Origin of the sequence: Marinomonas sp. MED121, assembly GCF_000153025.1 — a bacterium.
Classification (GTDB): domain Bacteria; phylum Pseudomonadota; class Gammaproteobacteria; order Pseudomonadales; family Marinomonadaceae; genus Marinomonas.
On record NZ_CH672435.1, the window covers coordinates 1 to 57,671 of the forward strand.

General features: G+C 42.0%; 40 protein-coding genes (1 of these 40 running past the window's edge). 14 read left to right on the top strand and 26 right to left on the bottom strand.

Annotation, left to right across the window (positions count from 1 at the left end; genetic code table 11):
* Positions 1–161 precede the first annotated feature (161 nt).
* Both xthA and MED121_RS24505 read right to left on the bottom strand, forming a co-directional pair.
* A complete protein-coding gene (gene xthA, locus MED121_RS22335; RefSeq protein ID WP_009836084.1) occupies positions 162–986 on the bottom strand; it encodes an exodeoxyribonuclease III in 825 nt (274 codons plus the stop codon).
* A 25-nt stretch (positions 987–1,011) separates the two neighbouring features.
* A complete protein-coding gene (locus MED121_RS24505) occupies positions 1,012–1,158 on the bottom strand; it encodes a hypothetical protein (RefSeq protein WP_009836085.1) in 147 nt (48 codons plus the stop codon).
* Between the two features lie 30 nt (positions 1,159–1,188).
* Here MED121_RS24505 and gorA point away from each other — a divergent pair, with 30 nt between their 5' ends.
* Positions 1,189–2,559: a glutathione-disulfide reductase gene (gorA, locus tag MED121_RS22340; protein WP_009836086.1), complete on the top strand. Its 1,371-nt coding sequence runs from the start codon at positions 1,189–1,191 to the stop codon at positions 2,557–2,559.
* Between the two features lie 235 nt (positions 2,560–2,794).
* Positions 2,795–4,042: an MFS transporter gene (locus MED121_RS22345; protein WP_009836087.1), complete on the top strand. Its 1,248-nt coding sequence runs from the start codon at positions 2,795–2,797 to the stop codon at positions 4,040–4,042.
* Between the two features lie 72 nt (positions 4,043–4,114).
* On the opposite strand, the gene MED121_RS22350 is transcribed toward MED121_RS22345, so the two are convergent.
* A complete protein-coding gene (locus MED121_RS22350; protein ID WP_009836088.1) occupies positions 4,115–5,014 on the bottom strand; it encodes a DNA ligase in 900 nt (299 codons plus the stop codon).
* Between the two features lie 169 nt (positions 5,015–5,183).
* Between MED121_RS22350 and MED121_RS22355 the strand changes: the two genes are divergently transcribed.
* A complete protein-coding gene (locus tag MED121_RS22355) occupies positions 5,184–5,900 on the top strand; it encodes an SGNH/GDSL hydrolase family protein (RefSeq protein WP_009836089.1) in 717 nt (238 codons plus the stop codon).
* 67 nt (positions 5,901–5,967) lie between these two features.
* On the opposite strand, the gene MED121_RS22360 is transcribed toward MED121_RS22355, so the two are convergent.
* The 4 genes from MED121_RS22360 to MED121_RS22375 all read right to left on the bottom strand — a co-directional run bounded on the left by MED121_RS22360 (position 5,968) and on the right by MED121_RS22375 (position 9,718).
* Positions 5,968–6,549, bottom strand: a complete 582-nt coding sequence (locus tag MED121_RS22360; protein WP_009836090.1) for a pesticin C-terminus-like muramidase — start codon at positions 6,547–6,549, stop codon at positions 5,968–5,970.
* A gap of 111 nt (positions 6,550–6,660) precedes the next feature.
* The gene (locus MED121_RS22365; RefSeq protein ID WP_036181699.1) at positions 6,661–7,410 is read right to left on the bottom strand and encodes a transporter substrate-binding domain-containing protein; all 750 of its coding nucleotides are present in this window, start codon (positions 7,408–7,410) and stop codon (positions 6,661–6,663) included.
* 130 nt (positions 7,411–7,540) lie between these two features.
* Positions 7,541–8,782 (bottom strand): L-2-hydroxyglutarate oxidase, encoded by a 1,242-nt coding sequence (gene lhgO / locus MED121_RS22370; RefSeq protein ID WP_009836092.1) that lies wholly within the window; start codon positions 8,780–8,782, stop codon positions 7,541–7,543.
* Positions 8,783–8,839: 57 nt separating this feature from the next.
* A complete protein-coding gene (locus MED121_RS22375) occupies positions 8,840–9,718 on the bottom strand; it encodes a LysR family transcriptional regulator (protein WP_009836093.1) in 879 nt (292 codons plus the stop codon).
* Positions 9,719–9,910: 192 nt separating this feature from the next.
* Between MED121_RS22375 and MED121_RS22380 the strand changes: the two genes are divergently transcribed.
* A complete protein-coding gene (locus MED121_RS22380) occupies positions 9,911–10,666 on the top strand; it encodes a transporter substrate-binding domain-containing protein (RefSeq protein WP_009836094.1) in 756 nt (251 codons plus the stop codon).
* Here the strand turns inward: MED121_RS22380 and MED121_RS22385 are convergent.
* The gene (locus tag MED121_RS22385; RefSeq protein ID WP_009836095.1) at positions 10,663–11,199 is read right to left on the bottom strand and encodes a DUF924 family protein; all 537 of its coding nucleotides are present in this window, start codon (positions 11,197–11,199) and stop codon (positions 10,663–10,665) included. The genes MED121_RS22380 and MED121_RS22385 overlap by 4 nt on opposite strands.
* Before the next feature lie 260 nt (positions 11,200–11,459).
* On the opposite strand from MED121_RS22385, the gene MED121_RS22390 reads away from it, so the two are divergent.
* Complete coding sequence (locus tag MED121_RS22390) at positions 11,460–12,323, top strand: urea transporter (RefSeq protein ID WP_083789442.1); 864 nt, start codon at positions 11,460–11,462, stop codon at positions 12,321–12,323.
* 139 nt (positions 12,324–12,462) lie between these two features.
* Here the strand turns inward: MED121_RS22390 and MED121_RS22395 are convergent, their stop codons facing one another.
* The 3 genes from MED121_RS22395 to MED121_RS22405 all read right to left on the bottom strand — a co-directional run bounded on the left by MED121_RS22395 (position 12,463) and on the right by MED121_RS22405 (position 16,396).
* Positions 12,463–14,172: a family 14 glycosylhydrolase gene (locus MED121_RS22395; protein WP_116371696.1), complete on the bottom strand. Its 1,710-nt coding sequence runs from the start codon at positions 14,170–14,172 to the stop codon at positions 12,463–12,465.
* A 360-nt stretch (positions 14,173–14,532) separates the two neighbouring features.
* Entirely contained in the window at positions 14,533–15,576 is a 1,044-nt protein-coding gene (locus tag MED121_RS22400; RefSeq protein WP_009836098.1) for a rhodanese-related sulfurtransferase, read from the bottom strand.
* A gap of 157 nt (positions 15,577–15,733) precedes the next feature.
* Positions 15,734–16,396 (bottom strand): 2OG-Fe(II) oxygenase, encoded by a 663-nt coding sequence (locus MED121_RS22405; RefSeq protein ID WP_009836099.1) that lies wholly within the window; start codon positions 16,394–16,396, stop codon positions 15,734–15,736.
* A 157-nt stretch (positions 16,397–16,553) separates the two neighbouring features.
* Here MED121_RS22405 and MED121_RS22410 point away from each other — a divergent pair, with 157 nt between their 5' ends.
* A complete protein-coding gene (locus tag MED121_RS22410) occupies positions 16,554–18,329 on the top strand; it encodes a DEAD/DEAH box helicase (RefSeq protein ID WP_009836100.1) in 1,776 nt (591 codons plus the stop codon).
* Between the two features lie 36 nt (positions 18,330–18,365).
* Here the strand turns inward: MED121_RS22410 and MED121_RS22415 are convergent, their stop codons facing one another.
* The 3 genes from MED121_RS22415 to MED121_RS22425 all read right to left on the bottom strand — a co-directional run bounded on the left by MED121_RS22415 (position 18,366) and on the right by MED121_RS22425 (position 21,131).
* Positions 18,366–18,986 carry a TetR/AcrR family transcriptional regulator gene (locus MED121_RS22415; RefSeq protein WP_009836101.1) on the bottom strand — a complete coding sequence of 207 codons (621 nt, stop codon included), beginning with the start codon at positions 18,984–18,986 and terminating at the stop codon, positions 18,366–18,368.
* Positions 18,987–19,103: 117 nt separating this feature from the next.
* Positions 19,104–19,847, bottom strand: coding sequence for a DUF1499 domain-containing protein (locus MED121_RS22420; protein ID WP_036181702.1), 744 nt, complete (start codon positions 19,845–19,847; stop codon positions 19,104–19,106).
* 189 nt (positions 19,848–20,036) lie between these two features.
* Complete coding sequence (locus MED121_RS22425) at positions 20,037–21,131, bottom strand: ABC transporter ATP-binding protein (protein ID WP_009836103.1); 1,095 nt, start codon at positions 21,129–21,131, stop codon at positions 20,037–20,039.
* Positions 21,132–21,643: 512 nt separating this feature from the next.
* Between MED121_RS22425 and MED121_RS22430 the strand changes: the two genes are divergently transcribed.
* Both MED121_RS22430 and MED121_RS22435 read left to right on the top strand, forming a co-directional pair.
* A complete protein-coding gene (locus MED121_RS22430; protein ID WP_009836104.1) occupies positions 21,644–23,485 on the top strand; it encodes a sigma-54-dependent Fis family transcriptional regulator in 1,842 nt (613 codons plus the stop codon).
* Between the two features lie 42 nt (positions 23,486–23,527).
* Positions 23,528–24,244, top strand: a complete 717-nt coding sequence (locus MED121_RS22435; protein ID WP_036181705.1) for a tRNA-uridine aminocarboxypropyltransferase — start codon at positions 23,528–23,530, stop codon at positions 24,242–24,244.
* Here MED121_RS22435 and MED121_RS22440 read toward each other — a convergent pair.
* On the bottom strand, positions 24,241–24,720 hold the full coding sequence (locus tag MED121_RS22440; protein ID WP_009836106.1) for a DUF2947 family protein: 480 nt from the start codon (positions 24,718–24,720) through the stop codon (positions 24,241–24,243). The two genes, MED121_RS22435 and MED121_RS22440, sit on opposite strands and share 4 nt — an antisense overlap.
* A gap of 324 nt (positions 24,721–25,044) precedes the next feature.
* Here MED121_RS22440 and MED121_RS24780 point away from each other — a divergent pair, with 324 nt between their 5' ends.
* Together MED121_RS24780 and MED121_RS22450 are read left to right on the top strand one after the other, a co-directional pair.
* Positions 25,045–25,173, top strand: a complete 129-nt coding sequence (locus tag MED121_RS24780; protein WP_278043836.1) for a hypothetical protein — start codon at positions 25,045–25,047, stop codon at positions 25,171–25,173.
* A gap of 55 nt (positions 25,174–25,228) precedes the next feature.
* Positions 25,229–25,882, top strand: a complete 654-nt coding sequence (locus tag MED121_RS22450) for an HAD family phosphatase (protein WP_009836109.1) — start codon at positions 25,229–25,231, stop codon at positions 25,880–25,882.
* A 3-nt stretch (positions 25,883–25,885) separates the two neighbouring features.
* Here MED121_RS22450 and MED121_RS22455 read toward each other — a convergent pair whose 3' ends face one another.
* Positions 25,886–26,917, bottom strand: coding sequence for a nucleoid-associated protein (locus MED121_RS22455; protein ID WP_036181709.1), 1,032 nt, complete (start codon positions 26,915–26,917; stop codon positions 25,886–25,888).
* Positions 26,918–27,096: 179 nt separating this feature from the next.
* Here MED121_RS22455 and MED121_RS22460 point away from each other — a divergent pair, with 179 nt between their 5' ends.
* The 3 genes from MED121_RS22460 to MED121_RS22470 all read left to right on the top strand — a co-directional run bounded on the left by MED121_RS22460 (position 27,097) and on the right by MED121_RS22470 (position 28,732).
* Positions 27,097–27,414 carry a hypothetical protein gene (locus tag MED121_RS22460; RefSeq protein WP_009836111.1) on the top strand — a complete coding sequence of 106 codons (318 nt, stop codon included), beginning with the start codon at positions 27,097–27,099 and terminating at the stop codon, positions 27,412–27,414.
* A 30-nt stretch (positions 27,415–27,444) separates the two neighbouring features.
* Positions 27,445–27,867 (top strand): VOC family protein, encoded by a 423-nt coding sequence (locus MED121_RS22465; protein WP_009836112.1) that lies wholly within the window; start codon positions 27,445–27,447, stop codon positions 27,865–27,867.
* Positions 27,868–28,117: 250 nt separating this feature from the next.
* Complete coding sequence (locus MED121_RS22470; protein WP_009836113.1) at positions 28,118–28,732, top strand: OmpA family protein; 615 nt, start codon at positions 28,118–28,120, stop codon at positions 28,730–28,732.
* Positions 28,733–29,021: 289 nt separating this feature from the next.
* Here the strand turns inward: MED121_RS22470 and MED121_RS22475 are convergent, their stop codons facing one another.
* The 5 genes from MED121_RS22475 to MED121_RS22495 all read right to left on the bottom strand — a co-directional run bounded on the left by MED121_RS22475 (position 29,022) and on the right by MED121_RS22495 (position 35,268).
* Positions 29,022–29,936 (bottom strand): ABC transporter substrate-binding protein, encoded by a 915-nt coding sequence (locus MED121_RS22475; protein ID WP_009836114.1) that lies wholly within the window; start codon positions 29,934–29,936, stop codon positions 29,022–29,024.
* Between the two features lie 24 nt (positions 29,937–29,960).
* Entirely contained in the window at positions 29,961–31,022 is a 1,062-nt protein-coding gene (locus MED121_RS22480) for an iron ABC transporter permease (RefSeq protein WP_009836115.1), read from the bottom strand.
* A complete protein-coding gene (locus MED121_RS22485) occupies positions 31,019–32,035 on the bottom strand; it encodes an iron ABC transporter permease (protein WP_009836116.1) in 1,017 nt (338 codons plus the stop codon). Before MED121_RS22485 ends, MED121_RS22480 begins: the two co-directional genes overlap by 4 nt.
* Positions 32,028–32,858, bottom strand: a complete 831-nt coding sequence (locus tag MED121_RS22490; protein WP_009836117.1) for an ABC transporter ATP-binding protein — start codon at positions 32,856–32,858, stop codon at positions 32,028–32,030. The genes MED121_RS22485 and MED121_RS22490 overlap by 8 nt, the downstream gene beginning before the upstream one ends.
* An 82-nt stretch (positions 32,859–32,940) precedes the next feature.
* Positions 32,941–35,268 carry a TonB-dependent siderophore receptor gene (locus MED121_RS22495; RefSeq protein ID WP_009836118.1) on the bottom strand — a complete coding sequence of 776 codons (2,328 nt, stop codon included), beginning with the start codon at positions 35,266–35,268 and terminating at the stop codon, positions 32,941–32,943.
* A 283-nt stretch (positions 35,269–35,551) separates the two neighbouring features.
* On the opposite strand from MED121_RS22495, the gene MED121_RS22500 reads away from it, so the two are divergent.
* Positions 35,552–36,298: a thioesterase domain-containing protein gene (locus MED121_RS22500; protein WP_083789443.1), complete on the top strand. Its 747-nt coding sequence runs from the start codon at positions 35,552–35,554 to the stop codon at positions 36,296–36,298.
* Positions 36,299–36,436: 138 nt separating this feature from the next.
* Here MED121_RS22500 and MED121_RS22505 read toward each other — a convergent pair whose 3' ends face one another.
* The 5 genes in view from MED121_RS22505 to MED121_RS22525 are tightly spaced (at most 57 nt apart) and all read right to left on the bottom strand, a layout consistent with a single transcriptional unit that may run on beyond the window.
* On the bottom strand, positions 36,437–37,015 hold the full coding sequence (locus MED121_RS22505) for a nitroreductase (RefSeq protein ID WP_009836121.1): 579 nt from the start codon (positions 37,013–37,015) through the stop codon (positions 36,437–36,439).
* A gap of 57 nt (positions 37,016–37,072) precedes the next feature.
* Positions 37,073–38,782 (bottom strand): cyclic peptide export ABC transporter, encoded by a 1,710-nt coding sequence (locus MED121_RS22510; protein WP_009836122.1) that lies wholly within the window; start codon positions 38,780–38,782, stop codon positions 37,073–37,075.
* Between the two features lie 33 nt (positions 38,783–38,815).
* Positions 38,816–42,934, bottom strand: coding sequence for a non-ribosomal peptide synthetase (locus MED121_RS22515; RefSeq protein ID WP_009836123.1), 4,119 nt, complete (start codon positions 42,932–42,934; stop codon positions 38,816–38,818).
* Positions 42,931–52,701, bottom strand: a complete 9,771-nt coding sequence (locus tag MED121_RS22520) for a non-ribosomal peptide synthetase (RefSeq protein ID WP_009836124.1) — start codon at positions 52,699–52,701, stop codon at positions 42,931–42,933. Before MED121_RS22520 ends, MED121_RS22515 begins: the two co-directional genes overlap by 4 nt.
* A 14-nt stretch (positions 52,702–52,715) precedes the next feature.
* A protein-coding gene (locus MED121_RS22525; RefSeq protein WP_242603247.1) for a non-ribosomal peptide synthetase crosses the window boundary here: on the bottom strand, positions 52,716–57,671 show its end. Its footprint extends 5,229 nt past the window's final position; 4,956 of the gene's 10,185 nt are visible here — the last part of the coding sequence; its start codon lies beyond the right edge, outside the window; its stop codon occupies positions 52,716–52,718.

Sequence of the window (57,671 nt, forward strand, 5' to 3'; positions counted from 1 at the left end):
TAGTAGCTAACATAAGGGCTCTCAATTCCGTTACTTTTTGTAACTTTCATGTTACACCCTGTATGTTAGATAAGCTAGAGCCCTTTACATTCTCTTTACAATTGATATTTTAGCCCTAGCAGACCCACATATTCGAATCAGCTAGACGCTTATAAACCCATTTATACTGACTTAATCACTAACTCAAAATCAGACCATATTGGCGCATGATCAGAAGGTTTTTCCATGCCTCGAATATCGTAATTGACATCAGAATCTTGTAGCAAAGGTAACAGGTTATTAGACGCCATAATGACATCAATTCTTAAACCGCGTTTAGGCTCATCATCAAAGCCTTTTGAGCGATAATCAAACCAAGAGTATCTATCCGTTTTACCTGGGTTTAACTGTCGATAAGTATCCGTCAGCCCCCAATCTTCTAACTTGGCATACCACTCACGCTCAATAGGTTGAAAACTACATTTGCCTGTTTTTAACCAGCGTTTTGCATTTTGAGGTCCGATACCGATATCCAGATCCGTTGGAGAGATATTAATATCACCCATCACGATTACCTGCTCATCCGCTACATGGTTAGCAAGATAGTTCATTAGATCAGCATAGAATTTCTGCTTGGCAGGAAATTTAGTCTCATGTTCAATATTTTCACCCTGGGGAAAGTAGCCATTAATGACCTTTAATGGCCCTTTATCCGTATTAAAGGTGGCGATTATCATGCGACGTTGAGCATCTTCCTCATCATTTGGAAAACCATACTCAACCTTCACTGCCTCTTCTTTAGAAAAGATAGCCACACCATAATGGGATTTTTGACCATAATAATAGGCGTGATAACCAATGCTTTGCGGAATGTCATGGGGAAACATTTCATCATGAACTTTAATTTCTTGCAGGCCAATAATATCGGGAGATTGGCGCTTTACCAATTCTTCAATTTGATGGGGACGCGCTCTTAAACCATTAATGTTAAAAGAAACAATTTTCATAATGAGTCCTAATGTAAAGTTATAATTATGATACCCAGCTTGCCTGCTGAGTAAAAGCTAAGTTTGGAACTAAAGGTAAAAAAGCCTGTCTATAAAAGCCAATCGCTATGACACTAATAGGGGCTTTCTTTTGGCATAAATCAAGTACCACTGTTAGAATCTTTTTAAACATTATTTACAGCCTTATCATGGAGTTAACATTATGTCTTATCAGTATGACTTGTTTGTCATAGGAGCAGGGTCAGGTGGCGTCAGAGCCAGCCGCATCGCAGCAGGCAAAGGCTATAAAGTAGCAGTCGCTGAAGCCAGCGCATTAGGCGGCACTTGCGTAAATATAGGTTGTGTCCCAAAAAAGCTATTTGTATACGGCGCAGAATATGGTCATGGCTTTAGTGAAGCACAAGGATTTGGTTGGTCAAAGCAAGAAGCGACATTTGATTGGCCTACCTTAAGGGATAACAAGACCAAAGAAATCGAAAGGCTAAACGGCATTTATCTAAATATGCTTACCAAAGCAGGCGTCGAAATTATTAATGGTTACGCCAAGTTTATTGATGCGCACACAGTGGAAGTCAATGGTCAAACTTACACAGCAGAGAAAATCCTGATTGCTGTGGGCGCCAAACCTTATATCCCTGCCATTGATGGTGCTGAACTTGCCGTTAGTTCAAACGAAATGTTTTACCTAGAGAAGCTCCCTAAGAAAGCCCTAGTCGTTGGCGGTGGTTATATCGCGGTTGAATTTGCGGGCATTCTAAATGGCTTTGGTGTTGATACCAGCCTAGCTTATCGCGGCGACCAAGTCCTAAGGGGGTTTGACCAAGATGTTCGTGATTTTGCTAGCAATGAATATGTCAAATCAGGTGTTGATCTAAGATTAAACACGGATATTCAAAGTCTGCGTTTGGCTGATGCTAGCCAAGCAGATGGTGCTCGTATCGTTACCTTTAAAGATGGTCGTGAAGAAAGCTTTGATTTGATTCTTTATGCCACAGGCCGTGTTCCTTATACTGACGGCTTGAATTTAGACGCCGCTGGTATCGAATTGGATAAAGGTGCTATTAAGGTAAATAAAAACTTCGAAACCTCAACCACCAATGTATTCGCTTTAGGTGATGTGATCAATCGTGTGCAGCTAACCCCAGTTGCCATTGGTGAAGCCATGGCACTTATCCAATATTGGTTTGAAGGCAGCGCTGAGGACTATGACTATGACAATATCCCAACAGCGGTATTCAGTCAGCCACCTATTGGTACCGTTGGCCTAAGTGAGCAGGAAGCAGAGGCTCGTGGTATTGATTTTAGAGTTTATCAAGGGGACTTCAGAGCCATGAAGCATACCTTAAGTGGCTCTGATGCTCGTTGTCTTACCAAGCTTTTAGTCGATAACAGCAATGATAAAGTCATTGGCTGTCACATGGTTGGCGACTATGCTGGTGAGATTATTCAAGGTTTAGGGATTGCGATAAAAGCGGGTGCAACCAAAGCTGACTTTGATGCAACCGTTGGCGTTCACCCTTCTACGGCTGAAGAATTTGTGACCTTTTCTGAAGGCTCCCTAAAAAAACGCTAATCAAACATTTTTATCAGGGTGAGACAGCTTAATCTCGCCCTGATGATTACATTAATCACTAGACTCTCGCTTTTGACTAAGATAACGTATCAAACCTTCATACTGCTTAAGACCCTTCGACTTTATTTAAGCTTTCACGGATGCCAGATTGGCAAACGAGCTACCCTCGTTTAACACTTTAAGGATGAATATAAACGCTTTCCCTATGCTTTGATGTTTGTATTTTTATACAAGTATGACCACAACTTCACACACAAATACGTCAGATTCACTGTTTAAATTTGAACGCCTTAAGCGCTTTCCCACCATAGTTTGGCTGATCTTATTTGGGACCTTTTTAGCTCGAACCAGCTACTTTATGGCATGGCCTTTTCTGATTGTTGTTTTGTTTGATGATTATCATGCCAGTGAAGCTCAAATCGGTTTGATCTTTGCCGTCTCCGCCGCAGTCTCTTCTGTCTTTGGTCTATATGTTGGTTATCTATCTGACAAATTAGGTCGTAAACTCATCATGCTAATTGGCTGTATTTTGGCGGGCCTTACCTACTATGGCATAGGCGCGGCAAATGAACTCTGGCAATTGGCTGCTTTAATGATATTTGCCGGCCTCATGAGACCCACGATTGAAGCACCTGGCAAAGCAGTCATCAGTGATAATCTTGAATCTGAGAAAGACAGAGAATTAGCCTTAAATATGCGCTACTTCATTCTCAATGCTGGCGGCGCAATTGGACCACTTCTGGGCATCAGCTTAGCCCTTACACAACCTCAAGCCCTTTTCTATGTTACTGGTGTGACCTACTTTGTGTTTGCGCTTATGCTGGGACTCGGCTTTATGTTTAGTAAAGTGACCCTACCCCCAAACAACGAATCCATTATACGCTTTCGCAAAGTATTTATGGTCATCGCCAATGACAAGCTTTTTATGGGCCTCTTGATTGCAAACATACTGTTAATGTTTGTCTATTCCCATATTGAGTCCTCTATTCCACAAGTGTTAGCCAGAAGCGGTTTAGACGATGCGGTTAAATGGATTGGTATTCTTGTGGTGGTGAATACTTGTACCGTTATCCTGCTTCAATTCCCCCTCTTGGCCTTATTAGAAAAGAAAAATGTTTTTTTCAGAACCCGTTTAGGCGTAGGTTTAATGGGGCTGGCTCAGATAATCTTTATTTTCACACCGGAAGATTATGCCTATGGCTGGGTGCTTGGCACGCTATTTTTAAGTATGGGAGAAGTGATCGCATTTCCGACCTTGAGTGTGCAGATTGACCGTCTTGCCCCTGCACACCTAAAAGGCAGTTATTTTGGCGCTGCTTCGCTTTATTCTATTGGCTTTGCAGCGGGTCTTTTAGTAGGAGGCTGGTTATTAAGCCAACAAGCTAAAGTCAGTTTATTTGTGATCTGCTTACTCTGTGTATTAGCCATTATTGGCATTTATTATGGCGCTCAAAAAATGGCACAGACCAGACCATCATCTTGATATGTCAGTCGCCTTCGAATAATGATGTTAAATGCCCATGAGTTTTAACTTGAAAACCCATGGGCATCGCCATTACTGAGGTCTAACTAAGCCGATATAACTTGCAAACCTTGGGATCTTATTTTTAGTTAAGCCATGATACTTAAAACGAATCAGGCTACCAATCTCTGGCGGATAACGCCTCTCATCATCTGTCAAACCAGAACCAATTTTAAAACGAACCTCTTGCTCAAGTTCAACCGAATACCAAGCAACTTCAATCGCGCCTATCATACCTAGGTATTTCCCCTTACCTGGCAAGTAAGCTTTTACCTTGGCTTTTGCTTCTTGATAAGGTTTTAATTTCAGCAGGTTATCACTTCTACCAGAGGCAAATTTCGCTTCTTTTCGATGTAAAATGAGCCCTTCTGCACCGGCATTGGAATAACGCTTTAACATCTCACTGAGAGCATCATTATCCCTTAAGGTAAATTGCTCTATGGGCTGGATAAAATCTACATTTAAAGCATTTAGTAACTCAGTATAGGCCTTAGCCCGATCAACAAAGGGAGACTGGTAGTTTGGCATATCAAATACTTTATATTGGACTTTACGCCATGCTTGAGTATCACTTTTCTTACTGAGCACGGTTGAGGCAACAAACTCAAAATCTTGACGCTTAGACCACAACTCACCATCTAACCAAACATCAGGTAACGCTTGAATAAACCAGTCTGGGGCATGGATAGGGTTACCATTTTTAGTCAGTAATTTGCCGTCTTTCCAAATTGCACGTACACCATCAAACTTTTCACTAATGAGGTAATCAGAGACATCTATATTAGATTGATAGACACTTACAAGCTGGACAGGGAGTTCAGCTTTAAGATTTGCGGAAAAGAAAACTAAACATAAAAACGGGTAAACAAATTTCGACATCATTAATTTATGCAAATGAATATCACGCACATTAATCGCTACTCTAAGCAACATAAGGACTCCTTGTCATTAACTTCATAATTCAGATAAAGTGTGTGTCTGCCTTCCTAGCTGACCAAGAAAGTGTACACGACTCCTTGTCATTGCATTAGGTAAAAGTAGAGATAAATAGTTAGGTTTTTTAAGAAACGCAGATTTTACTCATTAGTGATAAGGATTTTCAGTGAGACTTGTAACAAAAGTAACATATCTTATTCAGCTCATTTGTTTTATCCCTGTTTTACCCCTCCTTCTCACTCAAGCAAAGAGGACAAAAGCATCAGCGATCCAGCTACCTATCGCCCAAGGAAATACGATTTTTAATACACCAGATAGCCAGCTTAGTTTGTTGCACATAGGTGAAAGTACTGTAGCGGGTGTCGGTGTGACTGAGTTAAAACAAGGCTTAACCCAGGGAGTGATAAACAAGCTTAATCAAATCACTCAAACAAGCATCAGCTGGCAAGTGCTTGCTCAAAATGGTGCAACACTTTCACAATTAAATCAGCTTAAAGCCTGTTTTCTTGAGCCAGATATTCTGCTCATCACCATAGGTGTGAATGACACCAGCCACTTTACTTCGATTAAAGAGTGGGGGGTACAGATTAAACAATGCGTAAAGCGCTTCGCTGGCCCGCATACCAAGGTATTTTTTACACAAGTGCCTAACATGGCTAACTTTCCCGCCTTGCCTTTTCCTTTAAATCAGTTTTTAGCGATCCGATCTCAATTACTCGACACTGAGCTTAAGACCCTTTGTTTGTCCTTTCATTGGCACTTTATTGAAGCTCACTTACCCATCCAAAAAAAGTGGATGGCAATTGATGGTTACCATCCAAATCAAGCGGGTTACCAAATTTGGGCTGAACAAATCAGTTTGGGTATTGCCAAACACATATAGGTATCCGTCTAAACGTAAAATACCTTATGGGCGTCCTTATTTATTAGCTATTTAATTAGCTAGCCACTTAGTTATTGAGCTGCCCCTGCAGCCAAGCCGCTAATAAGTCTGCTTCTTTATTGCGTCGACTCGGGTACTTATCGCCAAACTGACGTAAGTTTTCATAGGCTCCTTGCCAATCACCTGTCGTCACCTGATGCCAAAAGTTAGGTGTACGAACAGATAAAGACCCATACTGAAAGGCTACTGACGCCACTACGGTTTGACACTCTTGTGATAAAGCGCCAAAAGCACAATAGGCATCGGCTCTTTTCCACTCGTTTATCAGCTTAGTTTGAGCATCACCATGACTATAGATATTAATTTGATTCGCCTCTTCTTGGCTAATGCTCAAAGGTTGTGCAGATAAAGCCTCACAAGCACTTTGCTTCGTTTTATTGGCATAAGGTAGAAGCTTGTGACACAAGTCTTGATTAAAGGCTTGGCTAAGTTCTTTCTCGGAACGTTGGCCAATATCAAAGCCCGACGCTATGGTTACGCCAGATCGGCTATTCTCTGGATCTGGAACATAACCTTTACAACTTGATCCTTCTAAAAAGGAGATGAAGTGGAAGTTTATTTTAAGTTGCTCTTTTGTATTATCAGACATAAGGCTTTCCTCAGGAATTAGCAAAAACCTGAGTAAAGCCTGATAGCCGAATTTAAACTATGACAAATCCATGAAAAACAAAGCGTTATAAATAGAACGGAAACAAGACCATTATTTATTTGCTGGTGAGTTGATTTCAACGTCACCTTCTATGATCAATTTGGTGAGTTTTTGCCTTAATTGCTTCAACTCCCCCGAAGCAATCATGGCTTGAATGGTTTTATCTAAAATTGGCACCAAAGCACGATGCTTTTGATGAAGGTAATGAAACAACTCATCACTCTCAATTGCGGGTGATAAAAATGCAATATCAGTTAACCCTAGGGTATTGATATGATACAAGCCGTTAATTTTTCCAGTAACGGCAATATCAATTCGTTGAGACTTTAGCATACGCAACAGTTGATCACTGCTATTCACGGTTTCTACCGTATGCATTCTGGGTTTTAAGCCTAGTTCAGCAAACCGCATCCCCTGTACAGCCCCAACACGATAGGGCTCCAAGGACTGCCAACCATCAACCCTAAAACCAATACCGCCATGGATATTAACAAACGCCGTAGGCGCCACATATGAGAAAGCGGTAGGAACACGAATCAATGTAGGAAAGGCACTTGCTAGGCTATAGATTCGATGTGTTTCACCATCGATTTTGCCCTGACTTGATAATCGTAAAGACAAAGCAGAGGTATATTTTTCAAATCGTACAGGAATTCCCGCATGAGCATAAATGTGTTTCAGCAGCTCTTTGCCAAGAAAAGAATTCGGTGTGCCATGTAAATAGGAGATAACCAGCGTCTCTGCAGACATAGCAGAAATACTAAAAAGCAAGGGGATGCTTAGTAACAAAGACTTAAACACATATTAACCCTCTACAAAGACACCTCTTTATTATAGAAGGCCATACCCTTAATAAGTCAATGAATGGGAAGTCGCTTAATACCCAATAAAACAAAACCCACCTCATAAAACTGACACTCTGTTTCTAGACTTATTCCCGTTCAGTCATAATTTCATCAAGCTTTTCAATAATATACTTACCAATTGGAAAAGCTGACGTTGCCGCAGGTGATGGTGCATTACACACATGTAAAGATCGTTTAGATTGTGCAAATAAAAAATCATGCACCAAGCTTCCATCTCGCATAACAGCCTGTGCTCTTATACCAGCGGGATAAGCGTCTAAGTCTTGCAGTTTAATGTGATCGCAGTATTTATGGACTTCTTGTAAATAACCTGACTTAAACCAAGAATTACGTGTTTCTTTCAATCCGGTGACAAAATGTTGTGACAAGAGACGCCAAAAACCCGCAAAGCATAACATTTGCCCTGTATCTTTTAGGCTGAAATTAATCTTGCCATAACCTTCTCGCTTCCAGCCTTGCACCGCATTAGGACCAACCGTCACACTACCATCAATCATGCGCGTTAAGTGAACCCCTAAAAAGGGCAGATCTGGGTCGGGTACTGGGTAAATAAGATGATTAACAATGCCATTATGCTTTTTATTCAAACGATAATATTCACCGCGAAAAGGAATAATCTGAAAATCAGTTTTAATGCCCAACATCTTGGTTGTTCTATCTGCCATTAAGCCAGTGCAGGCGATTAAAAAGCGCGACTTAATATTTTCGTCTTTTGCTTTGCTGCGATGCTTAATACCGATACAAATTTCTGTCTCACTCTCATTAAGCCTTACGACTTCACTCGAGGTCAGTAATTCACCCCCTAATTGACGAAACAAGTCAGCCAACTTGTCGCAAATTTTCTGATAATTAACAATGCCTGTTTCTTTTACCAAAATCGCTGCCAGCCCCTTAACATTAGGCTCTTGTTCAAATAATGCTGCCTCATCTAACCATTGGGTATTGATTTTGTTTTCCTGACACCGTGTTTCTAATGCTTTTAAACGAGTCAGCTCCGTTTGATTATTGGCAACCAGCAACTTACCGCACTCATCAAAATCAATATGGTGTTTACGACAAAAAGTTTTGGTTAAAGCCGCCCCTTCCTTACAAAATTTAGCCTTTAAACTACCTGGCTGATAATACACACCAGCATGTATCACACCACTATTATGGCCAGTTTGATGCAAACCAAATTCAGCTTCTTTTTCGATCAGGGCTATTTTTTTATCAGGATAAGCTTGTTGCAGCTGCCAAGCCGTTGATAGCCCAACAATGCCGCCACCTAAAATACAAATATCATAGATTGGGGTTTCAATTTGGTTCATATTTTATGCTCTATCGTTCAATATTAGGCTTAAGCGTGCTTAGAAAATTGTGTCAGTCTAAACGCGCTCTTTTATGTAATCTAAAAACGCCCTGACTTTTGGCGTAATCCCTCTGCGGCTTGGTACCAAAGAATGTAAAGCCACTTTAGGCCCCTGCCAGGCGTTTAAAACAGGCTCTAATCTTCCTTCTTTGACATAAGCATCCGCCATATAATCTGGCAATAAACCAATACCGTAGCCGTCTAATAACATCTGTCTGATCACACTAAAATCATCTGATTCAAAACTTGGGTTAAAATGAATGACTTTTTGAGTATTATCACTTTCAAAGTGCCATTGAGCAGGTGCATTTAAACTCTTCATATGTAGCAGATTAAAATCAGATAAATTACTCAAATCAGAGCAGGGTCTGGCTCTGTTAACAAAGTAAGTCGGAGCAGCATAATAGTTTAAACGTCGGTCACACAAAGGACTGGCCACCAAATTTGAGTCTGCAAGCTCACCAACCCGAATCAAAATATCAAAGTTTTCTTCAATCGCATCAACACGTCGATTAATCAGACGCAAATCAAGTTTCACTTCGGGGTAAGCTTGCATAAATCCAGTTAATAATGGCGCAATCAGGTTTTGCCCGACAGAGACAGAAGCACTGACCCTTAAAAGCCCTCTAGGTACTTGATTCAAGGTTTCAAGTGAATGATTTGCAGACTCCAACTCCTCTTTAATTCGCAAGCAATGCTGATAATAAATCTGCCCTACTTCCGTTAAAGTGTGCTTTCGCGTTGTTCTTTGTAAAAGGATGACACCTAGGCTTTCTTCTAAACGAGTTACCGTACGGCTAATATTTGACTTAGGTTTATTCAAGGATTCGCCTGCTGCCGTAAAGCCTCCTTTGGCCACCACTTCAGCAAACACTAACATATCATTAATATTCATAGACTCACCACGATCAAACCCACCTTATCAAGCTGCTGTTATAAGCCCCAGAATAGAATGTAATGCCTTGTTCATAAATTCAGATAATAATAACAAATTAAACTTTTGCTGTATTCGTGGACGCTTTAAATTTGATGAAGCCTGCTAAGCTGATAAATGATTCCTATCCTTTATCATTTACTGAGGAAACTTATGTTAATTAACAAGTTGTGTTTTGCCTTCTTGCTAAGCATCTTAATCCCTCATCTAACGGCTGCCTCGCTCACCCTTTATAGTGAAGAATTCCCGCCCTTTAACTACACAGAAAAAGGCAAGTTTATTGGCGCTTCTACTGAGGTGGTTGAGGCTATCATGCAAATAGCCAAGCAAGATTATGAAATAAAGAGCTTTCCTTGGGCTCGCTCTATGCATATCAGCCAATATAAAGAAAATGGCTTCATCTTTTCAATTAGTCGACGTAAAGACAGAGAGAAATTATTCAAATGGGTTGGCGTTTTAGTCCCTGCGAACCAATCTGTGTTTGCCCTTAAAAGCCGGACCGACATTAAACTTAATAAGCTAGAAGATATGCAGTCTTTTTCCATAGGCACCACCTATAAAGACGCTAGAGAGACATTCTTGATAACAAAAGGTTTTGACCCGAAGAGTTTTAAGCGGCTCAGTGGTGAAAATACCTATCAACAACATTATGAGCAGTTAAAGCAAGGTCGAATAGACCTTTGGCCTATGCCAAATGCCGTTATGAATCATGTCGTTACCTCATCTGGTGATGAGCCTGACAACTGGATTCAAAACGTCTTTAAATTAGATGAGATTTCACAAGAAGGTTATTACCTTGCAGCGAGCCCCAAAACCTCTGATGCCCTTATTAACAACCTTAGAGATACATTAGCGCAATTCAAGAAAACCCAAGCTTATGCAGACATCATAAATAAATGGGGGCTTTAAAAACCCGGGTTTTCAGTTAAAAAGTCCAACTCTTCTTGGCTTGATATTCGGCCCAAAATTTCATTTCTGTGTGGGTAACGACCAAACATATTAATGATGTCTAAGTGCTTTTGCTCATAGGCTTTCATATTGTCATTATTGGATAATTCAAAGTAAGGGCGACCTTCTTCATGCACTAAAACAGACTCACTGTGCATAAAAGGCATCATCATAAAATCAAACTCAATGGCATCATAAACCTTATAATCCCCTCGCCTGATCGCTTCTTGCGCTAATACCAAGGCCAAGCTGTCAAAGGCAAATGATTGAGGTGTTCCTCGAAACATATTTCGAGAGAATTGATCCAACAGTATAATTTCTGCCAAGGCTGATTTTGGCTCATTGCGCCAATGGCTTAATTCACCCAAACTGGCTTGATAATGTAGCTTTGAAAAGCGCTCACTAATGTCTTTATCTAAATCGTCATCTTTGGCAAACCATTGATTTGCAGACAACTCTTTGAACCAAAAATCCAATACTGACTGGTAACTCATGCCTTTGTCCTCTTCTTGTTATATCGCGCTTTTTTAATTAATAAAGCCTATCTAATACTGTCTAACTAAGACAATTTAACTTAGACAAGTTAACTAAGACTATCTAACTTAGACAAGTGTGTACCCATTATTCTAAAAACCAAGATGTGAAACTTTTATTTCATATTTAACAATCAAGATACTTATTATTCAGTTAGTTTTCAGTTAGCATGCCCGAATGATTAACAGCGTCTCGTATCAGTAAGAGGATAAAGGCAAGCATGCGGTATTCGGTGTCATACTTACATGGGCTTAGCCAAATCTTTTTACTGAGTAATCCTGTTATTGGTGTCGTAATAGCCATCACACTTGGGGTGTTTTCGCCAAGCTTACTTCTGGGTTGCCTTTTAGGGGCAACGACAGGTGTGATCACAGCAAGCTTGATGAAATTAGATAAGCATAAAATTGATTTAGGTTTATTTGGCTATAACCCTGCTTTACTTGGCATGGCGATTCTGACCTTTTATGAAGTCACACCGACAGCTTGTATTCTCATTGTACTTGCCAGTATTTTTACCACGCTTATTACCCATAGAATAACTGCTATTTTAGGACAAAAAATCCCACCTTATACGAGCCCTTATATTCTTGCTACCTGGTTAGTCATCCTTTTAAACCCTTATCTAAACCTTGTCCCTGTCAATGCATTAACCAGTGAACAAGCTATAGCATTTAGCCCCTTCACCACCTTTAAAGGCTTAGGACAAGTTATCTTTCTTGATAACGTTTTCGCCAGCCTATTATGCTTGATGGCTATCACCATACACTCTTTTAGAATGGCTATCTGGGCCGTTTTCGCCTCGGGTTTAAGTGTGTTTTTTGCTTTAAGTTTCGGTTTAGAGCAAGCAGGTATAGCACAAGGCTTGTATAGCTATAATGCGGTTCTGGTTTGCATTGTATTGGTGGAGAAGTGTCAATCTAAGCTTATGATGATCACCTTAGGTTCTTTAATGAGTGTGTTAATCACCCATGGCTTTAGCCTCTTAAGCTTACCTGCTTTAACCGCCCCATTTGTCATGACCATATGGATAATTCACTGGTTAAAAATGCTTTATAGGCCTATCTTTCCTCAGTTTACGCTTTAAAGCCCATATAAATAAAAAATTTCAAATGATGAATAGCAAAGGGAGAATAGCAAAGGGGGAATAGAAAAGGGAAAGTGACGCCTCATCAAACGACTTTCCCTCTGACGCTCAAATAACGCTAAAAGCTTTATATGAGCATTTAAAAACTACCACTCGATTGTACTGTTTGACCTAAGTTTCCTGAAGTAACTTGATTGTTAGCACCCGCTTGCCATTCAACCCCAGCACTGGCATCTTGTTCCTCTCGTTTAACGCATTTCCATTGCACCTGGGTATTCGCTGGCACTGAAATACTGGCTTGCCAATTAGGATAATTCGCTGCATCCAGCTTTATCGCTTGGCTTATTTGCCAATTACCCAAAGCAGCAATATCACCGACAACATACACACTCTGACCTAAATAGGTTGAAGCATTATTGCAACTAAAGCTGATGAAGGCTTGATCTGTCGTACCCGTATCTGCCTTAAAATCTGTGATGAACTGACTGTATCGAGATTGACCTGTGCCGCCATTAGTCACATCGCCAATACGTAATACCGTCATACCCTCGTAACTGGCATAACGAAACGCATTTTCAATATTATTCCAGCCTGTTTGTGTGGCAACACCACCAGCCAGAGCATTTTCGCCTTTAATCACCACGCCTTTATCTGCCGCGCCTTCTGCCACCCAAAAGACTAAATCTTTAGCCAAGCTATATTGTGGCGCATAGTTTTGGTTATCCATTTCTAATGCGGTGAAATGTAATATCACTGACCTAGGGTTTGCTTTATAACTTTCTACCAAGGATAAGATGGTTTCATAACCATGGGCTGTATTACGACTTGTTAGATCGATATCAGAAGGGATCAAGCCAGCAGCCATTTCTGCTGATCGGCGAGTATTATCAGTAATTCCCATTTTCCAATGAATGCCTGGGATTTTAAACCCTAATTCAACATTGTTAAGGGCTCCATCCAAGCTGCTAATGGCCATATCCATCATACGTTTGCCATGTGCAACCAAACTCTCGTGATACCAACGGATAAAGTCTTTACCATATTGGGTATTAAACTGATCCCCTTGGTTAATAAAAAATTCCGCATTTGAAGGGGGAACCACCTGATTAATATTGGTCAAAGATAATGACCAGGCTTGGTTTATACCCGCCAGGTTTTGATATCTCGCCATGCTCCAGTTTTGAAAGTCTGTTACCGCTCGAGTCCCATACGCTTGGAAAGCGCCTCTAGTGGGATAGCCAGTTCCCGTATCATGACTATTATAAGAAGGATATCTCAGCTCACCAGCAGGTCCCATTGAGATATTCACTTCGTCTATCATGCTCGCTTTACTGGCATATTGTGCTTCGAACGCTTCTAAAAACTGCTGATATTGAGGTAATACAAGATCATCTGCCCAAAGGGAAACCGTTTCTTGGGAGTAGTTACCCTGCTCACTTAGATACTTAAGGTCATTTTGATTCACTGAACCATAGGCAGTCCAAATCCAATTGGGTAATGGGATATTACAGTCATCTCCCACATTGCCACCACATTGGTGCATGCTAATAATAGGCACCCAATGCATAGACGCATTTTCTAGCTTTTCAACCACCTTGTCATAATAGGTCCAATCAAAGTTTTGATCGCCAGCAGCTTCTACCTTACCCCACCAAACATCCACAGAAACCGCATCTATGCCCATATTTTTAGCGGTATAAAGCTGGTTTTGAAAGGTATTCCAAGCAGCCTCATTAGTCATTTCTAATGGAGCCATCACGTTCACTGTTTTCGCTTGATTTGCCTCTAACACCAAAGGATAAAAACAGGCACTGGTGAGCGTGGTTAATAGCGCGATTTGTTTTTTCATTTTCATTCCCTATAAAATTTTATTGTTATGGGCTCTGCTTGGCATACTGCCCTCTTAAGGTGCGAAACAGTATAGTTTTGACATTTTCCTTAGCTCAAGCCATAAACGAACTCAATTTCCCCTTAATCCTTTATCTCAAAAGCTATTTTTAAGCATCCATTCAAACCCTTAGCCAAAACGAAAACCAAAATGCAACAAACTATTGTTTTAATTGCACTTATTAGAAGAAGCCTTTAAATACTCAAGCAACGATCAGCAACTTAAAATTAACTTAACAATAATATTTCAAACATAAAAAAAGCCAGTATGAAGATACTTCATACTGGCTTTTACCATGAACCTAATTTCAATTAACTGAAATTACGCCTTTGTTGCTTGTCTTTTTTCTCTTAGCAGGCGCTGACGTTCTTTATCATCCTGCTTTTCTTGACGGTGTTTCATCACAGCATCACAAACTTCTGCACCGATATGCTCTTCGCCACGTTCTTTAGCTAACTGTACTTGACGCTCACGTTCGATAAAGCGCTGACGTTGTGCATCCGTGTACTTATCAAAGCAATGGTGGCAGCTCACGCCTTGTTGGAAACGCTCATCTTCTTGTTCTTCTTTGGTAATGGGCATACGACAAGCGTGACACTGGTCATATTCACCTTTTTCAAGATCGTGATTCACAGAAACACGGTTATCAAAAACAAAGCAGTCACCTTCCCAAAGTGTCTCTTCTTTTGGCACTTCTTCTAGGTACTTAAGAATACCGCCTTCTAAGTGGTAAACCTCTTCAAAGCCCTGCTCTTTCATATAAGCGGTGGATTTTTCACAACGAATACCACCGGTACAAAACATAGCCACTTTCTTTTGTTTGCCCGGATCCATGTTTTCTTCAACATAAGCAGGGAACTCGCGGAAGGTATCGGTTTTAGGGTTTACCGCATTTTTAAAGGTACCGATTTGGACTTCATAGTCATTACGCGTATCCACCAAAACCACATCAGGGTCAGAAATTAATGCATTCCAATCTTTTGGTTTCACATAAGTACCCACTACTTCTTTTGGATCTATGCCTTCAACACCCATGGTAACGATTTCTTTTTTCAATTTTACCTTGGTACGGTAAAACGGCATCGCCTCATCATAAGATTCTTTCGAGACAATGTTTTCAAGACCCGGTTGTTGATCTAACCAAGCCAACATGGCATCAATACCAGCACGGCTACCTGCGACAGTTCCGTTAATCCCTTCTTCTGCTAATAACAAGGTACCACGTACCTCATTGTCAGTAAGACAAGCTAATAAAGGCTCCCTTAGCTCAACATAATTTTTTAAGGTAACAAACTTGTATAAAGCACAGACAACAACCTGTTCTGTATTTGCTGTTGGGGTATTAGTACGAGTAGATTGAGACATGTATCACTCCAATGCGGTCTGGAACGTAAAACCAGAGCAGTTAAAATTAAGGCGCGCATTATAGTGATATTCGTCAAAGAATTCGAGTTTAATAGGCGTTTTTATCGGAATTTTTTATGTCTAAATGCCCTTTTCTCAAAACTAGATAAGGCCAATCTTAGTGAGTAGGATCGATAACACCAGACACTGAATTATTAATGCGAAACCAACCTGCGATACTGTGTCTTTGACGATTCGCAGGGATGACCTGATGAGGAAAGTCTTCACTTAAGAATACCGCTAAACGGCCTTTTTGAGGTAAATAACGACCTACTTCTTTAGTGTGGTCATGCTCATCAAATAATACAAACTCACCCGCATCTTCTGCTTGCCAGTTGTCGTTAAGGTAAAGCACGGTGGACAGTACGCGATTGCTTTTCCCTGTAAATGCATCAAGGTGCTTTTCATAATATCCACCCGCTTGATAACGAGCATAGTGGGATTCATAGTCAAACAAACCTAACATGAATTGACGGTTTAAAATCTGCTTAAGCAGATCCATTGCCTGAATAAAGTCACGACCAGCAGAGTGTGAGTCTTCTAACCAACAGATATAATCACGTCTTGAATCCTGCTCTTGTTGATAGTCTTGCTTACGACCAACGCCAGCAAGCTTCATTTGGCTAACATCAAGGGATTCAACTTCGTTTTGTAATCTGTTTACTAAGTTCTCATCAAGCAAGTTATCCTGAATGCTATACCCTTGTAAGCGAATATCTTCAATCAATTGGGTCAAAGCTTCGGCTTGAAAAAAGCCCGTGATATCAGCATCAAATTGCATAAATATTCCAAAAATACATTAGGTTAGAATCCAGTGAAGGCGCATAATACGCGAAACCCTCTTACTTGTAGAGCGACAAACCTTGATTTCAATCTAGGCTAACATCAAGTAATGACACTTAATAAAAAAGAATATACCCAAGTTTAAGATTACAGCGATGTCAGACCCTATCAAACCCTATATATTAAGGGATTATCAACAAGATGCAGTCAATGCTACCTTGTCTCATTTCAGGCAAACTCAAGACCCTGCGGTTATCGTTTTACCAACAGGTGCAGGTAAAAGCTTAGTTATCGCCGAACTTGCCAATATTGCCCGAGGTCGAGTACTTTGCCTTACCCATGTGAAAGAGCTGGTTGAGCAAAACCATGCCAAATTTTGTCTCACAGGACGTTCTGCTGGGATATATTCAGCGGGGTTAAAGCAAAAGTCTTTAGATCATCAAGTTACCTTTGCCAGTGTGCAATCCGTTTTACCAAACCTTAATGACTTTAAAGACCCAATTAGCCTATTAGTCATTGATGAGTGTCATAGGGTTGCCATGGATGAAGACAGCCAGTATCAAAAAATATTGGCTCATTTAAGCCAAGTTAACCCAGATATTAAAACTTTAGGTCTCACAGCCACCCCCTTTCGACTTGGCTTTGGTTGGATTTATCAAAATCACTACCATGGATTTAATCGCAGCCAAAAAGAGACCGTCTTTAAAAAGTGTATTTACGAGTTGCCGCTGCGTTATATGATCAAACATGGTTTTCTCACACCACCGACAGTCCATGACGCCACTATCGCTAACTACGATTTTAGTGCACTTGAAACCAATGCTTTTGGCAATGCCAGTGAAAAGGATTTAAACCATTTAATTGGTCAATACCCAAGAGTAACTCAGGCCATTTTAGAGCAAGTAATTGAGTTAGCAAAAAAGCGTACTGGTGTAATGATCTTTGCCGCCACCGTAAAGCATGCAAATGAGATAATGGGTTATCTGTCAGCTGAATCTGCCGCGTTAATTACCGGTGCCACCAGTCATGGTGACAGAGATCAAATCATCCAAGATTTTAAACAAAAGCGTTATCGTTTTCTGGTTAATGTATCCGTGTTAACGACCGGGTTTGATGCGCCCCATGTGGACATGATAGCCGTATTAAGACCCACTCAATCCATTAGTCTTTATCAACAAATTGTGGGCCGTGGCCTGCGGTTAGATGAAGGTAAAGAAAGCTGTTTAATTCTGGATTATGCGGGTAACGGCTATGATCTATTTGCCCCAGAAGTGGGCGAGAAAAAGCCAAATAAAGATAGCGAAGCTGTCATGGTAGAATGCCCTCAATGTGGCTTTCAAAATACGTTTTGGGGTAAAACAGACGAAGAAGGTCAACTTATTGAACATTATGGCCGTCGTTGCCATGGACTCGCTGAAACGCCTGATGGTGAAGAAGCTTGCGACTATCGCTTTAAATTTAAAAGCTGCCCACATTGTGACGGTGAAAATGACATTGCTGCCAGAGTGTGCCAAACCTGCCACAGTGACATTATTGATCCAGACGAATTGCTAAAAAAAGCATTGAACCTAAAAGACGCGAAAGTTATTCGTTGCGCAGGCATTAAAGTTGAATTAAACGAAAAAGAAAATACCGTCTTTGTGCGTTATTTCGATGAAGATGGCAATGAACTGACAGAAAACTTTAAACTCAATAACCCAGCAAGAAGAAAATCCTTTCAACAAGAGTTTGTCAAACGTATCGCCTCAGGCATCACCCAAGTCACCATAAGCCAAGCAAAGGAGATTACGCCATTTTTACCTTATTTGCCTCACCCTGATTTTGTCATTGCGAGAAAATCACAGCATTATTGGAAAGTGACACAAAGGCTATTTGACTACCAAGGCGCTTATCGCAAAGCCAACCAGCTATCTCATAATGAAAAAGCTTAACGCTAGAGCCACTATCACGCTGACTAGCGATTTAACTTAGCCTTTAAAACGCTCTTCGGCCGTTTGATACATATGCTCAAATGGCCTGTTAAGTTGTAATAAGCGAGTTAGCCAGGCAGTTTTAGTCTCTGCTTGACTTGCCAGCATATCCAATAGAACCTGTTGAAAGTTTGCCACCATATTCTCGGCAAAAATACGTGATGAGGTTTCATCCACGCCAACCGCATCAAATCGTTGCATCACACCTTGGGTCAATACCTGTAATTGAGTCTGAAAAAAGCCTTTTTGTAATAAACTTTGCCCCAGCACCAATAGTGTAAACTCACGATATTCAAGATAGAAATCAAACAGGTTATGCGAATAGTGATATAAAAAATCACAAGGATGAGGTTTAGGTGTGGCGCTTAACTCATTGGCAGATTGATGTAGCGAAGCATCCATTTCATCAAAGAAAATTTCTTTAATTAAGGTCATTTTATCAGGAAAGTGGGCAAAGAAGGTTCCCACGGCAACCTCTGCCTGAGCACTGATTGCACGGGTGTTTGTGGCTTCTATTCCTTGTTTTAAAAAGGATGCCTTCGCGACTTGCTTAAGCTTTGATCGGGTATTCGCTTTTTGCTGCTGGCGAGAATTGGGCATTTTTGTCTTCGCTGACATGACACAACCTAAGAGAGGAGATAATGCCCATTATTTTAAAGGATTTGCTGATAAAAGCCATAATTCACTTCATAGTTAAGGCTTAATAAGCAGGTGAAATGAAATAGAGGTTAACCCCTATGTCTCATCGAGTTCATCAATATTTAAGGTTAACTGCTTCATGAACTTTTCAATACGATGGGCGTTTTTACCAAAGTCATGATTACCAATACGAGATGTAGACCTCATATCAACGCGGGTTTTGTTATCAACCATGCGCACTCTAACAACAACATCGTCTAAAAACCAAAATACCGGAGTCGTCGCCGTTGCTTCGATGACCCCTGCACTTGGGTATAAAGAAACAATTTGCCAACCTTGTTGTTTAACCAAATCGACAACCTGCCTGAACACTAAACTGGTTGAAAGGTCACTAATATAAGGCTTAATCTGAGGGTAACTTTGTTTTTGTATCTGGGCATATTCTTTAGGGTAGCTAATGTCATTATCACCCGCATGTCTAAAGCTACTCATGGTAATAAAAGCTGGGGGCGTTTCGGTATCAGTAGTGACATCATTGATCTTAGGAAGATCCATTTTAGGGATATAGAAGCCAAGCCAAATGGCAGAATATAAACCCGAAAAAAGAATACAGGCACTTAAAAAACACAACCTTTCTTTGTTACTAATTCGACGACACTGCCAATAGGCAAAAATGGCAAAGAAGAAAAGAAAAATCGATGCTAAAACGGTTTTTTTAATTAAGATGAAGCCAACTACAGGTTCGAGCAATCCTACTCTTACACCAGCAATAGAGACAAACGCCATTGACCCTGCCAGTATAATTAATCCATATAGTGTAATTGGTATAAAACGTTGCATATCTAACTCAAATATTATTATTTAAAAACACAATAGCGTGGCGAGAGGCGAGAAAACAGAGGGGGGAAAGCGATTCAAGATTGATTCCTTTTTATTTGCATATTTATCATTATTAGATCGTTTTACTTACAATTTGTTGCCACATAAACGTGCACAATGCACAAAAAGAAACGTATAAATTCATATCACTTATAATAGATAGTCATCAAGATATACCTTGAGCCATTGCTGAGGAAAGCTCACATAGGCCTGTTGTTTTGGCACGGCTTGCTCCTCCCTTAACCTCGCTATAAATGACAAACCGGACATGGTGAGATGTAATAGCTTATAGGTGCCCATATTATCACAACGGACAACATCGCATAAAAGAGCATCCTCATAGGCGTTATCCCAAACATGCACAAACTCTGGACGAATTCCCACTTTCAAACTTTGATATTCACGCTTATTGAGGCGATTAAGAACCGCTTGCTCTAAGGGTAAATGATGCTGTCCAATTGAAACCCCCATGGAGTTTAATTTTGCGGGAAAGATATTCATCCCTGGGCTACCAATAAAATGCCCAACAAAGGTGTGAGCAGGGTTTTCGAACAAGGCTTTTGGTGTACCAAATTGCACTATCTTACCTTCGTACATCACCGCAATTTTGTCAGCAAATGTGGAGGCTTCTAACTGATCATGGGTTACATAAATCATGGTGATATTAAATTTGCCATGAATTTGCTTAAGCTTACGACGTAACTTCCACTTTAAAGCAGGATCAATCACAGTTAATGGTTCATCAAATAAAATCGCAGAGACATCATCACGAACCAGACCTCTTCCCATGGACACTTTTTGCTTTTCGTCAGCAGTGAGATTTTTCGCTCTTTTATTTAAAACATGATGCAGTTCCAATAATTCAGCGGTTTCATTGACCTTAGACCTGACTTTAGATTCATGCATGCCAGCATTACGTAAGGGAAAGGCTAAATTATCAAAGACTGACATGGTGTCATACACCACAGGAAACTGAAAAACTTGGGCAATATTTCTCGCTTCAGGCGGCACTTGGTTAACGGACTCCTGATTAAATAAAACGTCTCCCTGGGAGGGTTGAAGCAAACCAGAAATGATATTTAATAGGGTCGATTTACCACAACCAGAGGGGCCTAATAAAGCATAAGCACCACCATCTTCCCATACATGATCCATTGCATGGATAACAAAGTCCTCTACATTTGAGTCTTTAAACTGAGATGCATTATAAGTGTGCGCAATATTCTTTAACTCAATTTCTGCCATTCAGGTGTTTATCCTTAGTTTTAGGAAAATGAAATTAAGCCACGTCTACTAAAGCTTATATGTCATCACGGCAAGTTATAGCTAACCACCAAATCATCTACTAAGCATGGCTCTAGACACTAAACAGAACACAGTCAGAACACAGTCAGAACCCGTTAATTTAAGCCTTTCTTTCATTCTAAGAAGGTAAAGGTTCAATTTAAACTTAGCCATTACTGCTTATTTAATCACCTCACACCAAGTATGAGTGATTGAAATTGACGCACAAAAGTACCTAACCCACCCAAAATTAGCAATGGATTCATTTTTATCCTCATTAAAAAAAGTAACAAATAAAGAAGTTTAATGGTGAAAAAGATGCCCTTAATAGTGTTCACATCTTGTATAATTGTTCATTTTTGAACAGTTGACACTGAACACTCACAAAAGAGACACTGTTCAAACTAATTCAGTAAATGGACTTAGTGAAATGATAATAAAAAACTGCTATCAACGCTTAAGGCAGAATAAAAATGGCTACTGAAAAACCTGAATCACATCAGGAAATCATTGATAACTCTTGGGATAGGTGTCGAACCTATGGTTTAACCCACAGCAGTGAGATCAACATCAATCGTCCTCAAGCTGACGTTATATCTGATATTGTTGAAGCCAATAATTACCTTGTTCATACCACGCACACAGAAGTGTTACCCTACTATGAACACATATTGTCCAATACTGAATGCCTAATCATGTTAGCGGATCATTCTGGTCGGGTCCTAGATTCTTGGGGCGACCAACGTTTTATGAACTCTGAACGTAAGGCAATGTTTGAACAAGGCGTTGCATGGCAAGAAAGATCACTCGGTACTAATGCCATAGGGACTGCACTGGCAACAGGGCAACCCGTACAAATAGAAAGGGATGAACATTTCTTAAAGGCCAACCGTTTTATGGTGGGGTCAGCCGCCCCTATCTATGATGTTAACCGAGAGTTAGTTGGCGTAATTGACGTCTCAAGCGATGCCTATCTGCCCCAAGCTCACACCCTTGGTATGGTAAAAATGATGACCCAATCGGTTGAAAATCGATTGATCATTTCCATGTTCAAAGACGAAGCTTTTACCCTGACCTTTAATACCAACCTGGATATTCTCGACAGCCAATGGTCTGGCCTGATTGTATTTAACGAAGAAGGCTCTATTATCTCGGCGAATCGCCGTGCTGAACTTTTATTAGCCCAAGACCTTGCCCTACTCAATATCGAAAGCATTTTAAACATCAGTTTAAGAGAGCTTAAAAGCCACCCAGAAGAACTCCCCCTAGATTTAGTGGCCTGCAATAAGTTTCGGGTTTATGGCATGTTAAAACGCCCTAATAAACCTAAGCCACGGGAACTTGATTTTCGTAAACAGCAAAAAACAAACAAGCAGACATTCACGCTTGAAAGCATTAATTTGGGAGATAGCAAATTAAAACGTGCAATAGATCAAGCCAGCCGTGTGATTGAAAAAGACATTCCTATTCTGATTCACGGAGAGACAGGCGTTGGTAAAGAGGTATTTGTTAAAGCATTACATAATTCAAGCAGTCGAGCACAAATGCCGTTAGTTGCACTCAATTGCGCCGCTATCCCAGCTGACTTGGTTGAATCAGAATTATTTGGTTATGAAAAAGGCGCCTTTACGGGTGCCAATAATAAAGGTTCTATTGGACTCATTCGCAAAGCCCACAAAGGCACCCTCTTCTTAGATGAATTAGGCGATATGCCCCACAATGTGCAAGCTCGCCTTCTCAGAGTGTTGCAAGAAAGACAAGTTACTCCCTTAGGCAGTACAGAAAACTATTCAGTGGATGTCAGATTAATCTCTGCGACTCACAAAAGCCTAAAGAATAGCGTTGCCATTGGAGAATTTAGACAAGACCTCTTTTATCGTGTTTCTGGTTTAAATATTTCAATACCTGCCCTAAGAGAGCGTGAAGACAAACAGCTGTTATTTCAACAGGTGCTTAACCATTATTCAGAGGCAAACGTTGCACCTCTTCTATCCGCCAATGTGACTAAGTTATTTAGCCAATACTCATGGCCGGGCAATATTCGTCAGCTGGTTAGTGTGCTACAAATTGCTGAAATCATGTCTGATGGACAAAGCATCCAGTTAATTGATTTACCTGATGACTTTATTAATGAAGTTGAAGAAGAGCAGCAAATAAAAGAAGATGAGACCTTTGATCACCAGCCTTCGGGCAAACAAGACAATTGGTTAGCTGTTTTTGAAGCCAATGATAGGAATGTTTCACGCACGGCAAAAGCACTGAACATCAGTCGTAACACCCTGTATAAAAAGCTAAGAGAGCTAGACTTAAAATAATCTTGCCTCATAATAGCCGATTTTCTTGGCGCACTCTCTCCTATGACAGACTCTAAAATACGCTTTAATCTGCATCAGGTTGATTATTTGAGGCAATACTGCCAGTCCATATCAACCCGCCCCTTTCTAGCTAGAGGAGCAAGCCTTACACGCTGCCCCTCTTGTCTAATGGCCCATGATGCCTGTTTTTGTGATGCCAGAGTTGAAACCAACTTACCGATTGAAATCGTGCTCTTGTACCATAGGGATGAAATTCATAAACCAACTAATAGTGGCCGCTTAATTGCAGACCTATTTCCACGACAAACCCATGCTTTTTTATGGTCGCGCAAAGACCCAGAACCTAAGCTACTTGAGCTTTTAAACGAAAAAAATAGAGAGGTTGTTTTACTTTTTCCAGATACGGATAACAAAAACATCTCATTTACAATTCAATCTCAAGCAAGTACTAGCACAAATAAAAAGATGACCCTTATTTTATTTGATGCGACCTGGAAACAGGCCAGTAAGATGTTTCACTTAAGCAAATGGTTAAGAGGCTACCCTTGTTTGAACATTAATATGGAAAAGCAAAAAGCCTTCTTAGTGCGCCATGCCAAGCATGACATGCAGTTTGCTACAGCAGAAGTGACGGCCATGGCAATAAATGCCCTTGGCCATCAAAATGAAGCCAGCCAACTCATGCAATACAATGCCACTTTCAATCAGCACTGCTTGAAAAGTCGTAAAAGGTCGGGACAGATGAAAGTGAATGTTTAAGGCTTTTTTGATAGTAAGGTACAGGTACCATCACTGAAGAATTGAACCGCTTGCTTCTTCTTTTTACCTAACAGAAGTGGGCCATTATCAAAGAAAAGGAAATTCTTCCAACTACGTTTAAATACACCATAGCTTGTTTCAATCACATCATCTTGGTGATAACAGAAATAAATAATATTGTCGTCTTGCCAGTTCTCTAAATGCGCTAATACCTCGTCAGGCAGTGGTTCATCATCAGATTCCCAGCGGGTTTGCCAATCCAAATTAAGGCCAATGGCCTCTGGGTCTTGAGACCAATCCTTTTGATTAAGATGATCAGGATGAGTGCGCTCTTGACTAATATAGTCACGCCATACTTGATTTGCCCTAAGTTCAGTAAAAGGTTTTATTTGAACAAGATCTTCGGGTTGGATAAAGGGGTCTGAGCGTTTGAATATCCAGGCTTTCGCAAAGCCATCAAGGGGTTGGTAAGGCATTTAGAATTTGGTTTCCTAACAATTTAGAGGGCGAATTTCAGTCAATTCGAATCACACAATGTATTCCCTATAAGATACAGCAAATCGGTCATTTTTAACATAAGTGCGCACGCCTTTTATCCTCACGTCATCTACAAGCTGATAGATGAATTATTTTCACCAATTTGATGAAGAAGCATCGTTTGTCCCCTTCTTATTTGACTTTTATACTGCACGCATTGACATTAACACCCAAGAGATTGAAACATAATGAACAACCTTTCGAGCACAGAAATTTATAACTCAACCACATTTACCCTGTTCTCCGCTCTAAAAGAGTATGCAGTGAAATTTAAAAAAGCGATGACAAGCCCTGAAAAATTGAGCGATTTGACCATGCAGAGCCCTGTTGATTTAGATTCTAAAATTGAACTTTTTAACAAAATCAATAAATTAGATTTCATTACAAAGTAATATTTGACGGGTTAAACTCACCACTCTTGTATCAATAGATAAATGGGAGAAAAAGGTGACCTTTAAAGCCATCATTTTTGATTGTGACGGCGTGATTGTTGACACAGAGTCGATAGCGAATCACATCATGCAATCTAAATTAGCGCAATTGGGTTTAGTGCTTTCAGATCAATATGTTCAAGCTGAGTTTACTGGCTATACAACAGATCATAACCTTGAAAAAATAAAAGCATTATTAACCAGAGAGCTGCCCCCTTCTTTCAAAGAAGACTATAAAGCTGACTTTCAAGCTGCTATCGCAAAACATCTCGACCCGATACAAGGTATTCCTGAATTACTTGATAATTTAAGGCCTTTAGTGGCGATGGCAACCAATGCTCAGCGACAAGAAATGGAATTTAAACTGGCTAAAATTGGCCTTACCAGTGTATTTAATCAACGATTCTGCGTAAATGATGTCACACATGCTAAGCCTTCCCCAGAGATATACCTTTTGGCAGCAGAGAGCTTGCAGGTGTCAGCGAAGGACTGCCTTGTTATTGAAGACTCGCCAGCAGGCATCCAGGCAGGAGTACGAGCTGGAATGACGGTTTATGCCTACAGTGAAAAAATGGATAAAGAGAAGCAACTTAAAGCTGGTGCAAGCAAGTGTTTTGACTCTATGAAAGCCTTAAGACACCACTTGAACCAACTTCATTTATATTATTAAAACCTACTTAGCTAAATCCTTTTGCAATTGCTTTAGTAAGCTTCTAGGCAAGTCATTAATGGTTAAAGATTGCGTCGCTTCGTTAAACGAGATGCTCTCTCCTAACAGGTCACTGTCAAAGCTCAAGGTTAAAGTTTTATTACTGCCAGAATAACGAGTCAATTTCTTTAATGCCGCTTTTTCAACAAAAATTTCTTTTTCAAGATTGAAGCTTTCTGAAGCAGCAAGGTCTAGAAACTTACTGGCCTGTTCAGCTGAGAATTGCGTTTCAATTTCAGCGGCAATTTGCTTAAGCTCAATCGGCTCTTTATCTTCTACTTTTTCAAGACATCGATCAGCCACAACTCGCTTTAGCTCAACCGCCGCTTTTTGTGGCACATTCATTTCCTGACAAAATGCAGAGGTCAAATCCACTAGTTTACGGGTCTCTTTAGCGGCCGCGGCCGGCTCATTACAACCAATAAATGCGGTAAAATAATCGCTTTCATGTCGCGGAGCACGACCAAAACGAAAAGCAATGTAACGGGCTTCATCTTGCGCTTTCCAAGCAGATAAATTAATACGCATCGCCATATGTAATTTATCCATTTCTATTTGGTTAATCTGCTCAAGACTTAAATCCGCATTCAGCACAACCCCCTGTTTTCTCTTTAACAATACCACCAGCAAAAAGCTGGTATCTTGCACCTGATAATGATGCAACCACAAAAGACCACCTTCAACATCTTCAACAGGCTCTAGGTGTCTGACATATTCAGCAGCGCAAGCCTTACTGAAACCCACAAAGTCATCAAACTCGGTACCATTAAAATGCTTCGTTAATAAGCCAGGTAACTGAGAACCTTCATCACTGCCTTCAGGGTTACTAAAACGGCCAGTATTCATCCCAGAACGATTAAATAAGTCATTAATTTTTTGGGATAAGGCCATAGCCTGATCATCCACTTGCATTTCTTCTGGGCGTGCAATTAAAAGCGCTTTATCATTGGCACCGTTTTTTTGAATTTCATGAACAATGAGGTTCGAAATAGACACTATTAGCCTCTTAAAGTATTCTGTTTGATTAGCCTTGTATTTTGCGGCATTCATGCCAATCTATCTAGTTAAATAATTTAAACTGTTCTAATTTAATCAAAGAGTTAGCTATTTGATTAGGGAATCAGTTAAACAATGACTTAAAATATGAAACCTTTTGCGGAGCTCATCCCTTTATTATGGTAAAACCCAAGCCAACTAAAAAGGAAACCAGACAAGAAATTGCGAATCAAATAGATGCTTTTTTAAAGTCTAAAGGTGAAATACAGCATGCCGATATGGGTGAGTCTGGCTTAGTTGATGGCAAGTACAATACAAGTCACATAGGTTTTGGTGAACCAAGACAGGAAAGAACCCCTCTTACGCATGTGGTGGCTGAAATGCAAAAACGAAAAGCTGGACCTAAAGCCAATACACACATCCAAAAACGCCGCAAAAAAGTGATTGTATATGATGACTTCGGCGACCCCATTCGCTGGCACTGGGAAGAAGAATAAGTGCCTCAATCTGATGTAAGGAAATGAATAATGAGCATCAAATATTTACACGCTATGCTGCGAACCTCTCATCCTGAAAAAAGCCACGAGTTTTATACTAAAGGCTTAGGCTTAATCAAAACAAAACAATACGATAGTGAAGAAGGCAAGTTTTCGCTTATTTACTATGCGACAGAGCAAGGCGCGCCAGAGGTTGAATTAACCCATAACTGGGATGATAGACGCTATAGCAATGGCGATAATTTTGGCCACTTAGCCTTTAGCGTGTCAGACATTTATAAAACCTGCCAAACACTCAGTGATATGGGTGTCATTATTTTGCGCCCACCAAGAGATGGTCATATGGCATTTGTTAAAGACCCCAATGGCATTTCAATCGAGTTGCTCCAAGAAGGCGATGCTTTGGCGCCTATTGAGCCTTGGCAATCTATGCAAAATACAGGTTCTTGGTAATACCTAGTTCAAAGGAGAGTGGCACTTAAGCCACTCTCTTCTGACATATCTGCTCTTACATAACCCACTTTCAATTACATAAAGTATAAGCTTTTTATCCTTTATCTCTTCCTAGTTACACTTGGTTAACAAAGAAGTTTGAAATTGTCTTATTTGCTACAAATTTCACATAAAAATCAACGTCAGAATGATTTATGATACAAGTATGATAAATGGGGATTTATCTGCAATTTTAATAACTTGAGGCTCTATGAGAAAACACCTTCTTGCATTGTTAGCGCTAATTATCTGTTCTCAGATACATGCCGGTTCCCTTTATGGGGACAAGGTTCGTGCGCGCCTAGCAGATGCAGATAAAGACGGTGTCATTGATGTTAGGGACAAATGTAAAGATACACTTTATGGTACTAATGTTGACCATTATGGTTGCAGCCAAAAAAGTACCAAACTGCTATCGGTTGAACTTAAAGTTTTGTTCGACACTGGCAAGCATGAGGTGAAACCTGCGTTTTATAGCGAGCTTAGAGAATTAGCCAGCTTCCTTAAAAAAAATCCAGCCAGTTCTGTCATCATTGAAGGTCATACAGACAATGTTGGTTCAAAAACCAGCAATCAAACCTTGTCATTTCAAAGAGCGTCAGCCATTGCCGCTGTGATAACGGATAAATTCAAAATTGCCCCTAACAGAGTTCAAGCAAAAGGCTTTGGTGAAACTAGCCCCATTGCAAGCAATGAAACCCACTCTGGACGTGAAGCAAATAGAAGGGTCGTGGCAGAAGTATTCTCAAGACAAACAGCCTCACTCAAACGCTGGACCATCTATAGCGTTGATGAAGAAAACAAAACAGCGCTCACTAAACGATAATCCAAAAGGTTTAGCCCTTACAGCACACTCCCCCTCTTCACTTCTGCCAACACAAGACACTTTCATAGAAAAACGTTCTGATTTAATCTGAAAAGTAATGGGGTTATTGATGCATAACCAATTACTTAAGCGATTCATTTACCTATTTAGCCTCTAATGAAAACAAAAAAAGAGCCTAAATAAGACGTTCAAAACTAGCTAGCTAACTAATTAAGAAAACCCCATTTGGCTCTTCTAACAACCTTTACTCGCACAAAAAACTGAGTCTATAGCAATATGACTCACTAGATTATTGCTTTTTAAAATCTCTCTCAGCCACATGAGAAAGAAGCAGGTAAGCAGATCCAATGAGTCCGCCCATAGAATCCCCATATCGACTTCGATTTAAATATAAGAATTGGTCATTTTTAACGGCAAATAAGTTTTTCCATTGGGCCGAATTACGAAAATCTTCTGTATCCTCTCTGCTGTCTAACATAGGCTCATAAGTGTCGATAATGATATCCGCATCCATATCGCTAATACGTTCTAAGCTATAGTTTATGCCTTGTTTAGCATCCAAATAACCTTGAGGTCGACCTAAGCCCATATCGGCAATGACTTCGTCTAATCCACCGCGACCAATAAGCTGGAAATTATCTTCATATATCTCCAATGTCGTCACTGTAATCTTCTCTGGTTCTGGCACTAGACGCTTAAATTCACTGATGATCCAATCGTATTCTTTTTGCTGATCTTCAAAGCGGTCAGATTTACCCGTCAACTCTGCGAGCTGGCGCGCCCACTCTTTAATCGTTTTCTTTTTAGTTGGCAGAATAACCACAGGTGCAATTTGATCTAACTTAGCTTTAAACTTACTTTGGAAAGAAAGACCAACAATTAAATCAGGTTCAAGTACGGCTATCGCCTCTTCGTCCGGTGACTTATGACTACCGACATAGGTTAAACCTTCAGTATTAAAACGGTGTTGGACACCTCTAAAAATAGGGTCAGACCATAGTCTTTTTCGAGCAACAGAGCCACAAGGTTGAACACCCAGTTCAAATAACTGAATAGTCAAGCTGAAGTCATGTAATGACACCACACATTCAGGCGCGACTGGCACCTCCACTTTGCCATATTCGTTTTCAAAGGTTTGCACTTCTTTTGCCTGCAAGCTCAGTCCGACCAAACCAACACAAACAACCGCTAACTGTTTAAACATTATTTTCCATCCTATACAAAATAACTACGCTTTGCGTAGACGACTAATTAATACAATAAAATAAGGTGCGCCGATTAAGACCAAGACAAGCCCAGCAGGCAATTGCAATGGTGCAAACATGCTCCTTCCCAATGAATCCCCTAATACCACTAAACAAGCACCGATGACGGCAGACAAAGGAATTAAAGCGCCATGACGGTTAGCACAAAAACGTCGCGCTATATGAGGTGCAATTAAGCCAACAAAGGTTAGCGTCCCTGCTGTTGCGACAGAGGCAGATGTCAAAGCGACGCATAAAAACAACAAGAAAGGTAAAGCTTTGCGATTATCAACCCCTCTTGAAAAAGCGACCTTATTCCCCAGAATTAAAAGGTTAAGCTCTCTAAAGCAAAGCCAAGCTAAGCTGCCTGCTATCAAGAGCCAAAACATCATGACTTTCACCTGTGACCAAGAGGCTTGGTGTAAACTCCCCCCAAACCACATCAAAGCAGACTCAACAAAATCAATATCGCCATAGGTAATCAGCATTTCTGAAAACGCACTTAACATGGAAGTAATGCCAACACCTATCAGCACTAATCGAATGGGAGAATAACCGCGCAATGACGATAATAGCCAAACACACGAAGCCACAATAAAGCCGCCAATCATGGCAAAGACGGGTAACAAGAAGATTGGAATGATACCCGGAACAATCACCACAAAAACCAACATGGTGGCACTTGCACCCGCCTCGACCCCAATGAGACCCGGTGACGCCAGTGCATTGCGCGTGATGGATTGCAAAATCACACCCGCAATTGCAAGTGCAGCGCCACATAAAGCCGCCACCAGCAAACGCGGTAAACGAAACTCCCAAACCACACGTACCAGCTTTTCAGGTGCCAATTCAGGCGCAATAATAATCTGCCAACTTTTTAAAATACTTAATTGATAGCTGCCTATTGCTGCACCCCAAAGCAGGAGAAATAATAAAAACAAACAGAAAAAAGCTAACCAAAAAACATCACTGGAACGGGCATAAACACCCACATTAGGAAACAGCTTTATTTGAATTGAGCGAGTAGAAAGCCATATTTTTTTCACTTCATTCTCCCCAACACAAGCGCAATAAAGACGGGAGAGCCGACAAAAGCCGTGATAATGCCCGTATTAATTTCGTAAGGACTTAGCACAACTCTTGCGGCAATGTCAGACAAAATGAGTAACAAGGTGCCTATCAATAAGGAATAGATAAACAGCCAAGCATAGCTGTTCCTTACCAATAACCTGGCGACATGAGGCACAACCAATCCAACAAAACCAATAGGACCTGCGACAGTCACCACACAACCAGACAAGACGACCACTAAAGCCAATCCACTGACTTTAAGTAATAAAACATTTACGCCTAAACTTGCTGCGACACGCTCCCCCAAATGAAACGCATTTAGGGAGCGAACAAGGGCAAAACAACCCACCATGGCACAAATTAAATAGGGGTATACCCAATGCAGTTTTTTAAGGTCAGATGCGCCAATCGCCCCCGTTAACCAATGCCTGACTTTCTCAAGCCCTTGTTGATCAATCAGCAATAAAATGGCGGTCATAGCAGAGAACAATGCGGTTACCACGACACCTGCGAGCACCAATCGCTCAGATCCCTGCTCCCAGCCACTTAACATCATCACAAGCAGTGCGGCAAAAGCAGCCCCTAAAAAAGCAAAAACAGGGACATATCCTTGACCAAACATAGGGAAAAACAACAAACTAGCTACCACAAAAAATGCAGCACCACTGTTAATTCCAAGCAACCCTGGGTCAGCTAAAGGATTACTACTGATCGCCTGCATCATTACACCCGCTAAGGCGAGTGACGCCCCCACGACCACGGATACAATCAGACGTGCCTGACGACTTTCCCTTATGATTACCTGATCCATATCGGCAGTGTTATAGTCGAACAAGGCATGCCAGACCGTCATCCAATCAATCTCTTTTGCCCCCAGACTAAGGTGCAAAAATGCGGCAATAACTAGCGCCAAAAGTAGTAGCACAACACCAGTTACACGAGCAACTGGAAAGCCACTCATACGATGAGTTTCCACGGTACTACGCATAATGCATTTGCTGCCTATTATTCAAATCGGTTGTTTGAGCCAGGTTATCAGGTGATGTCACCACAGGCAGCGCAATAGGGGTGTCATTGTAAGGATCAGTGATGATATGAGCGTTCAGACCGAATACCGAACTTAAATTTTCTTTAGTAAACACCTCTTTCACTTTTCCTTGGGTAAAAACTTTGCCTTCTTTCATCATCACAAGATAATCTGAATAGGTCGCTGCCTGATTCAAGTCGTGTAATACCGCAATGATTGTTTTACCCTTGGATTTAAGGGAAGCAATCAGGTTCATTAATTCAACTTGATGTGCCACATCTAAATAAGTTGTCGGTTCATCTAATAATAAAACTGGCGTATCTTGTGCGAGCGTCATAGCAATCCAACAACGTTGTTGCTGCCCTCCTGAAAGTTGCTCTAGGGGCAAATCCAAATAATCCCCCACATTGGTCACTTCAATCGCATCATTGACTGCTTTTTCGTCGACATCTGACCATTGTTTCCACCAGTTCTGCCAAGGAAAGCGCCCTTGCATAATCAACTCCCTAGCAGTTAAACCAGAAGGTGTCGTAGTGATTTGTGGTAAGAGAGCAAGTCTTTGAGCGACATCCTTGCGTTTCAACCCTAACAAGTTAGTCTCATTCAAAAAAACATCGCCCTTTGTGACCTTTAATAAACCTGAGATAGAATGCAATAAGGTCGTTTTACCGCACCCATTGGCACCCATTAACGTAATAAAGCCACCATCAGGTAGCGTCAGATTAATGTTTTTTAAAATCTGTTTATTCTTGTAGCCTGCATTTAGGTTTTCAATAACCAGCATTCAAACGTTCCATTTCATATAAACAAAAAATCAGCGCCACTTAAAAAGTGGCACTGATACGGTATTTCCTAGCTTTTAAATATTAGAAATCTATACGTGCTGTCGCATAAATTGTACGAGGATCACCTTGGCTGATTCGATAAGTATTACTACCACTGGCAGTATAATAAACTTCATCCGTTAGGTTTTTCACACCGGCATTAAGTCGTAATTGCGTCTCATCAGCTAGAGGCAAGTAATACCAAACTGATGCCTCATAAACCGTGTAGCTTGGAAGGCTAAAGGTGTTGGTATCATTACCATAACGCTTACTAACATATTCCGAACCCATTCCAAAACCTAAGCCAGCTAAGTCACCACCTTTAATTTCGTAAGAACCCCAAAGACGCATTTTATGGTCAGGAATATTGTATGGTGTATTACCATTATCATCACCATCATCAGATTCAATGATTTCTGCATCCATATAAGAGTATGAAGCCAGTACATTTAAGCCTTCTAAAAATTGCATAGAACCACTTACATCAACACCACTGGTTTCTGTTTCACCATTAAGAACCGTATTCAAGCTGCCATCAACTGTCGCCACATTTTTACGCTCTAATGCGTATGCGGAAACACTTAAACGAAGCTTGTCATCAAGCATGCTGGATTTTAAACCCACTTCCACTTGTTTCGCCGTTTCAGGGTCGAAGTCACCGCTATAAACCCCTTCTGTAACAGAAGGGAAGTTAGGCTTGAAGGATTCTGCATAGGAAGCGTAAACAGAAACGTCATTTGAAACCTCATAGGTAGCACCCAACTGACCACTAATATGGCTATTTGAACTATTAATTTCTACCGCTTCAGGATCAGAAACCTCTGTGTAGGTCAAACTATTACTGGTTGTGTAATAAGACGTGTAATCACCTTTAATCTTATAATAATCGTAACGAGCACCCGCCAAGATATTTAAACGATCTGTGACATAGGTTAAGTTCTGAATAGACAAACCAAGCTCATCGGTCGTTGTGTCGCTATTACTAATATCCGTTGTCGTAAGCTTGGAATTCGAAGCAGAGACTGAATCTGTAATATCGATAATATCCGCATTAATAGCATAAGTTCCACCTCCTATATCAACCAAGGCTATTCCATCCGTCTCATCTACTTTTTGACTATGATAATTTACCCCGATATAGAGGGTATTATCTAACCCGCCTAACTCATAATCACCCGTTAGGCTATCGGAGAAGAAAGTATCACTTAGCTCCATTTCGTTAGAATCAGTTCGACGCAGCAATAAATTATTACTTTGTACTGAGCTTAAATTGATATCTGAGTTATTAGTTAATATATCAGTTACACTTGAACCCGCAGTAAGCGATGTACCATCACTTAAACCAGCAACTCCACGCGTTTGATAGTCATCAAGCTCTTTTTCGTAATAGCCCACTTTGAACTTATTAGTCCAGCCATTATCAAGTTCAAAATCCCAATCAAATTGAAGCAGATCATCTGTTGTGTCACGGATATCATATTCAGAACCCAAAGCTCTTTCATAAGGAATATCAGCAATAGAAAGATCACCACTGCCATCGTCCACCATGACTGTACCACGATCAATCGGCAGCTCTTGCTCCGAGTGATTTAAACGTAAGGTAAAGGTATTTTGATCATCCGGTGTATAAGTTAAAGAAGGCGAAACCGTTAAACTCTTACGCTCTGTGTTGAAAGTGCCATCTTCTGTTGTTACTTCACGATAAGTTTCCGTGTCTTCTCCACTAAGGACGATGCGATACTGAGTGGTCTCTGACAAAGAACCTGTACTATCCAATGTCAGCTTTTGTTTTCCATACTCATCCGCATCTATTTGAACAGAATGGGCGCTTTCTTCCTGAGGTTTTTTGGTGACCACATTCACAAGACCACCTGGACTCACTTGTCCATGTAAAATCGATGCAGGCCCAAGAACCACTTCAACACTTTCAATATTAGCAACATCAATATTGTATCGAGTACTCACCGGGCTACCGTCTAAAAACAGGTATTCATTTCCCATACCTCGAATATTGACTTCTGTTTCCGCGCCACCAAAACCATCAGAGCGAGTAACCGCCGCAGAGTTCGACAATACATCATTAAGGTCTTTGGCGTTTTGATCTAAGATTAATTGTTCAGGAATAACTTGAATGGTACGAGGCACGTCATCAATGTCAGTCACAAATCCAGTCGCAGACTCAGCTTCATCAAACTCATAGCGACTCAGTTTCGTGCCTTCAACCACGATAGGGGTTAATTCAACATTTACGTCTTCAGTATTCTCTTCCGCCATTGCCAAAGGAACAGTAAACAAAGATAAAATAGATGCTCGCATTACATTACGTTGCACTTCACGACCAATTAAACGAGCCAAAACCGTTCTCTTCATGAACTAATTCCTTCAATAAATATGTGTAAGAGTTATAGAAAATTTTAATGTAATTCATTATTTACAATAATGGGAATTATTATCATTTCGCTCACCATTGTCAACAACAATTAAGTTATTGTCTTTGTTAATTTTTATATAGACAATATAAGGCCTCAGGGACAAACCACCCCAAAAGTGAATAACAAACCATAAAGTGAATAAATTAGGGCTCATTTTGACAATGAGTAAAGAAATGAAATCACAAAACTTAAAAGTCTCGATCTAGGAGCAATAGCGTAAAATGCAAAAACACACGTCTGTTTTTCCAATCAATACACAGATACAAAACACTCTCCCCACTTTGTTTTGTTTACCGAGTGCAGGCGGGTCTGCTGCCATGTACCGTGAATGGCAACAGCACCTTAACAATATTCAAGTAATCCCAGTAGAATACCCAGGCAGAGGCGCTCGATTTACCGAAGCATTTGCTGAAGACATAAAATCCCTAGCGTTGGAGATTGCAGATACGATAGTGCAAAGCCAAATGACTCATTTCAGTATCTTTGGTCATAGCCTTGGTGCACTCATCAGCTGGGAAGTCACCCTTGAGCTAAAAAAGCGAAACCACCCTCTCCCTCAACACCTTTGGGTCTCAGCAAGAAAAGCGCCTCACTTTAAACCTTCAACTGAACGCAGAAGTGACTTAGATGACTCACGTTTACTGGCCTTATTAAAAGAGATGGGGGGCACTCCCGAGGCGTTCTTAAACAACATTGAGTTTCAAGCATTACTGCTACCCATTATTCGCGCAGACTTTAAGCTGCATGATGATTACGTGTTTCAGCAGGAGCATAAAGAGCGCCCTATGCTAGCTGTTCCTATCACTGCATTAGGCGGGCAAGAAGATACGCAAGTCGCTTATGACACCTTATCAGAATGGTGCCTTTACTCGGATTTGTCGTTTGAACAATTTGAATTTCAAGGGGGGCATTTTTATTTGCAAGACGCATCATTTTTAGACTGGTTTAAGAATAAGCTCGCGCTTTGATTTTTCTTTGATAAGAAAATGACCTTAATCGCTCAGAAGAATAGCCACTAATTAACACGTTTTTGAAAAGAAAAATCTTGATGCACCCTAAGCTCTTTAGCGTGCATCATAGACATTAAACAGAAAGAGCAAGAAAATCTAAAGGTTCTTCCAAGCGGTTAAGCCGTTTTCACTGTCCCATGTTTGAGTAAAATCAGAAAAGGCGTGTCGCTTGGCTTTAGCTGTCTTCTTCGGCGTACCAATAGACAAGACACCTAACACCTCATCTTTCTCTTTTAAGTTGAGAAGGTAACGCAAGGCATCATCAGACGCTAACGTATGCCAAATTCCCGCAAAACCAAGGGCATGAGCTGCTAACAATATATGCTCACACGCCGCTGCACCTGAAAGCTGTTGGTCCAACACGGGCACATGATGCTCTAAAGTAAGAGCAGAACACACAAAGATCATCATGGGTACTGCGGCGATTTCCTTTACAAAAGCGTCAAGATGCTCTTTTGACATACTGGCTGAATATTTCTCTTTCACCAGCATAGACAGATCTTGAATCCCCTGTCCTTTTACTAGGATAAATCGCCAAGGTTTTAAATTTCCATGATCAGGGACTGTCATAGCGGCTTGCAATATGGTTTCAATTTGCGCCTTATCTGGCGCGGGGGCAATAAGGTTGCCCCGCGCATAGGAGCGGCGGCTCATGAGTGTTTCAATAGCATCCATTTATCACTTTCTTCCTCATAGGGTTTAGCCTTTTTACTTGTACTTTCTATTTTCTACTTAAGCTGTTGCTGTTTTTTCAATTGGAGTGTGAAATAAAGAGTCCGTTTTGAGATCAAAGGCACTAATACAACCTCGATCCAATCGATACACTTTATCAGCGGCATCAAAATAACGATCATCATGGCTAATAGCAATAATGGTTTTTCCTGCTACTTTCAACTCAGGTAAAATTTCTCTATAGAAAACATCTCGAAACACTGGATCCTGATCTGCTGCCCATTCATCCAGCAAGAGCACCTGTCTATCTTCCATATACATTAAAAGTAACGCCAGACGCTTACGCTGTCCCTGAGACAAAGAGGTCGTAGAGAGCTTGCCTTCTTCAATACTCACCTTATGATCTATAGCTAAACGCTTTAAGTAGTAATCGACCCTTTCTTTAAAGTAATCATTATCATGGTTAGCTGAATCTGCTTTATGAGAGCCATCTAACACATCATCAAATAGAAAGAAGTTCGGGAAAATAGTGGAGAAACAACTGCGATAATGGGCAACATTGTCAGAAGTAACCGACTCTTGGTTAAACTTAACAAGGCCGTCTGTTGGTAAATACAAGCCCGTTAATAACTTGGCTAATGTGGACTTACCACTGCCATTGCCCCCCACTAAAAAGATTAATTCGCCTCGATTTAGCACTAGATTCGCTGGCCCTAAGGTAAATCCAGTTTCTTCGCCCTGACTTGGATACTGATAACAGGCATTAACCAAGGTCAGGGACTCAAACTTAGCTTCTACGACAGGTTTCTCTGCACCTTTTTCTGTGACTGTGACTGTTTCTTTTTCTGTACAAGCAGCATCAGCAAGCTTTAATTTATCAATCGCTTTAAGGGCAACGGTGCCTCGTATCACAGAAGGAATCGCTTCAAGAATCATGGCGATGGGGGTCCGTAAAAACATGGTTGTCAGTACATAGCCCACCACCACATCTTGTGTGATGGCTGCCTGCGTCATACCCAAGAAGAAAGCCAAACCTATCAAGCCGAACACCAGTACTGTGGTCCAGTTTAGGTTAATCGCCCACAATAGATCCGCTTTAACAGCCGTATCCATCGCGCCTTTTGCCGCAGGTTCGAAGCGTTTATCAAATAAATGCTGACGCCTTGGTTGGCTTAAACCCAATTCATTACGACCCTCAATGACAGCCTCATATTGCTCAAAGAGACGCTCATCATAACGACGCACATCCGCCATCATGACCTTAGTACGCCCCACCAACTTAAAGTCCCCCCAGACACCCAGGGCAACCAACACCAAGGTACAAAGAAACAATAAAGGCGAAAGCCATGCCAAATAACTAATGCCTGCTAATAACAAAAGACCATTGTAAAGTGAAATAGGTAATTGTTTGGTCGCATTAGCCACCATGGTCACATCTCGTGTTAGCACATTATAAAGAGCTGGCCCTCCAAGCTGTTCCTGACGCTCTAATGAGGTATTTAGAATCCGCCTAACAAGTTGCAAGCGTAACTGATACACCATACGGTGGCCCAATCCGACTAATAAAGATTGAGACCAGACGCCACTTATAAACAAAATGGCGACCATAACGACATAAGCAATGACAGTATTTGTCAAAGATTCAAAGCCGTGTTCCAAGGCATGATTCACACCACCAATAATCATGACCCCTGCCACCGCACTTAAAGCACTGGCAACAATAGCCAATAACATCGTTCGTCGAGACTGTGCCAACAGCTGTTTAATCATCTCCACTTTAAAACTCTCCTCTGTATACCAACATTAGGCACTCTCTTTTTCTAAATCGTTAACAGGCTTAGTTAGCTGAATATCATCCACTAATGTCAGCAATTGTTGCGCCATTTCGTTTGAAAACAAAATACTAAAATGATTTGACAAGATGTTGTTTCCTATGACTTTATCTGAAGTAAAGGCACACCAAGCATCTACCCCAGAGACATTATCATCACTACACCAAACCCAAAGCGGCACATTAACAACTGGAATAGCTTGTGCATAGAAGATTTTTTTCAAAACCCAGCGCTGTAACACTGTCTGATAAACCCAATCCGATGGTAATTCCTCTCCTAATAACTGCTGAACGTCAGCATTATTAAGGGTTTCTTTAAGTATCTGCTTATAATCTGCGGTGACAGACGCTTTGCTTGCTAAATTATTAACTAAAAGATCGAGCTTTTTAACGTCGTAATGCCCATTATGAATTGCGAGGTAGTGCTCTAAATCGGCTTTCATCTGAACAAGGTCATCATTTTCATTGTCTAGGGTTTGCAATGGATCATAATCAATAATAGAAACCGCCTTAATATCAAACCCTTCTGCTTGTAACCTATGGGTTAAGAGCATCATATGACGGGCCGCTAAACTCCAGCCTGCCAATATAATTTTTTCACCTTTAAGGGCCTTAAATTGCCCAACATAATCATCCATGAGGTTTTCAAAATCACTTTCATCTGAGCTTGCTAACCGCTTAGGATTAGACAAAACACCGTAAATGTTTGCCTTATCTTTTAAGTTTTCAAAAAGCGGCTCATAGTAGTTCACATGACCACCATGGGAATGCATCACCACAATTGAAATCTCAGACTCTTGGCAACGGCTTATTTCGACTAAGCGAGATTCAGGCTGCTCTTCCTGACTGCATTCTTCGCTTATAAATTCGGCAAGCGCTTCAACACTTTGTTTGCGAAACAGCAAATCTGTTGGGAATTCTTGAGCAAAAATTTGTCTCATCCGAGCAACCACTTTAATCGCAGCAAGAGAATGACCACCAATATCGAAAAACTTATCCGTCACACTGATGTTGGCTTGCTGCAAAATCTCTTGCCATAGCTCGCAAAGCGTTTGCTCAATATCATTACGAGGTGCCACATACGTACGAAGGGACTTTTGTCGCGCTTGCTCTAACAAGTTATGCCTATCCACTTTGCCATTAGCATTCAAAGGCAGGTATTTAACGCTAATCAACTGGGTTGGTACCATATAATCAGGCAAATTCGCTGCCAGCCAAGCTTTAAGTGTCTCCTCATCTAGAGCACCACCCACATAAGGCACAGCAAAAGCGACTAAATGCGCTTGATCCCCTTCTCCTTGCAGTAATACTGAGCTGTGCTGGACAGTTTGATGAGATGCCAGAAGAGATTCAATTTCTTCTAACTCCAAACGAAAACCACGAATTTTAACCTGCTGATCCGCTCTACCAAGAATATCAATACAACCCTCTGCGCGGCGCATGGCAAGGTCACCCGATTGATAAAAGCGTCCACCAGCGACAAAGGGGTTTGGCAGATAACGACCCGCCGTAAGGTCAGTGGCATTCAAATAACCTCGACTTAGATTAGATCCAGCAATGTACAACTCACCCACTTGTCCAGATATCACAGGGTTCATATATTGATCTAAAAGGTACACTTGGGTATCACCCATAACATTGCCTAGGGCAGCATCACCACTTTCTAGGTCAACGGCTTTCCACAACACCCCGACTGTCGTTTCAGTCGGACCATAGTGGTTAAACAGTGTGCAGTTCATTAACTCATCATCTTGATACCCTTTTAATTGAGCTAAAAGGCCATCACTGATTCGCTCACCACCTAGGACTAAAACTTGTTTAGGCAATAAAGCACTCCCATCAGAACCGCTTAATAGCGCCGATAAATGAGAAGGAACAATTTTCAGACAATCTAATGGGTGTTGCTCACAATACTTGGCCAAAGCGGTACTGTCGGTGCTTTCCTCACGCCCAATAAGATGCACACATCCACCTTGTAACCAAGCAGGAAACAGCATGGTATTGCCTAAATCCGCCATTAAAGAAGAAACAAGACCATAATGCCCTGCTTTAGGTAGTTCTAATGCCTGAATGGCAGATTGGCTATAATGCAGAATATTTTCATGGGTGACTTGAACGCCTTTTGGCTTCCCTGTTGAACCTGAGGTATACAACAAATAGGCAAGATTACTGGGTTTTAGCGTCGCTAACGTAAGTGACAATGTATCAGTAAGAGCGACAGCTTCTTCATAGGGTATTTCTGTAACAAGCTGAGACCAAGCCATCACCTCACTTTCATGCCCTTCTTTGAGTAAGACATCAGCAGAAGCTTTAACTGCCTGCTCTAAATTACTCTGTCCTAAATTACTCTGACCTAAATTGCTCTGAGCTGCATCAGAAGTGACAATTACAGCAGCTTCAGCATCGTTCAAAATACTTTCGATACGCGCCTTAGGTAACTCAGGATCAATCGGTAAATACGCAGCGCCTGATTTCAATACCGCTAACATAGCAAGAATCAGCTCAGTACTTCGCGGCAAGCACAAGGCAACAATGGTTTCTGGTTTTGCTCCCGCCCTGACTAAATTCGTTGCTACAAGATCACTTAAACGATCCAGCTCTGCATAACTTATTACCCTATCACCCTGTCTTAACGCTGGCGCATCTGGATTATGTGAGGCATGTTGACGGATGCTCTCCACTAAACCCAATGTCGTTTCGTGTATTTCATCATGTGTATGTTCTTTAGCAGAATCCTGTGCATAATGGCTAATAAGTGCGTTTTGCTCACTTTCAAGTAAAGCGTTCAAGCGGCCCAATGGCTCATTTGGCGCACTCAAGGTTTGCGCTAGCATGATAGGTAATCTTTGTACTAAACGAGCCATAGATAAGGCACTGTATTTGCGCTCATCATATGTCAGAACCCATTCACCCGCCCCACTTTCTGTAGCAATAAGTTGTAGCTGCAATGCATCCCCTTTAGGCAAGTAGGCGCCCGTTTCAAGACTCCCAAGGCTCGCTTGCATCACATATTGAAAGTTCACCGAATAGGCATTAACGACAGACTCAGACACCTGCTGAACATATTCTTGATATTCAGCCTGCTCATCTAATAAAGGCTGAAAGCCCATGAGTGCTTTTTCCAAGCTCAAGGCAGAGATATCATAAAAAGGCGCAGGCAGTCGCTGTTGCACCAAGCCGAAACAGTCATCTAGCTCTTCATAATCGTCTCGACAATCATGATAGTGACTTAGCTGGAATTGCTCTTTGCCACTGACTCTTTGTAATAACGCGGCCCAAGTGATTAACCCAATAGTTTGAGGTTCAACCTCCATTACCTCAGCTTTTTGCACTAGAAGATCTTGCATTTCCCGAGAAAAAGGCACTCGCACACTAGCCGCTTTGCTTTCTGTCTTTCCTTCAACGCTTTTCTCTAGATTTCTTTCAGAGCTGTCCAGACGTTCGTTCAGCTCAATACCAGGCAGCTCTTGCCACTGAAAGCCTTTCCAGAAAGACACGGCATCCGCCGCATCCTCATCTTCTTGCAGTTCATTAATCCATTTTGCATAATCTAAATACTGCATTTCTGGCTCAATATCCGCTTCTCGATCACCTATTAGCACTTCACGAATGCGAGTGACTGTCCCTTCGTCCAGCACAAGCTCTGAACCAATGAGAAGTAATCTATTTTGGTTCTCTTCGCTATTTTGACTATTTTGGCTTTCTGAAGCGGGTAAAAACCAAGCGAGTAAATGGGGATTTTCTGCTACAAAGGTTTGCTCTGCTTTCGCTTCTAGTTGCGCTTTTTTGTCAGCCGATGTGCTGCTGTTAATGCCACCATTATCAAGGTCATCATTTGTAACAAGAGACCAATTTACTCGCGCCGCCTGAACCTGCTGACGTAAGACATTGAATCCCTCAGGTTTACTAAAATCTGTTGTTAAAGCTTGCTGGTGTTCCACCAAAATACGAAGACGTGATTCAACTTCCTCTGCGACCGCATCCCCAAGGTTTAACCAGAAACGTCTATATCTTGGGGACTCATCACCCTTCACTATAAGACTTTGTTGATAGGTAAGTGCAACACCCGCTTGATTATTTTCGTAGTTCATAATACGTCTTCCTTAACCTGAGTTTTAACCTCAGCATTCACCTTTTCATCTAGCTGTTCTCTATGGTAAATATCCCCCATAGCAACGGCCATTTTACGTGTCCCCTCAAACGGGTCTCTAGCATGGGCTGCCAACATATTATCCAACATCACAACATCACCATGACGCCAATCGAAACGCACCGCATTGGCTTCGTATAACTCGCTAATTAAATCAACGCTTGCTTGCTCTAATGGTTCACCATCCCCGTAATACACATTGCGAGGCAAGCCTTCTTCTCCTGCAACAGACAAGAAATGCTCACGAACATCCGCCTCCAAGAAGCTATAATGGTGCAACTGTATTTGATTAAAAAAACTCATTTCACCCGTCACAGGGTGACTAATCACAGCGGGACATACCTGACTAATACGTAAGGTATCTTCGCCATACCATTCAAATTCGATATTACCCTCACGACAAATGGCTTCAACTTGAGCACGGTCTTCTGTCTTGAAGAAATGCTGCCAACTCACATCCAAGCCACTAAAGTTACGTACGTATTTAAGCTGTTTTTCTTGCAGCTTTTTACGCACAGCTTCAGGTAATTTTTGGTACAAGGCACGGCAATCCACGATCGGCGTACAACCCCCTGATTCCGCTGCTATCTCACAATAGAACCATTGTCGACGCGGCCACTTGTGCTGATGGGAGCTTTCGTTATGAAACATGATCATTTGATCATTGGGATAAGGTGTCGACTGATAGATTTTCTCACCCACTTCTTTCTTTGGAAGATCCCCGTATTGTCCAAATAGTTCTGGGTAAATCCCCTCGCAGAAACGCTCAAACTCAACCGGTGTTGGCAAGTTGAAGCCACGGAATACGATACCACCATGCACTTCTAACCATTCCATAATCAGGGCTTGGTTAGCCTGTGCCCATACGTTAGGATCAAGACCTTTTTCATTGCACTCCACTAACAAAGGAAAAGGGGCGTCATCATTTAAGGGGCGAGTACTCACAAGAGGCACTTTCACCGCTGGTGCCGCTTTAGTTTTTTTCATTTTACTCAGCTTATTTAGCTTACGTTTTGTTGGAGATTTTATATCCATATTAGAGTTACCATCTGCATTTTTGGTTAAAGCACTTCGTTTTAAAGACAGAAGAGGCACATTGATCTTGTTAACAATATTCTCAAGCAAGGCGAGTAAATCACGGCCTAAACGCTCTATTGTCGAGGCGTCAAAAAGCGACGTTCGATACACCCAGCGTAATGCTAGCTGCTCTCCCTTCGTCGTCATTTCTTCACTGGCAAACAAAGCCATATCAAATTTAGAATGTTGCTGAACATTCATTCTTGGTGTCACTTGTAAATCACCCAAATCCTGTCGTGCATTAGGGGTATTTTGCATCACTAACAGCGCTTGTATTAATGGGTGACTTCCCTGAATACGGGCAGGCTGTGCCGCCTCAACAACACGATCAAATGGAATATCCTGATAGTTAAAACCCTCAAGGCAAACTTGACGAACCTGGTGTAGGTAATCTTCAAAAGAATGCATGGAATTAGGTTTCATACGTAGCGCTATCAAGTTGACGAAGAAGCCAATGATATTCTCAGTATCGCCATGATCACGATTGGCAACATCTGTTCCCATTACGATATCCTGCGACCCAGTTTCTAGATGCAGTTGCGCTGTATAAGCCGCCATCAATAACATAAACAAGGAACACCCTTGCTCATTCGCTAATTGATTAAGCGATGCGGTTAACGCCTCAGGAATAAGTAAATCAAGCGCGCCCCCCTGGTCTCCAGCGCTTGCTGTACGAGAGCGGTCCAAAGGTAGCGCCAATTGCTCAGGCATCCCTGTCAGGTGGCGTCGCCAGTAGTCTAGCCCCGCTTGTTGTTTGGCACGGACCTCAGTACTAGCTTGCCAAGCGGCATAATCCAAATATTGAACAGGCAAGCTTGCTAAAGCCACACTTTGGACCTGAATAGCTTGCTGATAAGCGTCAATAAGATCATTAATCAACAAAGTCATTGACCAACCGTCTGAGGCAATATGATGCTGCACCAGCTGCACTAACCAGCGGCTTTCACTTAGTTTGTATAATACAAGTCGTAAAGGGCTTTCAGCGGTTAAATCAAATGGGGTATTTGATGCTTCAAGGATCAAATCACCCACTATCACTTCACGTTCAACAGGCCCTTCAGCACTAAGGTCAACCACAGAAAAAGCAGGGGTTAGACCTGCATCAACACGCTGATACCCTTCGCCATTGGCATCCGCATGATAGGTAACGCGTAAAATTTCGTGACGCTGTGCAACACCATAAAGCGCTGCTTGAATAGCATCCGTATTAAGTCCATTAGTTGCTGTTTTTCCTAGTTCGGCTTCTGACTTACCTTGCGGTTGGTCATCTAATTGAAGCGCCAGCTCGACCACACTACTCATATTAAAGCTGGCATCATTTTTCTTCAGTTGTTGCATAAACCAAAGGCGACGTTGTGCATCTGATAATGGCATCTTTTCTTGGCGTTTTACCAATGGGATAGACTGATCAGAAACTTGATGCTCTAGCAAAGACAAATGCTTTGCTAACTCGCTCAAAACAGGGGTTTCAAACAAGGTTTTCAGGGATACATCAAAGCCTTGAGCACGCAAACGAGAGCGCACCTGTGCAGCCATCAGTGAGTGACCACCAAGATTGAAAAAGTGATCTTGCTTATTTACTGTCTCTAAGTTCAGTAACGCCTTCCAAATATCACTGACAATGACTTCATATTGAGTCAAAACTTGCTCAGCTTGACCCTCTAGCGCGTCCACACTTACTTCATTGAAACCAGACTGGCTTGTATTTTGAGAAGAGAAAGCAGCAGAAAGTTCACGTTTAGACAGTGCATTCCTATCTACTTTGCCACTGGCATTTAACGGCAAAGACGATAGCCATTCATAACCCTGTGGCAACATATACTCTGGCAAGATTAAGGCTAATTCAGCTTGTAGTTTTTTGATGGTTTCTGAGGATTCAAAAGCTGAATGAGAATCCGACTCTGAGCTAGGCTCTGAAGTAGGCACGGCAACACACCAAGCAATCAGCCTTTCTTTTTCAATGGTAACAGCGGCTTGTTTAATATTTGGATTAGCTAAAAGTGCGGCCTCAATATCACCCAGCTCAATTCTAAATCCTCTTAGCTTCACCTGCTGGTCAACTCGTCCAACAAAATACAGGGTGCCATCTGCCAAGTGTTTAACCAGATCACCTGTGCGATACAAACGATTGCCATCACCAAATGGATTAGGCAAAAAGCGTTCTGCAGTTAAATCGGCTTGCCCTTGATAACCTCGTGCAACCCCTTCCCCTGCAATATATAACTCGCCAATAACTCCCTGTGGAACAGGTTGCAATTGTGCATCAAGTACATGCAAATCATTATTCAGCAAAGGTGTGCCGATTGGTGTCAGTGGCAAAGATGTCTCTTGAACCAAGTAAGAGGATGACCAAACTGTCGTTTCTGTTGGCCCATAGACATTAATCAAATCTCGACATTGTCGCTTAAGCTTGCTTGCTAATTCACTGTCTAATGCCTCTCCACCTGCGAGCGCCACGACATTAGATAATGCATCATCCGACAACTCATCTAACAAGCGCCAACCAGACGGCGTTGCCTGAATTAAATCAATATCATGCTCTTGTATTAAGCGACCAATTTGCTCCCCATCACGTCGCGCATCCTCATCAGCTAAAATAACAGCAGCCCCATTCACAAGCGGTAAAAACAGCTCTAATCCTGCTATATCAAAGGTAATGGTGGTGAGTGCCAATACTTTATTGAAAGGGGGTAAAACACGCTCCATCGCTCGCAAAAAGTTCGCAAATTGACGGCGCTCAAGCTGCACACCTTTTGGCACACCGGTCGAACCCGATGTATATAGGGTGTAAGCAAGAGACTGTTCCGGCACGACTAGCTTGGTATTAAGGTTAGATTGAGTCGATAATTCTTCAGTGAGAGAACCTAGATTAACCGGGGTTAAACTCTCTACTTCTAAGGCTTCAAATGTCTGAATCGTCGTACTGTCACATAAGCAAAGTGTTGCACCAGAGCGCTCAGCTATCATAGATAAACGCGCTTTTGGCTGAGCTGGGTCTAATGGCACATAAGCAGCACCGGCTTTTTGAATAGCTAAAAGAGCCACTAAAAGCTGACTATTTCTTGGCAAGCAAAGTGCGACTAATGATTCAGACAAAGTTTCCGATAAGGGCTCAGACGAGGTTTCAGATAAGCGCTCAGATATGCCACTTTGTCTCACACCTTGCCCTATCAGCCAATTGGCTAAACGATTCGCCTCATGGTTTAACTCACGATACGAAAGCGCTCTATCACAAGCCTGTAAGGCTAATGCATCTGGCGTCGCTTCAACTTGGACTTCAAAACGTTGAATGAAGGCATCTTGCGAGTTTACTGAGTAAACAGCACCTTGCGCTTGGCCTTGTGCCATAGAAGGCAATTGTAATTCGTGTAGCGCTTTTCTCACAGCACCATCAACACCCACCATTTGAGAGATAATCGCTTTATAGTCTTCAAGCATCTGGGCCGCTGTCACTTCAGAAAATACATCTCGATTGTATTCAAGCTGGACACCTAATGAATCTTGACGGAACAGGTTCAAACTCAGCTCACTTTTACTGCTGATGTGCGTTTGCTCTATGGCTTCGATGGCTAAACCAGGTATAGCAAGCTTCCTTTGTCCTTTTGTATCCACCTGATAATTAAACAAGGTTTGGAACAATGCAGGTCGCGCCATATTACGTTCTGGCTGCAAGCACTCAAGCAAGCGCTCTAACGGAATCGATTCGTTAAGGTCTTCTAGGGTGCGAGTCGCTGTCGACACTAACCACTCATCTAATGGCAAACTGGCATCAATTTGACTACGACACACCATGGTATTGATAAAAACGCCGACCATATTCTGAGTCTGTGCATCCTCTCGGCCAGAAACAGGCACACCAACGGCAAAATCATCTTGGCCACTGTAACGCCATAACAAAAGCTTCCATGCTCCAAACAATAATTGGAATGGGGTAACACTTAAGTCTTGCGCCTTCTGATCTAATTGGGCGATTAACTCAGCCTTAATAACACCTTCTACCCGGGCCCCATTATCGGTTTGCACCTCTGGATAAGCATAATCTGTCGCCAATGAAATCGTTTGCGGCATTTCTTTTAAACGTTCAAGCCAGTAAGACTCAACGTCAGAGCTGTGTTCAGCTTGTTTGGCACCAACCCAATCAATATAAGTCGTGCCTTCGGATTGACTAGACTCAAGCAGCTCAACTGAATGACCTGCAAGACTTTGTGAGTAAAAAGCGAGGAACTCTTGTACTAACAAGCCCATTGACCAACCATCTGTCGCAATATGATGAATATTGATCAAAAGCTGATACTCAGGAAGAGAATCAGTACCCGGCAAGCAAAAGACATCCAAGGACCATAATAAGCCCGTTTCTAAATCAAATACGTGATTTTCCTTTTCTTCAACCAAGTTATCCAAACTCGCGTAAGACACTTGATGGCAGGTAAAAGGAGAATCAACTTGATTCATTACTTGCTCAATTGGCAGTACTCTCTGCACGACTTGATCATCTTGACTGATAAAGCTTGTACGCAGAATGTCATGCTTATTCATAATGGCATGACAGGCGGCTTCTAGCGCTTTAAGATCCAACTCTCCCTTGATAGACAAGCGTTGCATGACATTCCAAGCACTGCTTTCTGGCGCAATCTGCTGCATAAACCAGATACGTTTTTGCGCATCTGATAAAGGCTGTGGCAGGTTTCTATCAACTCGCTTAAGCGAAGTTTGCTGCAAATTAGCAGCCTTTTGGCTCTTATCTACTTGGCTCTTATCTAATGAGCCAATAGCAATGTCTTTGGCAGTTTCACCCTTATCAGAAGCAACTTCAGACAATACATTAGCTAAGGCAATTGGCGTTTTATGCTGCGCCAATAATTTAGGAGACAAGGTCACCTTTGCGGTACGAGCACGGGCAATTAATTGCAAACTCAGGATGGAGTCACCGCCAGCCTGATAAAAATCGGCATTGTGATCAAGCTCTGCCTTGCCCAAAATATCTCGGTATAAATCCCTCAATATGATGGCTACTGGGTCTACTACAGCAACTCCTTCAACATCCTGCTCAGGAAGAGGAATGCACGATGCCATTGCTCTCAAGGTTCGATGCTTCATCACATTAAGCGGCGTCAAAACAGCACCTTGCTGTCGCGCTAAACCAATAAGCTGAAGGCTTAGAATCGAATCGCCACCTAGCGCATAAAAATCATCATCTAAAGCGACAGCCTCTAGCCCAAGCAACTGACACCAAATACCCGCTAATAAGGTTTGGTTAGCATTCATCTGCAAAGCATCACATCGCATGCCTGTCTCAGTGGATGATGGCTTATTTTGTTGTTCTTCCAGTTCAAGCCTGTCATATTTAAGCCTTTCTATTTGAAGAGACGTTTGATCAGCCACTTTTTGACGATCTATTTTGCCGTTCGTATTAAGCGCCATCTTATCCACACAAACGAGATTATCAGGCACCATGTAATCCGGCATGGCAGCCTTCATACGAACCAATAATTCAGACGCTATTTTGCTCTCATTGATTGCTGGGTCTGTATCAGGGTTTTCAAGCTCAATAGCAGCCACTAATAATGAGCGTTCGTTGCGTTCAAGCACAAGCGCAGAAGCGAGGGAAACCTCAGCCTGAGCTTGCAGCCAAGCACTGACTTCACCTAACTCTAAACGGTAACCTCGTCGCTTAATTTGATCATCTAATCGGCCAAGGTACTCAAACACCCCTTGATTATTAAGGCGAGCCCTATCACCTGTTCGGTAATACCTTTGATTTGTGGCGCTTTTTGAAGAACTTGCAATACTTTCTGAAGAGCTAACAGCACTTTCTACAAAAACTGCATTCAAATCCTTAGCTGTGGCTTGTACTTTAGTATCCCCTTGATCATGCCCTTTTATAAAGTAGCCGTTAGCCAGTTGCGGACCGCTAATACAAAGTTCACCCATTGCCCCTTGAGGTAATAAAACGCCATTTTCAGCGCGAATTTCCAAACAAGATTCAGGTAAAGCTCGACCCAAAGGCGCAACTAAGCTCATCCCTTCAAAAGAGTCAGTAATCTGATTATTCAGTTCAATAACACTCACGCCGACCGTACTTTCACTCGGGCCGTAATGGTTGAAGATTGCCATGTCTGGTGAAAGGCTATGAAGCTGATTTAATAAGGCCTCATCCATCCCTTCACCACCACTGATTAAGGCACGCTTTGGCAATATATCAATTGGAGAAGAGACGCTCAGTAGACCTTTCAAATGAGAGGGTACAATTTTTAGATAATCCGTAGGATGCTGGCGTAAGAAATCCGCTAATTCAGGTGGATTAAAAGCAAGTTCTGCCTCTGGTAGTAATAAGGTTTGTCCTTGATAAAGCGCTGCTAGCACGGAGGTTAAGCCCAAATCTGCAGCCACAGTCGCCAGGGTTAACCAACGTCCACCTTCAACAGACGGAATCGCTTGAGAGATAGCTGCTGAATAATGAGCTAGCGCTCCATGTGAAACTAATACGCCTTTTGGTTTGCCTGTTGAGCCAGAGGTATAAAGAATGTAAGCAATGTCTTCAGAAGCAATGTCTTCAGAAGCGATGCTTTTCGATGCTTTCCCCTCTAAATCTTGAATAGGTAATTCAAAAGCAAGTAAATCATTCCAGGACGTCAATGAAATACTAGAAACACCTTCACTTTGCCCATTTTCGATATTTAATAACCTCTCAGTGTGCTCAGTGTAAGAAGCATCACTTGGCAAAAAAGTATGAAGCACTAATGAGGTATTTGACTCTTCTACCAAGTCTTTAAGCCTTTGCTCTGGCTGCCTTGGATCTAGCATCAAAGCAATGGCACCGATACGCCAACAAGCGAGTAAACTGGCTATTTGACGCGCTTCTCTTGGCATCAAGATGGCAACTTTATCGCCTTTTTTGATGCCTTTTTGATTAAGCTTAGCCACTAGGTTTGTCACAACCGCATCAAGTGCTTGATAGGTAATTTGTTGCTTGCCAGTATCAAGAGCAATACGTGCATTGTGTTCAGGTTGGGACCAATACCCCATCACCTGATTCATCAATTGAGCCTTATTCGATAAGGTCTCGCCAAGCTGATGACTTAGGCCTGATGTCAATGTAACTTCAGATAAGCGTGTCATTGGCTTAGTTAAGGTCTGCACTAATATCTGTTCTAGATGATTAAGCAAACGAGTCACTGTTTTTGCATCAAACAGCTCAGCGCTATATTCCATCTCAAGGCGAATATCACCGCCTGATGGCTCCAATACCCGTAAGGTTAAATCAAAGCGTGCATGTCGCTGCTCTGGCACTATGATATCGACTTGTGTGCCAGGTAAACTAACACTCTGACTGTCAGGCAATGCCACATGGACAAACATAACTTGAAACAGAGATTGTGCCGCTTTTGCTACTTTATCGTCATCAGATTTAAGCAAGTCTTGTAACTGTTCAAGGGGTAAATCTTGATTATCAAAAGCGCCCGCTGTCACGGTTTGAGTGCGTTTTAACGCCTCGTCAAAACTTGGATTGCCATCTAGCTGCTGACGCAATACGAGCGTATTCAATAAAGGCCCGACCAAAGGTCTAAGCTCTTCGCGGCCACGGCTTGCAACAGAGCTACCAAAGCAAAAATCGGTTTGTTGGCTGTAACTTGATAACAACCAACTAAAGGCCGTTTGAAAATAAATATACAGGGTATTATTGGTGTCATTGACCCTTTTTCGAAGAGACTCAGAAAGCGCATGGGACAAGCTAATCCCCTGCACGGCGCCAGCATAACTGCGCTCATGATTGGGTTTGCGAGTCCGGTCAAAAGGTAGGGCTAATGATCTTTTAGCGCCCTCTAAGTTTTGCTTCCAATAATCACACTGGCGCTGATAATCATCCCCTTCCAGCCAATCAGCTTGCCAACTGGCATAATCCGAATATTGAATCGCCAGCTCTGGTAATTGCAATGCGTCACTTTGAGTCCCCTTACTGTCTATTGCAGCAGTATAAAGTAAGCTAAGCTCTTGATTTAGTTGCTGAGACGACCAAGCATCAAACGCCACATGATGTATGGTGAAGAACACCCAATAACTCTCATTATCAGCAGTCTCAATGCTATTTTTCAAAGAAACATCTTCCAAGGACACATTTTCCAAGGACACTTGATAAAGCTCGACCCTTAAGGGGAGTTCATTACCAAGATCAAAAGGCACCTCAAGTTCTTGCTCATAGTGTGTTTGATACCAGTTTTTCAGTGCCACATCATTCGCCAAAGAAACCGTTTTTGGCGCGAATGATAAGCTAGGCGCTGGCATCACCTCAGGTATCCAACTTCCCCTGTCATCCATAATGTATCGAGTGCGTAATACTTGATGGCGCTCAACTAGGGCTGTAATCGCTTGCGCTAACGCCTCTATATTTAATCCATTATCAAATCGTAATACCGAGCAAAGGTTATACAGTGCCCTAGTCGACATTTGTTCAGCAACTAAAAAGCGCTGCTGTGCCAATGACAATTGTGTGCCCGATTGCTCTGTCGATACGATAGGCAATTGCCAACTATCAATCCCCTGCTGAGCAAGCTTGTCACGAAATAATTGCCTTTTCTCTTTAGGAAGGCTCGCTAAACGTTTCGCGATATCTAAATAGCGTGTTTGTTTCATATCAAAAAGTATTCCTAATCTTCAAATTCACTGAGCAACTGATCCATAAAGTCCAGCTCATCATCTTGTTGCTCATCAGAGCCAGTAATTTGTTCTGCTAATGCCGCAATCGTCGGTTTCTCAAAAAGGGATTGCAGGGCTAGACGAATACCAAACTCGGCTTCTACTTTCGCGATCATTTGCATTGCCAGTAAAGAGTGACCGCCTAGTACAAAGAAGCTATCTTCTGCTTTTGGTAAGGTGCCAAGTAACGCCTGCCAAATATCAGCAAGACGGTGTTCAACATCCCCTTCAAGCGCGCGGCTTTGCACCCTGTCTGACGATGTCTGAAGCTCAAGCGCTGAGGCTTGACAAGTCAAGGCTTTACGATCAATTTTACCGTTACTGTTAAGTGCAAACTGACTCACACAAACACATTGGTAAGGCAGCATGTAAGCAGGTAATTCGGCTTCTAAAAGCTCACGCATGGTTAGGCTGGAGATGCTTTCTTGTGTTTGCAGGAAGGCCACTAAACGCTGTTTATCATCTGCAACGACAACAGCCTCAGACACGCCCTCAAATTTGCGCAAGCTGTTTTCAATCTCACCAAGCTCGATACGAAAACCACGCACTTTGATCTGAAAATCACTGCGGCCAATGTATTCAAGTAGGCCATTCTTACCAAGACGCACAAGGTCGCCTGTTTTATATAAACGTGAGCCATCTTGGCTAAATGGGTCAGGAACAAAGACACTCGCCGTGAGATCGGGAGCATCTTGATAACCACGTGCCACACCTTCCCCCGCTATATACAATTCACCGGTTGCACCAAGTGGTACTGGCTGCAAATGATCATCTAATAAGTAACAGCGGTTATTCAGAATTGGCGTACCTATGGCTGCCACACCGTCTTCGCTTATACCTTTTTCAACAGCGCCTTCTTCAACAGCACTTTCTTCAAGAGCACCTTCTTCAACATCACTTGCTTCAACAGCCCCCTTCTCATTGAAGGAATGGGTCGTTGACCATATGGTGGTTTCAGTTGGTCCATAGGCATTTATGAGGGTGACACCTTTTTCCATCAGCTTTTTCGCCAAATAGTTAGGTACTGCCTCTCCTCCAACAATGCCTTTCAATGCCGGCCAAACAGCATCATTTTTGGTGAGTAGCATTTGCCAAGTTGTTGGTGTCGCCTGAAAGACTGTGGCTTGATTTAACAGCTCAAACAAAGCATCCACGTCCATAGTTTGCTGGCTATCTGCCATCAAAAGGGTCGCACCTTGTAAGAGAGGTAAGTAGATTTCGAGGGCACTAATATCAAATGAGGTCGTCGTCACCGCCAACCAAGAATCCGTTTCACTAATGGCGATTTTTTGTCCCATACCATGAAGGAAGTTCGCTAAGTTACCTCGACTAATGGCCACCCCTTTAGGCTTACCGGTAGAACCTGAGGTGTAAATCACATAGGCCAATTGGCTATAATGGATGCCTCTAGATGGGTTTAGATTCCAATCATGATTTAGCGCTAGGTTGAAGGCTAAACCGCTTTCGCTAGGCAGGCTGTTTAGGGTAAGTACATCAGCATTAGATTTAACCAAGCCACTATTTTCTGTCTGGGTGATTAGCAAGCTAGGTTTTGCATGCTGGCAGATGTAACTTAATCTATCCGCAGGTTGAGCAGGATCAAGGGGAATATACGCCCCGCCCGCTTTTAATACCGCTAGATGAGCGATCACAGCTAACGGACCACGATCAAGCAAGATAGCGACTTTTTGCTCTGCACCCACCCCTTTATCCATCAGGTAATGAGCAAGTTGGTTAACCTCACTATTTAAGCGACGATAACTCATAGATTCATCATGGAAGCGAATGGCTATCGCCTCTGGCGTACTCTCTACTTGTGATTCGAAACGACGGATCAGATCATAGTCATCTTTCAGCTCAGCACTTGTGTCATTAAAGGTTTGCTCTAACTTTTCATCTAAATTGCCATCTAAGCCAGATAAGATCTCAACCTGACACAAAGGTTTTTCAGGTTCAGACAACATGTCTGTCAACAGATTTAAATAGTGGCGAGCGTAACGGGCCATGGTGTCTTGCAGGAATAATTCGCTGCTGTATTCCAACACACAGCACCACTCACTCTTACCTTGTTCATTCTGGCCTTGCTCAATCTGCATGCCGATTTCACTCAAGCTCGTACCTTCATCTAAGGTGATTCGCTCTGTAGCAAGCCCGGCAAAGTGAGAATCTGAATCTAATTGAATCAGATTAAATAGAGACTGGAACAAAGGTGCGCGACCGTTATCTCTTGGTAAATCAAGTGCTTCAACCAACTTCTCAAAAGGAAGATCCTGATTTTGCTGCGCTTCTGTCAAAGTTTGCTGTAGACGCTGCCAACTTGTTTCCACGCTTTCTTGTAACGCAAGCGGGGCTTTAACCACTTGGGTAGAGGCAAAATAACCAATTAATTTTCCACTATAAGCCTGTTGACGATTCGCCACAGGGATACCAATCTGAATATCATCTTGGCCACTGTAACGAGACAGCAATAACTGCCAAGCATTGAGTAAAGGAACAAAGGCCGTCACCTGACGTTGTGAGCTTTGCTGCTTCAACTGAGCCACCAGATTCTCAGGTAAGGTGAAACGATAACGCTGCCCTTTAGAACTCAACTGTTTTGGTCGAGGGAAATCCGTCGGCAAGTCCAATAAAGGCTGCTCACCGGCTAGTTTCTCTTTCCAATAGTTAAGCTGCTGCTGAAGCGTGTTACGGGTTTCTGAACCTTGCCACCAGCTTGCATAGTCGCCAAACTGATAAGGAAGGGATTCACGCCCTTCAATATTGAGCACATCTGCCACAGAGTCTGAATACAAAGCCTGCAACTCATCAAAGAAGACTTTTAAAGACCAAGCATCTGCTATCAAGTGGTGCAAACACAGCTGTAAAATATGCTCCTCACCTTGCTCAGCTTCAAGCACGTCTAAACGCCATGGTGGCTTTTCTTCTGGGGTAAATGCTTGATTAGATAAATCACGCAAAGTATCCACTAACAGCGTTTCATTCGCCTGTTCAAACAAGCTTGAATCAAGACTATGTACACTAAGTGGCACTGCAAGAGGACGACTCTCAGTGCCAGCGAGCACCGCTTGATACAAGTCGCCATCTTGTTCGACAAAGACAGTACGCAGGCTATTTTGCTCTGACATTAATACGGCTAACGCCCGTTGTAAGGCAGTTAAATTAAGCTTACCTTTCACTCTTAAGGATAAAGTCAGCTGATAAGCTCGGCTTGCGCCACTGAATTTTTCTAAGAACCAAAGACGTTTTTGCGTCGCGTGCATCGGAAACAAGTTCGCACCGGATGATGCTTCAGTCCGCTTACGAGACGGGATAATGAAAGGTTGGCTATCATCTGTCGACTGCTCTAGTTGCTCAATCTCTGCTGCTAAAGCCATTAAGGTCGGTTTTTCAAATAAGCTACGAAGCGGCACATCCACGGCAAAGTCTTCTGCCAAAGCCGCCACAATACGTGCAGCTAATAGGGAATGACCACCGAGTGAGAAGAAATTATCTTCACGGGCAATGTCAATGTGCTCACTGTCTCTCTCAGCGGCCTTATCAGCTACTTTATTGGCAATTTTATCGGCTGCCTTATCAGTAACGCCCAACAGAACCTGATTCCATATGCAAGCAAGACGTTTTTCCCAAAGGCCTTGAGGCGCTGTTCGCTCCTGGGTTTGAGCTTGTGCGCTCGCCAGACTTGGAAGCGCCAAAGCCTGTAGTGCTCCTCGATCTACCTTGCCATTGGCGTTTTGTGGCAAGACATCCAGCCATTGCCAAAAAGTGGGCAGCATATATTCAGGCAAACGCTTAGCAAGATGCTCGCGCAAGGCAGTCGATTCGCCTTGTTCACCACTCCAATAAGCGACTAATTTCGCTTGATCACCTTTGCCCTCTAACAAGACAACCGCATTATCAACACCATCAAGTTGAGGCAACAAGGCTTCTATTTCACCTAGCTCAATCCTGAATCCACGTAATTTAACTTGGAAGTCATTTCGCCCTAAATAATCTAACGTGCCATCAAGTCGACGACTCACTAAATCACCTGTCTTATAGAAACGTTCATGTCCAGCAAACGCTGTTCTATTAGGAGAAGAGCAATAGGGATTAGCAACAAAGGCTTTTTCGGTTAAGTCAGGCGCCTTATGATAACCAAGACCTACGCCGTCCCCACTCAAATAAAGCTCACCGGTTACACCCTCAGGCACAGAACGCATTGAATCATCTAAAACATGGGCAGATAATCCTTTAAAAACTTTACCGATTGGTAAGGTTGCGCTCGATGTTGCAGCATCACAATCAGCAAGTGTGATTGCCTGGTAGGTGGAATAAACCGTCACTTCTGTTGGGCCATAGGCATTAATCAGCTCTGCGCCACGCATCAAAATTTGACGCCCTAGCTCTGCACTCAAGGCTTCACCAATTGAAATTGCCGTCACCCCATCAAGGGTGCGACGAGAGCGAGCTAAAAACATACTCCAAGTGGCAGGTGTTGCTTGCATTAAACTGACAGGCTTGTGACTTACAGCAGCATCAAGCAACTGATCCAAGAGTCGAGGATCTTTAGTTTGTTCATTGGTTGCGACCAAGATACTTGCGCCCTGTGTTAAAGGATACAAGAGCTCCACAATGGAAATATCAAAGCAATAGGTTGTTAAAGACAGTACCTTGTCCTTGGTTGAAAGCGGAACACAATCTGATAACTCACGACATAAATACGCAAGATTACCGAGACTGATCTCTACTCCTTTTGGCCGCCCTGTTGACCCTGAGGTGTAGAGAATATAAGCCAGTTGATCTGGCTTTTCTGTATCTGGCTTTTCTGTATCTGACTTTTCTGTATAGACAAGAGGTTGTTCTGTCGTTACTTGGTGATCGTTATAAGTATCGCTATCTAAATCGCTTTCTAGTGTATTATCTAAATC

What these genes read in the sequence shown, in the direction of transcription:
- xthA (WP_009836084.1), bottom strand. Translation starts at nt 986, where the DNA reads ATGAAAATTGTTTCTTTTAACATTAATGGTTTAAGAGCGCGTCCCCAT.
- MED121_RS24505 (WP_009836085.1), bottom strand. Translation starts at nt 1,158, where the DNA reads ATGTTTAAAAAGATTCTAACAGTGGTACTTGATTTATGCCAAAAGAAA.
- gorA (WP_009836086.1), top strand. Translation starts at nt 1,189, where the DNA reads ATGTCTTATCAGTATGACTTGTTTGTCATAGGAGCAGGGTCAGGTGGC.
- MED121_RS22345 (WP_009836087.1), top strand. Translation starts at nt 2,795, where the DNA reads ATGACCACAACTTCACACACAAATACGTCAGATTCACTGTTTAAATTT.
- MED121_RS22350 (WP_009836088.1), bottom strand. Translation starts at nt 5,014, where the DNA reads ATGTTGCTTAGAGTAGCGATTAATGTGCGTGATATTCATTTGCATAAA.
- MED121_RS22360 (WP_009836090.1), bottom strand. Translation starts at nt 6,549, where the DNA reads ATGTCTGATAATACAAAAGAGCAACTTAAAATAAACTTCCACTTCATC.
- lhgO (WP_009836092.1), bottom strand. Translation starts at nt 8,782, where the DNA reads ATGAACCAAATTGAAACCCCAATCTATGATATTTGTATTTTAGGTGGC.
- MED121_RS22375 (WP_009836093.1), bottom strand. Translation starts at nt 9,718, where the DNA reads ATGAATATTAATGATATGTTAGTGTTTGCTGAAGTGGTGGCCAAAGGA.
- MED121_RS22380 (WP_009836094.1), top strand. Translation starts at nt 9,911, where the DNA reads ATGTTAATTAACAAGTTGTGTTTTGCCTTCTTGCTAAGCATCTTAATC.
- MED121_RS22385 (WP_009836095.1), bottom strand. Translation starts at nt 11,199, where the DNA reads ATGAGTTACCAGTCAGTATTGGATTTTTGGTTCAAAGAGTTGTCTGCA.
- MED121_RS22390 (WP_083789442.1), top strand. Translation starts at nt 11,460, where the DNA reads ATGCGGTATTCGGTGTCATACTTACATGGGCTTAGCCAAATCTTTTTA.
- MED121_RS22395 (WP_116371696.1), bottom strand. Translation starts at nt 14,172, where the DNA reads ATGAAAAAACAAATCGCGCTATTAACCACGCTCACCAGTGCCTGTTTT.
- MED121_RS22400 (WP_009836098.1), bottom strand. Translation starts at nt 15,576, where the DNA reads ATGTCTCAATCTACTCGTACTAATACCCCAACAGCAAATACAGAACAG.
- MED121_RS22405 (WP_009836099.1), bottom strand. Translation starts at nt 16,396, where the DNA reads ATGCAATTTGATGCTGATATCACGGGCTTTTTTCAAGCCGAAGCTTTG.
- MED121_RS22410 (WP_009836100.1), top strand. Translation starts at nt 16,554, where the DNA reads ATGTCAGACCCTATCAAACCCTATATATTAAGGGATTATCAACAAGAT.
- MED121_RS22415 (WP_009836101.1), bottom strand. Translation starts at nt 18,986, where the DNA reads ATGTCAGCGAAGACAAAAATGCCCAATTCTCGCCAGCAGCAAAAAGCG.
- MED121_RS22420 (WP_036181702.1), bottom strand. Translation starts at nt 19,847, where the DNA reads ATGCAACGTTTTATACCAATTACACTATATGGATTAATTATACTGGCA.
- MED121_RS22425 (WP_009836103.1), bottom strand. Translation starts at nt 21,131, where the DNA reads ATGGCAGAAATTGAGTTAAAGAATATTGCGCACACTTATAATGCATCT.
- MED121_RS22430 (WP_009836104.1), top strand. Translation starts at nt 21,644, where the DNA reads ATGGCTACTGAAAAACCTGAATCACATCAGGAAATCATTGATAACTCT.
- MED121_RS22435 (WP_036181705.1), top strand. Translation starts at nt 23,528, where the DNA reads ATGACAGACTCTAAAATACGCTTTAATCTGCATCAGGTTGATTATTTG.
- MED121_RS22440 (WP_009836106.1), bottom strand. Translation starts at nt 24,720, where the DNA reads ATGCCTTACCAACCCCTTGATGGCTTTGCGAAAGCCTGGATATTCAAA.
- MED121_RS22460 (WP_009836111.1), top strand. Translation starts at nt 27,097, where the DNA reads ATGGTAAAACCCAAGCCAACTAAAAAGGAAACCAGACAAGAAATTGCG.
- MED121_RS22465 (WP_009836112.1), top strand. Translation starts at nt 27,445, where the DNA reads ATGAGCATCAAATATTTACACGCTATGCTGCGAACCTCTCATCCTGAA.
- MED121_RS22470 (WP_009836113.1), top strand. Translation starts at nt 28,118, where the DNA reads ATGAGAAAACACCTTCTTGCATTGTTAGCGCTAATTATCTGTTCTCAG.
- MED121_RS22475 (WP_009836114.1), bottom strand. Translation starts at nt 29,936, where the DNA reads ATGTTTAAACAGTTAGCGGTTGTTTGTGTTGGTTTGGTCGGACTGAGC.
- MED121_RS22485 (WP_009836116.1), bottom strand. Translation starts at nt 32,035, where the DNA reads ATGCGTAGTACCGTGGAAACTCATCGTATGAGTGGCTTTCCAGTTGCT.
- MED121_RS22490 (WP_009836117.1), bottom strand. Translation starts at nt 32,858, where the DNA reads ATGCTGGTTATTGAAAACCTAAATGCAGGCTACAAGAATAAACAGATT.
- MED121_RS22495 (WP_009836118.1), bottom strand. Translation starts at nt 35,268, where the DNA reads ATGAAGAGAACGGTTTTGGCTCGTTTAATTGGTCGTGAAGTGCAACGT.
- MED121_RS22500 (WP_083789443.1), top strand. Translation starts at nt 35,552, where the DNA reads ATGCAAAAACACACGTCTGTTTTTCCAATCAATACACAGATACAAAAC.
- MED121_RS22505 (WP_009836121.1), bottom strand. Translation starts at nt 37,015, where the DNA reads ATGGATGCTATTGAAACACTCATGAGCCGCCGCTCCTATGCGCGGGGC.
- MED121_RS22510 (WP_009836122.1), bottom strand. Translation starts at nt 38,782, where the DNA reads ATGATTAAACAGCTGTTGGCACAGTCTCGACGAACGATGTTATTGGCT.
- MED121_RS22515 (WP_009836123.1), bottom strand. Translation starts at nt 42,934, where the DNA reads ATGAACTACGAAAATAATCAAGCGGGTGTTGCACTTACCTATCAACAA.
- MED121_RS22520 (WP_009836124.1), bottom strand. Translation starts at nt 52,701, where the DNA reads ATGAAACAAACACGCTATTTAGATATCGCGAAACGTTTAGCGAGCCTT.